Origin of the sequence: Lentzea sp. CA-135723 (genome assembly GCF_050936595.1) — a bacterium.
Lineage (GTDB): Bacteria > Actinomycetota > Actinomycetes > Mycobacteriales > Pseudonocardiaceae > Lentzea.
In genome coordinates this window covers 4,594,512-4,650,218 of record NZ_JBNJMK010000001.1, presented here as the reverse complement: position 1 = coordinate 4,650,218, position 55,707 = coordinate 4,594,512, and the positions used below count along the sequence as shown (strand labels likewise).

At 69.0% G+C, this 55,707-nt stretch carries 56 protein-coding genes, 3 tRNA genes and 1 other RNA gene (2 of these 60 running past the window's edge); 40 read left to right on the top strand and 20 right to left on the bottom strand.

Features of this window, described 5'->3' with window-relative positions; all coding sequences use genetic code 11:
* Together ACQEU1_RS20985 and ACQEU1_RS20980 are read left to right on the top strand one after the other, a co-directional pair.
* Positions 1-435, top strand: partial view of a hypothetical protein gene (locus ACQEU1_RS20985; protein WP_433204191.1) — the 3' portion only. 141 nt of this gene lie to the left of the window's left edge; only the last 435 of its 576 coding nucleotides appear in the window; the start codon falls outside the window, past its left edge; the stop codon is at positions 433-435.
* Between the two features lie 73 nt (positions 436-508).
* Positions 509-1,006 (top strand): NADAR family protein, encoded by a 498-nt coding sequence (locus tag ACQEU1_RS20980; RefSeq protein ID WP_433204188.1) that lies wholly within the window; start codon positions 509-511, stop codon positions 1,004-1,006.
* Positions 1,007-1,061: 55 nt separating this feature from the next.
* Here the strand turns inward: ACQEU1_RS20980 and ACQEU1_RS20975 are convergent, their stop codons facing one another.
* The gene (locus tag ACQEU1_RS20975; protein ID WP_433204185.1) at positions 1,062-1,286 is read right to left on the bottom strand and encodes a hypothetical protein; all 225 of its coding nucleotides are present in this window, start codon (positions 1,284-1,286) and stop codon (positions 1,062-1,064) included.
* Between the two features lie 282 nt (positions 1,287-1,568).
* On the opposite strand from ACQEU1_RS20975, the gene ACQEU1_RS20970 reads away from it, so the two are divergent.
* On the top strand, positions 1,569-1,832 hold the full coding sequence (locus ACQEU1_RS20970; RefSeq protein ID WP_382445813.1) for a hypothetical protein: 264 nt from the start codon (positions 1,569-1,571) through the stop codon (positions 1,830-1,832).
* A 55-nt stretch (positions 1,833-1,887) separates the two neighbouring features.
* On the opposite strand, the gene glnA is transcribed toward ACQEU1_RS20970, so the two are convergent.
* A complete protein-coding gene (gene glnA / locus ACQEU1_RS20965) occupies positions 1,888-3,312 on the bottom strand; it encodes a type I glutamate--ammonia ligase (RefSeq protein WP_433204182.1) in 1,425 nt (474 codons plus the stop codon).
* A 169-nt stretch (positions 3,313-3,481) separates the two neighbouring features.
* Between glnA and ACQEU1_RS20960 the strand changes: the two genes are divergently transcribed.
* Complete coding sequence (locus ACQEU1_RS20960; RefSeq protein WP_433204179.1) at positions 3,482-3,955, top strand: RDD family protein; 474 nt, start codon at positions 3,482-3,484, stop codon at positions 3,953-3,955.
* Here ACQEU1_RS20960 and ACQEU1_RS20955 read toward each other — a convergent pair.
* Positions 3,942-4,850, bottom strand: a complete 909-nt coding sequence (locus ACQEU1_RS20955) for an AraC family transcriptional regulator (protein ID WP_433204176.1) — start codon at positions 4,848-4,850, stop codon at positions 3,942-3,944. The genes ACQEU1_RS20960 and ACQEU1_RS20955 overlap by 14 nt on opposite strands.
* An 88-nt stretch (positions 4,851-4,938) precedes the next feature.
* On the opposite strand from ACQEU1_RS20955, the gene ACQEU1_RS20950 reads away from it, so the two are divergent.
* Entirely contained in the window at positions 4,939-5,223 is a 285-nt protein-coding gene (locus ACQEU1_RS20950; RefSeq protein ID WP_433204173.1) for a DUF1330 domain-containing protein, read from the top strand.
* Between the two features lie 69 nt (positions 5,224-5,292).
* On the opposite strand, the gene ACQEU1_RS20945 is transcribed toward ACQEU1_RS20950, so the two are convergent.
* Positions 5,293-6,021 (bottom strand): DUF4191 domain-containing protein, encoded by a 729-nt coding sequence (locus ACQEU1_RS20945; RefSeq protein ID WP_433204170.1) that lies wholly within the window; start codon positions 6,019-6,021, stop codon positions 5,293-5,295.
* A 60-nt stretch (positions 6,022-6,081) separates the two neighbouring features.
* Between ACQEU1_RS20945 and ACQEU1_RS20940 the strand changes: the two genes are divergently transcribed.
* From ACQEU1_RS20940 to ACQEU1_RS20925, 4 genes are all read left to right on the top strand, one after another.
* Positions 6,082-8,151, top strand: a complete 2,070-nt coding sequence (locus tag ACQEU1_RS20940) for an ATP-dependent DNA helicase UvrD2 (RefSeq protein ID WP_433204167.1) — start codon at positions 6,082-6,084, stop codon at positions 8,149-8,151.
* A 142-nt stretch (positions 8,152-8,293) separates the two neighbouring features.
* Positions 8,294-8,569 carry a hypothetical protein gene (locus ACQEU1_RS20935; RefSeq protein WP_433204164.1) on the top strand — a complete coding sequence of 92 codons (276 nt, stop codon included), beginning with the start codon at positions 8,294-8,296 and terminating at the stop codon, positions 8,567-8,569.
* A gap of 98 nt (positions 8,570-8,667) precedes the next feature.
* Positions 8,668-8,988, top strand: coding sequence for a WhiB family transcriptional regulator (locus ACQEU1_RS20930; RefSeq protein WP_285637687.1), 321 nt, complete (start codon positions 8,668-8,670; stop codon positions 8,986-8,988).
* A gap of 338 nt (positions 8,989-9,326) precedes the next feature.
* Positions 9,327-10,148, top strand: a complete 822-nt coding sequence (locus ACQEU1_RS20925) for a class I SAM-dependent methyltransferase (protein ID WP_433204161.1) — start codon at positions 9,327-9,329, stop codon at positions 10,146-10,148.
* Between the two features lie 951 nt (positions 10,149-11,099).
* Here ACQEU1_RS20925 and ACQEU1_RS20920 read toward each other — a convergent pair.
* The 4 genes from ACQEU1_RS20920 to ACQEU1_RS20905 form a co-directional block, all read right to left on the bottom strand.
* Positions 11,100-11,642, bottom strand: a complete 543-nt coding sequence (locus ACQEU1_RS20920) for a hypothetical protein (RefSeq protein ID WP_433204158.1) — start codon at positions 11,640-11,642, stop codon at positions 11,100-11,102.
* A gap of 111 nt (positions 11,643-11,753) precedes the next feature.
* A complete protein-coding gene (locus ACQEU1_RS20915) occupies positions 11,754-13,064 on the bottom strand; it encodes an ABC1 kinase family protein (protein ID WP_433204155.1) in 1,311 nt (436 codons plus the stop codon).
* A complete protein-coding gene (locus ACQEU1_RS20910; RefSeq protein WP_433204152.1) occupies positions 13,061-13,843 on the bottom strand; it encodes a TOMM precursor leader peptide-binding protein in 783 nt (260 codons plus the stop codon). The genes ACQEU1_RS20915 and ACQEU1_RS20910 overlap by 4 nt, the downstream gene beginning before the upstream one ends.
* 64 nt (positions 13,844-13,907) lie before the next feature.
* Positions 13,908-14,063: a DUF5679 domain-containing protein gene (locus tag ACQEU1_RS20905; protein WP_189160476.1), complete on the bottom strand. Its 156-nt coding sequence runs from the start codon at positions 14,061-14,063 to the stop codon at positions 13,908-13,910.
* Positions 14,064-14,258: 195 nt separating this feature from the next.
* On the opposite strand from ACQEU1_RS20905, the gene ACQEU1_RS20900 reads away from it, so the two are divergent.
* Positions 14,259-14,786: a M48 metallopeptidase family protein gene (locus tag ACQEU1_RS20900; RefSeq protein ID WP_266039418.1), complete on the top strand. Its 528-nt coding sequence runs from the start codon at positions 14,259-14,261 to the stop codon at positions 14,784-14,786.
* 65 nt (positions 14,787-14,851) lie between these two features.
* Here ACQEU1_RS20900 and ACQEU1_RS20895 read toward each other — a convergent pair whose 3' ends face one another.
* Complete coding sequence (locus ACQEU1_RS20895) at positions 14,852-16,162, bottom strand: zinc-dependent metalloprotease (protein WP_433204148.1); 1,311 nt, start codon at positions 16,160-16,162, stop codon at positions 14,852-14,854.
* Between the two features lie 44 nt (positions 16,163-16,206).
* Between ACQEU1_RS20895 and ACQEU1_RS20890 the strand changes: the two genes are divergently transcribed.
* Positions 16,207-17,286, top strand: a complete 1,080-nt coding sequence (locus tag ACQEU1_RS20890) for a YlbL family protein (protein ID WP_433204145.1) — start codon at positions 16,207-16,209, stop codon at positions 17,284-17,286.
* Positions 17,287-17,461: 175 nt separating this feature from the next.
* On the opposite strand, the gene ACQEU1_RS20885 is transcribed toward ACQEU1_RS20890, so the two are convergent.
* Complete coding sequence (locus ACQEU1_RS20885; RefSeq protein WP_433204140.1) at positions 17,462-18,001, bottom strand: PPA1309 family protein; 540 nt, start codon at positions 17,999-18,001, stop codon at positions 17,462-17,464.
* Between the two features lie 94 nt (positions 18,002-18,095).
* Here ACQEU1_RS20885 and ACQEU1_RS20880 point away from each other — a divergent pair, with 94 nt between their 5' ends.
* The 3 genes from ACQEU1_RS20880 (at position 18,096) to ACQEU1_RS20870 (ending at position 21,556) form a co-directional block, all read left to right on the top strand.
* A complete protein-coding gene (locus ACQEU1_RS20880; protein ID WP_433204137.1) occupies positions 18,096-21,104 on the top strand; it encodes a UPF0182 family protein in 3,009 nt (1,002 codons plus the stop codon).
* A gap of 51 nt (positions 21,105-21,155) precedes the next feature.
* Positions 21,156-21,229 (top strand) — tRNA-Met (locus ACQEU1_RS20875).
* A gap of 253 nt (positions 21,230-21,482) precedes the next feature.
* A tRNA-Met gene (locus tag ACQEU1_RS20870) sits at positions 21,483-21,556 on the top strand.
* Positions 21,557-21,744: 188 nt separating this feature from the next.
* On the opposite strand, the gene ACQEU1_RS20865 is transcribed toward ACQEU1_RS20870, so the two are convergent.
* Entirely contained in the window at positions 21,745-21,954 is a 210-nt protein-coding gene (locus ACQEU1_RS20865) for a hypothetical protein (protein ID WP_089922009.1), read from the bottom strand.
* 398 nt (positions 21,955-22,352) lie between these two features.
* On the opposite strand from ACQEU1_RS20865, the gene ACQEU1_RS20860 reads away from it, so the two are divergent.
* The 6 genes from ACQEU1_RS20860 (at position 22,353) to ACQEU1_RS20835 (ending at position 27,189) form a co-directional block, all read left to right on the top strand.
* A complete protein-coding gene (locus ACQEU1_RS20860) occupies positions 22,353-22,853 on the top strand; it encodes a PadR family transcriptional regulator (RefSeq protein WP_433204133.1) in 501 nt (166 codons plus the stop codon).
* A gap of 84 nt (positions 22,854-22,937) precedes the next feature.
* The gene (prfB, locus tag ACQEU1_RS20855; RefSeq protein WP_433204130.1) at positions 22,938-24,041 is read left to right on the top strand and encodes a peptide chain release factor 2; all 1,104 of its coding nucleotides are present in this window, start codon (positions 22,938-22,940) and stop codon (positions 24,039-24,041) included.
* Between the two features lie 172 nt (positions 24,042-24,213).
* Positions 24,214-24,903, top strand: a complete 690-nt coding sequence (ftsE, locus tag ACQEU1_RS20850; RefSeq protein ID WP_086666930.1) for a cell division ATP-binding protein FtsE — start codon at positions 24,214-24,216, stop codon at positions 24,901-24,903.
* 40 nt (positions 24,904-24,943) lie between these two features.
* On the top strand, positions 24,944-25,846 hold the full coding sequence (gene ftsX / locus ACQEU1_RS20845) for a permease-like cell division protein FtsX (RefSeq protein ID WP_382445844.1): 903 nt from the start codon (positions 24,944-24,946) through the stop codon (positions 25,844-25,846).
* Positions 25,847-25,876: 30 nt separating this feature from the next.
* Entirely contained in the window at positions 25,877-26,356 is a 480-nt protein-coding gene (smpB, locus tag ACQEU1_RS20840) for an SsrA-binding protein SmpB (RefSeq protein WP_382445845.1), read from the top strand.
* Positions 26,353-27,189 carry an amidohydrolase family protein gene (locus ACQEU1_RS20835; protein WP_433204125.1) on the top strand — a complete coding sequence of 279 codons (837 nt, stop codon included), beginning with the start codon at positions 26,353-26,355 and terminating at the stop codon, positions 27,187-27,189. The genes smpB and ACQEU1_RS20835 overlap by 4 nt, the downstream gene beginning before the upstream one ends.
* On the opposite strand, the gene ACQEU1_RS20830 is transcribed toward ACQEU1_RS20835, so the two are convergent.
* Together ACQEU1_RS20830 and ACQEU1_RS20825 are read right to left on the bottom strand one after the other, a co-directional pair.
* Complete coding sequence (locus ACQEU1_RS20830; protein ID WP_285637739.1) at positions 27,174-27,815, bottom strand: response regulator transcription factor; 642 nt, start codon at positions 27,813-27,815, stop codon at positions 27,174-27,176. The two genes, ACQEU1_RS20835 and ACQEU1_RS20830, sit on opposite strands and share 16 nt — an antisense overlap.
* Entirely contained in the window at positions 27,803-29,041 is a 1,239-nt protein-coding gene (locus ACQEU1_RS20825; protein WP_433204120.1) for a sensor histidine kinase, read from the bottom strand. Before ACQEU1_RS20825 ends, ACQEU1_RS20830 begins: the two co-directional genes overlap by 13 nt.
* 121 nt (positions 29,042-29,162) lie before the next feature.
* Here ACQEU1_RS20825 and ssrA point away from each other — a divergent pair.
* The 3 genes from ssrA (at position 29,163) to ACQEU1_RS20810 (ending at position 31,306) form a co-directional block, all read left to right on the top strand.
* Positions 29,163-29,539, top strand: a transfer-messenger RNA (tmRNA) gene (gene ssrA, locus ACQEU1_RS20820).
* Between the two features lie 103 nt (positions 29,540-29,642).
* On the top strand, positions 29,643-30,629 hold the full coding sequence (locus ACQEU1_RS20815) for a GlxA family transcriptional regulator (RefSeq protein ID WP_433204117.1): 987 nt from the start codon (positions 29,643-29,645) through the stop codon (positions 30,627-30,629).
* A 38-nt stretch (positions 30,630-30,667) separates the two neighbouring features.
* Complete coding sequence (locus ACQEU1_RS20810; RefSeq protein WP_433204114.1) at positions 30,668-31,306, top strand: HD domain-containing protein; 639 nt, start codon at positions 30,668-30,670, stop codon at positions 31,304-31,306.
* On the opposite strand, the gene ACQEU1_RS20805 is transcribed toward ACQEU1_RS20810, so the two are convergent.
* Positions 31,281-32,204 carry a saccharopine dehydrogenase NADP-binding domain-containing protein gene (locus ACQEU1_RS20805; RefSeq protein WP_433204111.1) on the bottom strand — a complete coding sequence of 308 codons (924 nt, stop codon included), beginning with the start codon at positions 32,202-32,204 and terminating at the stop codon, positions 31,281-31,283. The genes ACQEU1_RS20810 and ACQEU1_RS20805 overlap by 26 nt on opposite strands.
* Before the next feature lie 53 nt (positions 32,205-32,257).
* On the opposite strand from ACQEU1_RS20805, the gene ACQEU1_RS20800 reads away from it, so the two are divergent.
* The 4 genes from ACQEU1_RS20800 to menC are packed head-to-tail and all read left to right on the top strand — an operon-like array spanning position 32,258 to position 36,440.
* Positions 32,258-33,202 (top strand): GlxA family transcriptional regulator, encoded by a 945-nt coding sequence (locus ACQEU1_RS20800; protein ID WP_433204108.1) that lies wholly within the window; start codon positions 32,258-32,260, stop codon positions 33,200-33,202.
* A 28-nt stretch (positions 33,203-33,230) separates the two neighbouring features.
* A complete protein-coding gene (locus tag ACQEU1_RS20795) occupies positions 33,231-34,643 on the top strand; it encodes an amino acid permease (protein WP_433204105.1) in 1,413 nt (470 codons plus the stop codon).
* Positions 34,621-35,340, top strand: coding sequence for a hypothetical protein (locus tag ACQEU1_RS20790; protein WP_433204102.1), 720 nt, complete (start codon positions 34,621-34,623; stop codon positions 35,338-35,340). Before ACQEU1_RS20795 ends, ACQEU1_RS20790 begins: the two co-directional genes overlap by 23 nt.
* A complete protein-coding gene (menC, locus tag ACQEU1_RS20785) occupies positions 35,337-36,440 on the top strand; it encodes an o-succinylbenzoate synthase (protein ID WP_433204099.1) in 1,104 nt (367 codons plus the stop codon). The genes ACQEU1_RS20790 and menC overlap by 4 nt, the downstream gene beginning before the upstream one ends.
* Here menC and ACQEU1_RS20780 read toward each other — a convergent pair.
* The 3 genes from ACQEU1_RS20780 to hrpB are packed head-to-tail and all read right to left on the bottom strand — an operon-like array spanning position 36,425 to position 40,416.
* A complete protein-coding gene (locus tag ACQEU1_RS20780) occupies positions 36,425-37,027 on the bottom strand; it encodes an HD domain-containing protein (RefSeq protein ID WP_433204096.1) in 603 nt (200 codons plus the stop codon). The two genes, menC and ACQEU1_RS20780, sit on opposite strands and share 16 nt — an antisense overlap.
* Positions 37,024-38,106 (bottom strand): macrolide family glycosyltransferase, encoded by a 1,083-nt coding sequence (locus tag ACQEU1_RS20775; RefSeq protein ID WP_433204093.1) that lies wholly within the window; start codon positions 38,104-38,106, stop codon positions 37,024-37,026. The genes ACQEU1_RS20780 and ACQEU1_RS20775 overlap by 4 nt, the downstream gene beginning before the upstream one ends.
* 33 nt (positions 38,107-38,139) lie before the next feature.
* The gene (gene hrpB, locus ACQEU1_RS20770; protein WP_433204090.1) at positions 38,140-40,416 is read right to left on the bottom strand and encodes an ATP-dependent helicase HrpB; all 2,277 of its coding nucleotides are present in this window, start codon (positions 40,414-40,416) and stop codon (positions 38,140-38,142) included.
* Positions 40,417-40,442: 26 nt separating this feature from the next.
* Between hrpB and ACQEU1_RS20765 the strand changes: the two genes are divergently transcribed.
* Genes ACQEU1_RS20765 through ACQEU1_RS20750 form a run of 4 tightly spaced genes read left to right on the top strand, consistent with a single transcriptional unit; the run spans position 40,443 to position 44,466 of the window.
* Positions 40,443-41,492: a glycosyltransferase gene (locus ACQEU1_RS20765; protein WP_433204087.1), complete on the top strand. Its 1,050-nt coding sequence runs from the start codon at positions 40,443-40,445 to the stop codon at positions 41,490-41,492.
* On the top strand, positions 41,485-42,294 hold the full coding sequence (locus ACQEU1_RS20760; protein ID WP_433204084.1) for an N-acetyltransferase family protein: 810 nt from the start codon (positions 41,485-41,487) through the stop codon (positions 42,292-42,294). Before ACQEU1_RS20765 ends, ACQEU1_RS20760 begins: the two co-directional genes overlap by 8 nt.
* A 50-nt stretch (positions 42,295-42,344) precedes the next feature.
* Complete coding sequence (locus tag ACQEU1_RS20755; protein WP_433204081.1) at positions 42,345-43,631, top strand: MFS transporter; 1,287 nt, start codon at positions 42,345-42,347, stop codon at positions 43,629-43,631.
* 46 nt (positions 43,632-43,677) lie between these two features.
* Positions 43,678-44,466 (top strand): DsbA family protein, encoded by a 789-nt coding sequence (locus tag ACQEU1_RS20750; RefSeq protein ID WP_433204078.1) that lies wholly within the window; start codon positions 43,678-43,680, stop codon positions 44,464-44,466.
* On the opposite strand, the gene ACQEU1_RS20745 is transcribed toward ACQEU1_RS20750, so the two are convergent.
* Positions 44,459-45,697, bottom strand: coding sequence for a phenylacetate--CoA ligase family protein (locus ACQEU1_RS20745; RefSeq protein WP_433204075.1), 1,239 nt, complete (start codon positions 45,695-45,697; stop codon positions 44,459-44,461). The two genes, ACQEU1_RS20750 and ACQEU1_RS20745, sit on opposite strands and share 8 nt — an antisense overlap.
* 123 nt (positions 45,698-45,820) lie before the next feature.
* Between ACQEU1_RS20745 and ACQEU1_RS20740 the strand changes: the two genes are divergently transcribed.
* The 3 genes from ACQEU1_RS20740 to ACQEU1_RS20730 all read left to right on the top strand — a co-directional run bounded on the left by ACQEU1_RS20740 (position 45,821) and on the right by ACQEU1_RS20730 (position 49,409).
* Positions 45,821-45,893: transfer RNA gene (locus tag ACQEU1_RS20740), tRNA-Ala, on the top strand.
* 277 nt (positions 45,894-46,170) lie between these two features.
* Positions 46,171-49,212 (top strand): RHS repeat-associated core domain-containing protein, encoded by a 3,042-nt coding sequence (locus ACQEU1_RS20735; RefSeq protein WP_433204072.1) that lies wholly within the window; start codon positions 46,171-46,173, stop codon positions 49,210-49,212.
* 26 nt (positions 49,213-49,238) lie between these two features.
* Positions 49,239-49,409: a hypothetical protein gene (locus ACQEU1_RS20730; RefSeq protein WP_433204069.1), complete on the top strand. Its 171-nt coding sequence runs from the start codon at positions 49,239-49,241 to the stop codon at positions 49,407-49,409.
* Between the two features lie 58 nt (positions 49,410-49,467).
* Here the strand turns inward: ACQEU1_RS20730 and ACQEU1_RS20725 are convergent, their stop codons facing one another.
* Positions 49,468-50,367, bottom strand: a complete 900-nt coding sequence (locus tag ACQEU1_RS20725) for an alpha/beta fold hydrolase (RefSeq protein WP_433204066.1) — start codon at positions 50,365-50,367, stop codon at positions 49,468-49,470.
* A 63-nt stretch (positions 50,368-50,430) separates the two neighbouring features.
* Here ACQEU1_RS20725 and ACQEU1_RS20720 point away from each other — a divergent pair, with 63 nt between their 5' ends.
* The 6 genes from ACQEU1_RS20720 to ACQEU1_RS20695 all read left to right on the top strand — a co-directional run bounded on the left by ACQEU1_RS20720 (position 50,431) and on the right by ACQEU1_RS20695 (position 55,474).
* Positions 50,431-51,393 (top strand): helix-turn-helix transcriptional regulator, encoded by a 963-nt coding sequence (locus tag ACQEU1_RS20720; RefSeq protein WP_433204063.1) that lies wholly within the window; start codon positions 50,431-50,433, stop codon positions 51,391-51,393.
* Positions 51,394-51,543: 150 nt separating this feature from the next.
* Complete coding sequence (locus ACQEU1_RS20715; RefSeq protein ID WP_433204060.1) at positions 51,544-52,104, top strand: hypothetical protein; 561 nt, start codon at positions 51,544-51,546, stop codon at positions 52,102-52,104.
* A gap of 5 nt (positions 52,105-52,109) precedes the next feature.
* A complete protein-coding gene (locus tag ACQEU1_RS20710) occupies positions 52,110-53,192 on the top strand; it encodes a sensor histidine kinase (protein WP_433204057.1) in 1,083 nt (360 codons plus the stop codon).
* Entirely contained in the window at positions 53,189-53,809 is a 621-nt protein-coding gene (locus ACQEU1_RS20705) for a response regulator transcription factor (RefSeq protein ID WP_433204054.1), read from the top strand. The genes ACQEU1_RS20710 and ACQEU1_RS20705 overlap by 4 nt, the downstream gene beginning before the upstream one ends.
* Before the next feature lie 32 nt (positions 53,810-53,841).
* The gene (locus tag ACQEU1_RS20700; RefSeq protein WP_433204051.1) at positions 53,842-54,543 is read left to right on the top strand and encodes an excalibur calcium-binding domain-containing protein; all 702 of its coding nucleotides are present in this window, start codon (positions 53,842-53,844) and stop codon (positions 54,541-54,543) included.
* Positions 54,544-54,610: 67 nt separating this feature from the next.
* On the top strand, positions 54,611-55,474 hold the full coding sequence (locus ACQEU1_RS20695) for a peptidase inhibitor family I36 protein (protein ID WP_433204048.1): 864 nt from the start codon (positions 54,611-54,613) through the stop codon (positions 55,472-55,474).
* A gap of 54 nt (positions 55,475-55,528) precedes the next feature.
* Here the strand turns inward: ACQEU1_RS20695 and ACQEU1_RS20690 are convergent, their stop codons facing one another.
* Positions 55,529-55,707, bottom strand: partial view of a PucR family transcriptional regulator gene (locus tag ACQEU1_RS20690; protein ID WP_433204045.1) — the final stretch only. Its footprint extends 1,030 nt past the window's final position; only the last 179 of its 1,209 coding nucleotides appear in the window; its start codon lies beyond the right edge, outside the window — the gene reads right to left on this strand; the stop codon is at positions 55,529-55,531.

Here is a 55,707-nt window from a genome sequence, read left to right as displayed (position 1 = left end):
ACGACGACTACGTCGAACGGCGTCGAAACCCCTGAGGGCGCACTGGAAACGACGGAGCCGTCGGCCGAGGTGAAGGTCGGGACGGGCTCGTTCAAGCAACAGCGCGGCATGCTGACCATAGAGGTCAACCGGGTCGAGGTCGCGAACAGCCGCGTCAAGCTCTTCGTGACGGCCACGAACGCCTCCCAGGCGCGCATGACCCTCCCCGTCGTCGGCATCGCCGTCGTGGACGACCTGAACCGCACCTACGCGGCGTCGAGCAGCAAGTGGGAAGGCCCCGTCATCCAGGGCACCACCGCCACGGGCATCGTCGTGGTGGACGAGAAGCTCGGTTCCGGTGTGAACTCGCTCACCCTGACGTTCTCGTCGATCTCCGGCCAGTTCGCACCGACCGGCGCAGCGATCACGGTCACCGGAATCCCGCTGCCGAAGTGATTTCCTGACGAAGCCTGGCGTGAACCGGAAAATCCCGAGGACTCACGGTCCTGGCGCGCCTAGTCTTTCTGCCGTGAAGTACCTGTTCTTCTGGGGACACCAGCCCGAACGTGACGGCGGCATCGGCAAGGGATGCCTGTCGCAGTGGTGGCCGTGTTCTTTCTCGGTGGACGGCCAGACCTTCGCCTCCGCCGAGCACTACATGATGTGGCGCAAGGCGTTGCTGTTCGACGACCTCTCCGTCGCCGCAAAGGTGCTGTCCGCCCGCACCCCGGCCGAGGCCAAGGCGCTGGGCCGCCAGGTCTCCGGTTTTTCCGACGCCGCGTGGGTTTCCGCGCGTCTGGAGATCGTCGTGGAGGGCAACCTGGCCAAGTTCGGCCAGGACCCCGCGCTGCGTTCCTACTTGCTGGGCACGGGATCCAGGGTGCTGGTCGAGGCCAGCCCGCAGGACCGCGTGTGGGGCATCGGCCTGGTGGCCACCGACCCGCGCGCGGCGGACCCGGCGTCGTGGCTGGGCCTCAACCTGCTCGGCGAGGCCCTGATGGAGGTCCGGCGCAGGCTCGCGGCGTGAGTGCCGTCAACGAGTCCTCTTCGGATCAACGAGGCGGTCTCGTTGAGCGGCAACCTCACCACACCCAGCAATAGAGCCCGAGCTCGTCCTCGGCCAACGTCGCGACGCCGTGCACGACCTCCAGCCTTTGCTCGGCGGTCAGCTCGTCCTCGCCGATCTCCACGAGGAACTCACCCCACCGTTCCGCGACCCCGAGCAACTCGTCCCGCGTGGCGTTCGCGGCCCGAACCTTGCCAGGCATGACGAACACGCCGACGCCGTCGTTGCGGTACTCGGCCACGTACCGCGGCCATTCGCCCCTGGTCCTCCGCTCGTGGCTCGTGAAGGGCCGCCCAGTGCCTCGAAGTGCCTGGCCCACTCGACAACCGCCATGTCGGGGTCGAAGTCGTGGAACTCCAGAGCCCGGAACTCGGGCGCTGGATGCCGACCGCGGGTGGCGGCAGCGCTCTCGTCATCGGGCGCGAGGAAGAACACGACGTTCCTGGGCATGGTTCCAATTGAACAAGAAGCGGTACCGCATCCGTGTACCTGACTAGACGCCCACCTGACAGGGAGAACCGCGATGTTCAGCTACTCCGGCCCGGCCCGCCTCGTCTACGCGGACGGCAACGCGGTCGAGCTGGACCGCGTCGACCTGATCGAGACGGTGGACGACGCCGGCATGTGGCAGCTGTCCGGCGCTGGCTCGGCCGCGGAGGAGCTCACCGGCGGCGAGGCGCGCATCAAGCTGCCGACCGGCGGCGAGGCGGACGTCCTGGTGTCGAACGTGCGGGTGAGCGAGGGCATGAACGGCGTCTCGTCGAAGGCGACGCTGCTGGGCGTGTGAACGCCGGAAGGCCCGGCAGGAGTCCTGCCGGGCCTTCCAGGTGAAGTTCAACCGATCACACGTCGTAGTAGAGCGCGAACTCGTAGGGGTTCGGGCGCAGACGCAGCGGGTCGATCTCCTGCTCGCGCTTGTACGAGATCCAGGTGTCGATGACGTCCGGCGTGAACACGCCGCCCTCGAGCAGGAACTCGTGGTCCGCCTCGAGGTTGTCGAGCACGGCGTCGAGGGTGGCCGGCACCTGCTTGACGTCGCGGGCCTCCTCGGGCGGCAGCTCGTAGAGGTCCTTGTCGATCGGGGCCGGCGGCTCGATCTTGTTCTTCACGCCGTCGAGGCCCGCCATGACCATCGCCGAGAAGGCGAGGTACGGGTTGCCCGACGAGTCGGGGCAGCGGAACTCGATGCGCTTGGCCTTCGGGTTGTTGCCCGTGATCGGGATGCGGACGCACGCCGAGCGGTTGCGCTGGGAGTAGACCAGCGAGACCGGGGCCTCGTAGCCCGGGACCAGGCGGTGGTACGAGTTGACCGTCGGGTTGGTGAACGCCAGCAGCGACGGCGCGTGGTGCAGGATGCCGCCGATGTAGTGGCGGGCGGTGTCGGACAGGCCCGCGTAGCCGCTCTCGTCGTGGAACAGCGGCGCGCCGTCCTTCCATAGCGACTGGTGCGTGTGCATGCCGGAGCCGTTGTCGCCGAACAGCGGCTTCGGCATGAAGGTGACGGACTTGCCGGCCTGCCACGCGGTGTTCTTGATGATGTACTTGAACAGCATCAGGTCGTCCGCGGCGTGCAGCAGCGTGTTGAACTTGTAGTTGATCTCGGCCTGGCCGCCGGTGCCGACCTCGTGGTGGGCGCGCTCGACGGTGAAGCCCTGGGCCTCCATGTTGAGGACCATCTGGTCGCGCAGGTCGGCGTAGTGGTCGTTCGGGGTGACGGGGAAGTAGCCGCCCTTGTACTTGACCTTGTAGCCGAGGTTGCCGCCCTCTTCCTCACGGCCGGTGTTCCACCAGCCGGAGACCGCGTCGATCTTGTGGAACGCGGCGTTCGCGGTCGTGTCGAACTGCACCGAGTCGAAGATGTAGAACTCGGCCTCGGCGCCGAAGTACGCGGTGTCGGCGATGCCCGAGTCGGTGATGTACTGCTCGGCCTTGCGCGCGATGTTGCGCGGGTCGCGGCTGTACGCCTCACGCGTGAACGGGTCGTGCACGAAGAAGTTCACGATCAGCGTCTTCTCGATCCGGAACGGGTCGAGGCGCGCCGTGTAGAGGTCGGGCAGCAGGAGCATGTCCGACTCGTGGATCGACTGGAAGCCGCGCACGGAGGAGCCGTCGAAGGCGAGACCCTCTTCGATGGCGTCAGCGTCGAACGCCTTGGCGGGCAGCGTGAAGTGCTGCATCACGCCCGGCAGGTCGCTGAACCGCACGTCGACGAACTTGACGCCCTCGTCGGTGATGAACTTCAGCACCTCGTCGGAATTCTTGAACACCCTCGTCGACTCCTTGACTATGGACAACGGCTTGTCATCACGAGCGACCGTATGTCGGCGGTGTTGCCCGTCCGTCACTCGGATGTTTCGCCAGTGTTAACGGGGTCGTCCGAAGGAGCAAGGCGACCTGCGGGTGCTCACCCGTTGAGCACGGCTTTACTCTGGTGGGGTGAGCAGGTGGACCGGTTCGTGGCTGTCAGGACCCGACTCAGTGCTGTCGCCGGGTGAAGGCTCGAACGACGGCACGCAACAGCGCTGGCGCGGCGAGCGGCACGGCTTCCCCAAGGACGGGCCGGGGTCCATCGCGTCGATCGGGCGGCGGACGTTCGCCATCCTCGTCGACTTCCTCCTGGCGGCCGGTGTCGCCGGTGTGTTCACGGCACCCGACCTGCCGAAGAACTGGAGCCTGCTCGCCTGGTTCGTCATCACCGTCGTCGCGGTCGCGTTCTTCGGGTTCACGCCCGGCCACGCGCTGTTCGGCCTGCGGGTGGCGCGGATCGACGGCAAGCAGTTCGTGCACCTGCCGCGCGCGCTGCTGCGCACCATCCTCATCTTCCCGCTGATCCCGGCGCTGGTCTGGGACGCGGACGGCCGCTGCCTGCACGACAAGGCGGCGGGCACCGTCGTCATCAAGGTCCGCTAGCCCCGCGCCGGAACCGGCCGGGTGCCACGCCGAACTCCCGCTTGAACGCCGCCGCGAACGCGAACTCGGACGTGTAGCCGACCTGGCGCGCCACCGCGGCCAGCGTCTCGTCGCCGTCGCGCAGCATCCGCGCGCCGCTGCTCAGCCGCCACCAGGTCAGGTACGCCATCGGCGACTGCCCCACCAGCGCGGTGAACCGGCGCGCGAACGCCGTCTTGGACATGCCCGCCCGGCTCGCCAGCTCCGTGACGCTCCACGGGTGCGCCGGCTCGCGGTGCACGTGCCGCAGGGTGGCGGCGATGACCGGGTCCGTGAACGCGGCGCACCAACCGGAGCCGGGACTGCGTTCGGACTCCTCCTCCAGCCACGCGCGCAGAAGGTAGACGAGCAGCAGGTCGAGCAACGCCGGCACCGCGGCCGCCGCCCCCGGCTGCGTCTCCGCGACGTCCGCGCCGAGCAGGTCCACCGCGGCGCGCAGCGAGGGATGCCTGCCGGGCCGTGCGCGCAGGTGCAGGACGTCGGGCAGGGTGCGCAGGAACGGGTGCGCCTGGCCGCGGTCCAGCCGGTACGCGCCGCACACCAGGTGGGTGTCCGCGTCGGGGTCGTCCGGAGCGTCGTCCGACTCGCGCGCCGGGGGCAGGTCGGCCGTGGTGCGGTCCGGGCGGTCACTCAACCCGTGCAGCGCGCCGTGGGGGAGGAACACCACGTCACCGGTGCCGAGGCGGACCGGCGCGCCGTCCGGCGGGATCAGCCAGCACGAGCCGCGCACCACGACGTGGAAACCGGCGCCGGGGTACGGGCCGAAGCGGTGGCCCCACGGCCCGGTGAAGCGCGAGCGCGTGAACTTGGCGCGGCCCACGCGCATCGTCGCGATGACATCGGTGAAGACGTCCACCGCATCACCCTAGCTGCGGTCTTCTCGCGTATTTCCGAGGCGGTTTCAAGCATGGGAACGACCGGCACCCGGTTCCTACGGTTGATCCATGACCGCTTATGTAGTGATCGACTCCGACATCGCCGACGACGAGGGCTTCCAGCAGTACGTGGACCAGGTCTTCCCGCTCATGGAGAGCGTGGGCGCCCGCAACGTCCTCGACGAGGCGACACCTCTCGTGCTGGAGGGCGACTGGTCGTGGCGCAGGCTCGTGATCCACGAGTTCGAGAACAGGCAGGCCGTGGAGGAGTTCTGGAACTCGCCCGCGTACGAGCCGCTCAAGGAACTGCGGCGGCGGTACTCGACCGTGCGGGTGGTCGTGGGCGGCGCCTGACGTGAAGAGGCCCGCCGCACGAGATGTGCGACGGGCCTCTTCACGTGGTGGGAGCTGGCAGCCGGTGGCTCAGCGGCGACGCATTGCGCGCTGGACGTTGCGCATCTTGGCGCCCGCCGGCATCGGGCCCTTGGGCAGGGCCGGACCGCGGCTGGCCAGCGCGGCGAGGCGGGTCTCCAGGGTGTCGACCTGGGCGGCCGTGATGTTGCGCGGCAGCTTCATCAGGGTCGACTGCAGCTTCTTCAGCGGGACCTGGCCCTCTTCGCTGCCGATGATGAAGTCGTAGATCGGGGTCTCGCCGACGACGCGGGAGATGCGCTTCTTCTCCTGCGCGAGCAGCGGCTTCACCCGCTGCGGGGCACCCTCGGCGACCAGGACCACGCCCGGACGGCCGAGCACGCGGTGCACGGCGTCGAGCTGCGTGGTGTTCGCGACGGCGGGCGTGACGCGCCAGCGGCCGCGCAGGTTCTCCAGGGCCCAGGCGCCCGCGCCGGGCTGGCCGTCCGCCTTGCGGAAGACGTTGCTCTGGACGCGGCGGCCGAAGATGATCACGGCCAGCAGCGCGCCGATCGCGACGCCCAGCGGCACGAACATCCAGACCGCGTTGAAGACCAGGCCGAGGACCACGGCGATGGCGGTGACGCCCAGGACCGCGCCCAGCATGAGCGGCACGAGCGCCTTGTCCTCGCGGCGTTGCATCTTGAACGCCTCGAAGATCTGCTTGCGGCGTTCCTTTGAAGCCGCGCGGCGAACCTTCGCCGCTTCCTTCGCCGCCGCCTTGTCCTGCTTACCAGCCATGTGGACAGGATACGGCGCGGTGGTATCAGACTCGCATCGGCCGTCTGCGAGACTGCCGGGATGGACGCGTTGCTGGAGGGTCTCGATCCGGAACAGCGCGCAGCGGTCGAGGCTCCGCGCGGCCCGGTCTGCGTGCTCGCGGGTGCCGGTACCGGTAAGACGCGCACCATCACGCACCGCATCGCGTACCTGTGCCAACGCGGTCACGTCGCTCCGTCGCAGGTCCTGGCCGTGACGTTCACGAAGCGCGCCGCGGGGGAGATGCGCACGCGTTTGCGTTCTCTGGACGTGCACGGCGCACAGGCCGTGACGTTCCACGCCGCCGCGTCACGTCAGCTGCGCTACTTCTGGCCGCGCGTCATCGGTGGTCCGCGCTGGGACCTGGTCGACCAGAAGATCCGCGTCGTCGCCCGTGCCGCGACCCGGCTGGGCATGCCGACCGAACCGGACGCGCTGAGGGACCTGACCAGCGAGATCGAGTGGGCGAAGGCGTCGCTGCTGGCGCCGGAGGACTACCCGGCCGCCGCCTCGCGTGCCGCGCGGGACATCCCGGCACCTGCCGAGCAGATCATGAAGCTCTACCGGACCTACGAGGAGCTCAAGAACGAGGCGCAGGTACTGGACTTCGACGACCTGCTGCTCTACACGGCGGGCGCGCTGGAGGACAACGCCGAGGTCGCCCAGGAGTTCCGCGACCGCTACCGCTGTTTCGTCGTGGACGAGTACCAGGACGTGACGCCGCTGCAGCAGCGCGTGCTCGACTCGTGGCTGGGCGCGCGTGACGACCTGACGGTGGTCGGCGACGCGAACCAGACCATCTACTCCTTCGCGGGCGCCTCGCCGCAGCCGCTGCTGAACTTCGGCCGGCGGTTCCCCGAGGCCGTCGTCGTGCGGCTGGAACGCGACTACCGGTCGACGCCGCAGGTCGTGGAGCTGGCCAACGACGTGATCAAGTGGGCGCGGGGGCGTCCTGCCGGTTCGCGGTTGCAGCTGATCGGGCAGCGGCCGGAGGGGCCGAAGCCGCGGTTCCACGAGTTCGACGACGAACCGGCGGAGGCCGACGCCGTCGCCGGCCGCATCAAGGCGTTGCTCGACGAGGGCGTGGCGGCGTCCGAGATCGCGATCCTCTACCGGGTGAACGCCCAGTCCGAGGTGTACGAGCAGGCCCTCGCGTCGCTCGGCATCCCGTACCTGGTGCGCGGCGGTGAGCGCTTCTTCGAGCGGGCCGAGGTGCGCCAGGCGATGATCACGCTGCGCTCGGCAGGCGAGGTCGCCGGGAGCCTGCCCGAGGTCGTGCGGTCCGCGCTGCACCGCGTCGGGCTCACCGACGAGCCGCCGACCGGTGGCAGCGCGCGGGAGCGCTGGGAGTCGTTGCTCGCGCTGGTCGAGCTCGCCGAGGAGTTCGCCGCCGCCTCTCCCGAAGCCGACCTGCCGCGGTTCTGCGTCGAGCTGGACATGCGGGCCGAGGCGCAGCACCCGCCGACGGTCGAAGGCGTGACGCTGGCATCGCTGCACGCGTCGAAGGGCCTCGAGTGGGACGCCGTGTTCCTCGTCGGACTGGTCGAGGGCACGATGCCGATCCAGTACGCCGACGGCGACGAGGCCAAGGTCGAAGAAGAACGACGTCTTCTCTACGTAGGCGTCACGCGCGCGCGTGAGCACATCTGGCTGTCGTGGGCGCTGGCGCGTGCGGCCGGTGGGCGCAAGTACCGCCGCCGGTCCCGCTTCCTCTACAACCTCGTTCCCGAGAACCACCCGGCCGCACGCGTATCCGCGGGCGCGTCCCGGCCTCCTCTCATGAAGAAGGAGAAGCCGACCTGCCGGGTGTGCGCGTCGACGCTGGTCGAGGCGCAGGCCGTCAAGCTCGGCCGATGCAGGTCCTGCCCGTCCGATGTGGACGAGGAGCTGTTGGAGACGCTTCGCCAGTGGCGCGCCGGACGCGCGCGGGAGCTGAAGGTGCCCGCGTACGTCGTCTTCACCGACGCGACCCTGATGGCGATCGCCGAGCAGCGCCCCACGGATTCGGCCGGACTGGTCGCGATCTCCGGCATCGGCGCCTCGAAGCTCGACAAGTTCGGCGACGACGTGTTGGGCCTGGTCCGAGCCGGTGTCGGGTACTCCGCCACCTGATCGGGACAAGTTTCGTTAAATAGGTTGCGAGCCTGTGGGACAGGGTCATAACCTGCTCATGCCGGGTCCGGAGGACCCGTCTGGGGAAGAAGAACTACTACTAGCTCTCTACGCAGAGCTCTCTATGTCGGAGGTGACCGTTGTGAAGCTCTCACTGACTTCGCGCGCGCTCGGCCTCCCGTTGACCGAGGGCCTCTGCACGTCTGCCTCCGCCCAAGCGATGTGGCAGAGCTCTGCCCTGAAGCCGGTGGGCTTCGAGGGACGCGAGCGCGGCACCGCTCTGCGGGGCGGCAGTGCACTGGCCGGCGCCGAACTGCGCAACGAGCAGCCCATCGCGCTGCCGGTCATCGATGACGTCCACAACTACACGAATGCGCTGTCCGCGCATCAAGTGAGAAGGCTCCTGCCGACCCCATAGAGGGGTCGAAGGACCACCAGGCTCACGAAAGCCGCGGACTCGCACAGAGTCCGCGGCTTTCGTGTTTTTGCAGTACCCCACACAAGGAGAAACACCTGATGTTGACGGCGACTGTCCCGCTCACGGGCGAGACACTTCCGGACCTGGCGGAGGGGCTCGACATCCCCTGCCGCACCCACAACCCCGACCTCTGGTTCGCCGACGCTCCAGCCGACCTGGAGAAGGCGAAGTCCTTCTGCGGGACCTGCCCGGTCCTCGCCGAGTGCCTCGCCGGCGCGATCGCGCGTCACGAGCCGTGGGGCGTCTGGGGTGGAGAGATCTTCGAGCGCGGTGTCGTCATCGCGCGGAAGCGGCCGCGTGGCCGTCCGCGCAAGGACGCGGCAGTTGTTCCGGCCAGCAGGACGGAGTCGGCGGCGTGAACACCTCGCAGCTCAACCACAGCGCAATGCCCGCCTACCTGAACGAGGGCCTGACTCCCATGTCTCTGAACGAAGAACTCGTGCGAATACGAATACAAGAAGCCCAGAGGTTCGCTGAAGAGCAACGCGTGGCGAACCGCCTCGCGGCAGCGCAACGTTGGCGCAGGTTGTCGCGATGGGCGGGACGCAGAGCGGCTCGCTTCGACCTCTGACAGTCACGAGCTGAGGCCGTCATCCACGAGAAGGTGGATGGCGGCCTTCGCCGTTCCTCCGTACCGTCTCCCTTTGTGCCGCACCACACTCACGACGGAATCGACTGGTCATCCCGCCTCCACGCGATGAGGCGCTACGGCTCCCTGCAGGCGGAAGCGCTGTCCTCGGTCGCCCGCAGACTCGTCGAGCCACTGCCCGACTCCCCGGTCGTGATGGACGTGGGCTGCGGCGCCGGAACGATGAGCGTCCCCCTCGTCGCGGCCCTGCGAGAACACGGCGGCGGCGTCCTGGTGCTGGTGGACGCAACCCCCGAACTGCTGGACGCGGCCTGCACCGCGGCCCGCCTCGAGGCAGACGGCGTGGTCCAGATCAAGCCGGTCCTGGCAGACCTGGCCTCAGAAGACCCGCTGTCATTCGCCGGCCCGGTCGAGCTCATCTGGGGCTCCCGAGTCGTCCACCACCTCCCCGACCAGCAACGAGGCGTCCGCCGCCTGGTCTCGGCACTGGCACCCGGCGGCTGGCTGGCGCTGGCCGAGGGCGGTCTGGAGACCCGCTTCCTGCCGTGGGACCTCGGGGTCGGTGCCCCCGGCCTCCAAGACCGGCTCGCTGCTGCTCGCGCCTCGTGGTTCGTGTCGATGCGCGAGAACATGGCCGGCTCCGTCCGCCTCCCTGTCGGGTGGAACGTCGCGTTGGCCGACGCCGGTCTTGGGGAGATCAGCGCTTTCAGCTTCGTGGTCGACCATCCGGCTCCGGCCAAGCAGCTGGTGCGGGACTGGGCCGTTGACCGGCTGACCTGGTTGGCTGAAGTTGCCGGGCCTCAGGTGCACCCTTCTGATCGTGAGGCTTTGCGGCGGCTGCTCAACCCCTCCGATTCGGAGTTCGTCGGGGCTCGGGAGGACGTGTTCCTTCTGGAGACCGACACCGTTCATGTTGGGCGGCGGCGGTGAGCTTGGGGGATTTGTCGGGCGTTTCTTGTCATCGGTGCGGGGTTGGGCGGGGCTCCGTTTCCGAGTTGGAGTTCTTGGCTTGGTCTTCGGAGAGGGTTGGGGGTGGGGTTCGGTGGTTGTGTCAGGTTTGCGCCAAGGCCCACGTTCGGGACATCGAAGGCAAGCTGCCTGACGAGTACTGGCGTTGACCTGCTGGTTTTCCTGGTTGGCGGGTTGCGGGGTCGGCTTTGCGGGCTGGTTCCTGTTCCAGCGGGGTTGGTCGCGTTCCCGAGATTTGCCTACCTTGCGAGGGTGCTCGCGTAGGTCCTGCCGAAGAGCGGGGTGGCGATTGGGGCTTGACCTTGAGCCTCTGGCGGGATGCATTCGCGGCCTCAAAGCCGGGGATGAATGCGCCCCGGCCGGACCGGACAGGTTGGCATCCCGCCCCCTCAAGGTAAAGCCCCAATCGCAGTCGGTGGGTTCGACCGCTGACCGGAGTGGGATCAGCCCGTTCGGGCTCGCCTTCGGCTTTGCCACGCCGGGACTCGTAGGTGGTTGGGGTGCGTCGTTGGCTGTCCGGTTGGCACCGCGCGCCTGGCTTGCGTGCGTGGTCGCCTTGCGCTGACGACCGCAGGTTGGGGTCGTGCGCCGGGCCTGCGTGCGTCTTCGCTTTGCGATGTGGGCTGCCTGGGCCCCTGCCTTGCCCACCTCGGTCGACCTCTATCGACATCAGTCAGCGACCTCGGCCGTCCGAGGCTCTGGCCGCAGCCCGACTCGGCCAGCTGTTCCGGGCCCTCGGCCTTCGCCATCCATACTGAGCTCTGCCGTCTAGCCCGCTGTCGGCTCCAACTGCCGGGCCCCGCACCCGCGCCGGGCGCCCGCGTCTGGCTTTGGCCCGGCCGGTGGCCTCTGCCTCCGTTCGCTCTCCTCGGCTGGCCTCAGCCCTTCACCACGGTCGCGGGTGGCGGGCTGTCACGGCGGGTAGAGGTGGCTTAAGGCCTGTCTGGCCAGGGCCGTTCCTCGGCGGCAGCCTGCTTCCAGCTCCTCTTGCAGGTCGTGTGGTGTGCACAGGCGGGCGTCCAGCACGGCGTCGAGGATCTCGACCACGGCTCGTGGGTTTGTTTCTCGGCGGGCGAGGTCCAAGGCGGCTCTTGCTGGTGCGGCCAGGCGTAGGCCGTGGCGTTCTACTACTTCGGGTGGGCGGGCTGTTCGTTCCAGCAGGATCCACGGGTGGGCTCGGCGCGCGTTCGTTCCTGCCAGCACGTGGATGTGGCGGGGGAGCGGGAGGGAGGCGCCTTGGCGGATCAGGGCGTCGGCTCCCGTGATCACCGCGGAGAGGCCGATGAAGGAGAGGACTGCTCGCAGGCGGTCCAGGCGGGTCGGTGGGGACAAAGTCGTCAGGACTACGCCCGGCAGCAGCTTCTGCCACGGGCCCGACGGGGTGCAGGCGTGCTGGATCGCTCGCGGGGAGAGACCGGATTTGCGCAGTTCAGCGGTGGTGGCTATGGAGGTCATGGAGCCATCGTGGACCACGGCGGGGGTGCGAAATCGGGGCTGGGACCAACCTGTGGACAACTTGGGGGTTGTTCACTCGGACGAGTTACCCGGGCGAGTTGTCCGGGTGGGTCAGTCGTCGAATCCCGGTTGCCAGCGGGCCACGATGTCGCGCGCGGTCACGTGGGCGTCGAGTTGGCAGAGGATGCCGGTGGCGCCCATCGTCACGCGGTGGATGAGGAGGTACTGCGGCGGCAGGTTCAGGGAGCGGCCCGTCTGCGAGTCCGGGCTGCGGAGGTCGCCCACCCGTTCCGCCTGCGACTGGAGCCAGCGGCGGGTGAAGTGGAACGACTCGGTGCGCAGCGGTTCCACGAACGGGGCCAGGTAGCCGAGGACGTCCTCGCCGTGCAGTTCCATGCCCTCGCGGATGAAGTTCTCCGTGCGCAGGAGCTCGACCAGGTCGGCTGAGCGGCTGTCGAGGGCCAGACGGGTCATCAGGCCCAGGGTCTTCGGGAGGCCGTCGGGGAGGCGGGCCACGGCGCCGAAGTCGATCACGCGCAGGCGGCCGTCTTCGCCCAGCATGAAGTTGCCGGGGTGCGGGTCGGCGTGCAGCAGGCCCGAGCGCGACGGGGCCGAGAAGTGGAACTCGGCCAGGAGCTGGCCCGCCAGGTCGCGGTCCTCGACCGTGCCGGAGCGGATGATCTCGGCGAGGCCGACGCCCGAGGTCCACTCCGTCACCATGACCTTGGGGGCCGAGGCGATGACGCGGGGGACCAGCACATGTGGGTCGTTCTCGAAGGCCTTCGCGAACGTGCGCTGGTTCGCGGCCTCGTCGCGGTAGTCGAGCTCCTCCAGGTACCGGTCGCGCAGCTCCTCCAGCAGGGGGCGCACGTCGGTGCCGGGCATGATCGCCTGCAACAACCTCGAGAACCTGAGCAGCTGCTTCAGGTCCGCGCGCAGGGCCTCGTCGGCGCCGGGATACTGGACCTTCACCGCCACGTCGCGGCCGTCGTGCCACACCGCGCGGTGCACCTGGCCGATCGACGCCGACGCGGCCGGCGAGTCGTCGAACGACTGGAAGCGCTTCGTCCAGGACGCGCCGAGCTGCTCGGCGAGGACTCGGTGCGTGGTGCGGACGGGCATCGGCGGGGCCGCGGTCTGCAGCTTCGTCAACGCCTCGCGGTACGGGGCCGCCAGCTCGTCCGGGACCGCAGCCTCGAACACGCTCAGCGCCTGGCCGAACTTCATCGCCCCGCCCTTGAGCTGGCCGAGCACCGCGAACACCTGCTCCGCCGTCTTGGCCGTCACCTCGGCGTTGACCTCGTCGGCCGCGCGTCCGGTCAGTCGCTTCCCCCAGCCGCCGACAACCCGGCCTGCCACCCCGAGCGGGAGGCTCGCCAGCTTGGCGGTGCGCTGCACGGCCTTGCGCGGAATCTCGGTCACTCGGCCATGTTATGTGCGGAGCACTGACAGTCAGGGTGCGGATACCAGCTACGCCTCTCAGCGACGCCGGTCGCGAGGTCGAGTTCGACGGTGGCGTTCACCACGGGCGGAGGCGCCTGCTCGCGGCCCGTGACGTGGTCCAGCGACTCCAGGATCTGCGCCACGGCCAGCGCCGCCGCTCCCGACGCGAACAGCACGTCGTAGGAGGCGGGCCTGCCCACCAGCTGGGCCGCGATGACGGGCCACTGCGGATCTTGGTCGGTGCGGTGCAGGTCCGCGCAGTTCAAGCACGACGAACGACCGGGCAGCACCAACGGCCCCACGATGGCCACGCCCTCACGCACGCGCACGGCCAGATGCGGCGTCCGGAACGCCATCAGCGTGCTCACGAGGTTCGGGTCCGGGACCAGCGTCGCCGCCAAAACGGTCAAATCGGCGTTGTGCGCGAGCTGCACGCCTGATTCAGCTAGAAGCGAAGTAATTGAGAGCGCAAGGTGCCCGGACCCGTGCACCGCGGCCGTCCCGGCCCTCGCGGAGGACCCGGACTCCAGCAGGCCCGCCTGGTCGAGCGATTCGAGAACTTCACTCATGCGGGTGATGTCCTCGCCTCGGGATTTCAGCTTTTCACCCAGTTCAGCGACGGTGAGCCGGCCGTCGAGGCTGATCAGCTCGTCGACCAGCGCGTCGGACAGCGAGTCGATCACCACGGCGTGCTTCGGGTCTGTTCCGACCTGCACGACGCCGGCGGACCTGCGGACCACGGCCAGTCCGGCGCGCACTCTGGGTCTTGTCTCCACAGCGGTACAGACTGGCAGGGGGCGAGGCCCCCTGCCAGCCAAAACGTCAGACCTTGGCCTTGCCGAGGATCCGCGTCATCTTCGTGCCACAGACAGGGCAGGTGCCCTTCGCCATGCGCCGACCATTGGTCTCCTCGACGTTGCCGTCGAAGTCCCGCTTCTCGCGGCACTTGACGCAATAGCCGTTGTAGGACTCGGCCACAGCCCCTCCCTTGCAGTTGTGAGTGCGGACACACTCGGGGACCTTGGCGCGACGGTACCTCCGCAAGCGTGCGAAACCGCGCATGTCGATTCCGCGCGTGTCCAGCCGCCGTTCGGTGGAACTTCACCCGCCGGGTGCGGGGCTGCCGCCGGTTGGGGGCGGAAAATTGTCGGTGGCGACGTTTACGGTGACTCCATGGCCGAACCGCGGGTGGAAGTGCGGCGGAGCCCCCGGCGCCGCCGCATGGTCAGCGCGTACCGGGAGGGTGACACCGTCGTCGTCCTCCTACCGGCACGGATGACCAAGGGGGAAGAGAAGCACTGGGTGGCGGAGATGTTGAGCCGCCTCCAGCGCAGCGAGACGCGCAGGAAGTCTCCTGCGCGCACATCGGACGAGGCGCTCATGGCGCGGTGCGCCGAGCTCTCGGCGCGCTACCTGGACTCGCTGGCGGAGCCCGCGAGCGTGCGCTGGGTGCCGCCCATGCGCACGAGGTGGGCGTCGTGCACGCCGACGGAGGGCACGATCCGCGTGTCCGAACGGCTGCGCGACGTGCCGCCGTGGGTGCTCGACTACGTGCTGGTGCACGAGTTGGCGCACCTGCTCGTCCCAGGGCACGGCAAGGACTTCTGGGAGTGGGTTCACCGCTACCCGAAGACCGAGCGGGCCATGGGCTATCTGGAGGGTCTCTCGGCCGCCGCAGGCTTGGGGATCACCGAAGACTGAGCTGACGAACGCGAAACGCCCGGCGCGGGTGTGCGCGCCGGGCGTTTCGCATGTTCAGGAGCGGATCAGGCCTCTTCGGGCTTGTCGTCGCCCTCGGACTTGCCCTCGCTCTCGCGCATGGTGCGCTCCAGCTCGGCGATCGGGTCTTCCAGCGCCTTGCGGGTGTTCGTCAGGCGCTCGGCGAACTCCAGCGGGTCGTCCAGGTCGGCGGCGGTCGGCACGAGCTCGGCGTGCTCCCACACGCTGTCGCGCACCTCGACACCGTGCTGGTCGCCGATGAGCTTCCACAGCGCGGAGGCGGCCCGTAGCTTGCGCGGGCGCAGCTCCAGGCCCACGAGCGTCGCGAACGTCTGCTCGGCGGGGCCACCGGAGGCGCGGCGGCGGCGCAGCGTCTCGCGCAGGGCCGGCGCGCCGGGCAGGCGGTCGGCCACGGCGGCGTCGACCACGACGTCGACCCAGCCTTCGACGAGAGCGAGGAGGGTTTCCAGCCGTTCCAGGGCTGCCTTCTGCTCCGGGGTCGTCTGCGGTTCGAGCAGGCCGGAGCCCATGGCCTCTTCGATGGAGGCCGGGTTCGACGGGTCGATCTGGCCCGCGAGCTGCTCCAGGGCCGACGTGTCGACCTTGATGCCCTTGGCGAACTCCTCGACGGTGTCGAGCAGGCGCTGCCGCAGCCACGGCACGTGCGTGAAGAGGCGCTGGTGCGCGGCCTCGCGGGCGGCGAGGAACACCATCACCTCGGACGCCGGGCGCTCGAGACCCTCGGTGAACTTCTCGATGTTCGCCGGCAGCAGGGCCGCGGTGCCCTCGGGGCCCAGCGGCAGGCCGACGTCGGTCGAGGTGAGGACCTCGGAGCCGAGCTGCGCCAGCGCGTTGCCGAGCTGCGAGCCGAACGCCATGCCGCCCATCTGCCCGAGCATCGCGAGCAACGGGCCGGCGGCCTGCTTGGCCTCGGCGGGCATCGCCTCGACCCACGCGCCGGACATGCGCTGCGCGACCGGGTCGCACAGGCGCTGCCAGGTCGGGATCGTGCGCTCGATCCAGTCGCGCGCGGTCCACGCCTGGGTCGTGCGGGTGCCGGCGGGCAGCGACGTGACCGGGTCGAGCCACATCTCCGCCAGGTGCACGGCGTCGGTGACCGCGCTCGACTGGTCGGCGCCGAACCCGATCGTGGTCGTCGTCGAGGACAGCTGCTGGAACGCGATCTGCTTGGCGAGGTCGTAGTTGACCGGCCCGCTCGACGACCCCGCGTTGCTCAGCATGGAGCCCAGCTGGCTGAGCATGTTGCCCAGCTGACTGAAGTCGAACGGGTTGTCTCCCGGCTTCCCGCTCTTGTCGTCGGGGTCGTGCGGGCTGAACCCGAACGGCACGTCACTCATGCCTCTACCGTACGCGGATAGACATGGTCGTACGCTGTTCAGCCGTGAGTGAAACCGTCACGACCGCACCCCCGCCCGCGCTCCCGCCGAGGGAGCGCGGACTGACCCGCCGGACGTGGACGCTGATCGTCAGCTTCCTAGTGGTGGCGGCGCTCGGACTGCTCGGCGGTTTCGCCAGAGTCCCGTACGTCGCGCTGGGCCCCGGCCCGACCTACGACGTGCTCGGCAAGGTCAAGGACACCGACGTCGTCGCGGTGGACGGCCAGGACACGTTCCCCACCAAGGGAACCCTGCGCATGACGACGGTCTCGCTCACCGACGAGGTCTCGCTCTTCGGCGCGCTCGGCCTGTGGCTGTCCGGCCGCTACGCGCTGGCCCCGCGCGAGGAGTTCTTCAAGCCCGGCGAGTCCGAGCAGGAGGTGCAGGAGAACAACGAGCGGGCGTTCAGCGAGTCGCAGACCGCCGCCGAGGTCGCCGCCCTGCACTACCTGAAGTATCCGGGCATGGTGATCGCGAACCAGGTCACCAAGGGCAGCCCCGCCGAGAACGTGATCCCGCTCGGCGCCCGGATCATCTCGGTCAACGGCAAGCAGGTGCAGAGCGCCGCGGACGTCAGCTCCGCGCTGGAGAACACCAAGCCGGGTGACCGCATCGAGGTGGCGTACGAGAAGGACGGCACCTCCCAATCGACGCAGCTCACCCTCGGCACCCGCGACGACGGCCGCCCGGCGGGCTTCATCGGCATCTCGCCGGTGGACCGCGCCGACGTGCCGTTCAAGATCAAGATCAGCCTGTCCGACGTCGGCGGCCCCTCGGCCGGCCTGATCTTCGCGCTGGCGATCGTCGACAAGCTGACCCCTGGCGAGCTCAACGGCGGCAAGGCCATCGCGGGCACCGGCGAGATCGCGGGCGACGGCAAGGTCGGCCCGATCGGCGGCATCGCGTTCAAGATGGTCGCCGCGAAGGAGGCGGGCGCGGAGGCGTTCCTCGTGCCGGCGGCCAACTGCAACGAGGCGAAGCAGCAGACGCCGGAGGGCCTCAAGCTGATCAAGGTCGACACCCTGACGGACGCCGTCTCGTCGCTGGAGGCCCTCAACGCGGGCAAGGAAACGCCGAAGTGCTGAGGGGCTGAGCGGGGACTCGTTCCCCGCTCACGCGAGCCCGGTGCCGTCCAACTGCCGGTCGGCGAACGTCCTCACCGGCGGGATTCGGTGTCCGCTCGCCGCGAACAGCGCGCAACGACTTGACAACCCCGGCGCGAGGTCGTGCCGGGGTTGTGCCAGCCTGGGGGCGTGACGACTAGGGCCGCAGCGTGGCGAGCAGGGCGTCGGTGAGGTTGGGCGCCAGCTCGGGGTGCTCGACGACCTCCTCTGGCACCTCGACCGTGCCGCGCAGCCTCAGCACGCAGGAGACGGAGCCGTCGCGCAGCACCGCGGCCACCAGGCGCGCCTCGCGGCGGGACGGGTGTTCGGCCGCGAACCTGCGGGCCGCCTCGTCGTCCAGTTCGCCGTGGCTCAGCTCGGTCTCCGCCTCCGGGGGCAGGACGACGATCTCCTGGGCCAGGGCGCAGCCGGTGACGGCCGGGGGCCACTCGATGCCCGCCAGCGCGTCGCCCAGGTCGCCCTCCAGGGAGTCCTGCGCGATCGGCGTCAGCGGGCTCGCCTCCGGGTCGAGCTGGTCGGCCAGCTCCGGTTGCTGGGCGAGCAGGTCCGAGGTGGCCACTAGGGCGAACAGTTGCGGTGGCTGCTCCCAGCCGCCCGACCCGACGAACTGCTCAACCTCACGGGCGACCGTGGGGAGGATGACCGCTGGCGTTTCACTCGCTGACACGCGTGTCATCGTAAGACTGCGGACTTCACGGGAACCCAGGGCGTCGTCCGTAGAGTTGGACTAAACGTACGTATCGATTTACCGCGATCCAGGAGCGTGCCTCGTGGCCACACGGCCTCCGGTCGGACTGCCGAAACTGTCCCGGCGCAGCCGAATACTGCTCATCGTGGGTGTTGTGCTCCTGTTCGGTCTCATCACGGGATCGCGGCTGCTCGACACCTACGTGAACTGGCTGTGGTTCGGCGAGGTGAAATTCCGCGACGTCTACAGCACAGTGCTGTTCACCCGCCTGGGGCTGTTCGTGGCCGTCGGCGCGGTGGTCGGTGGCATCGTCGCGCTCAACCTCTTCCTCGCCTACCGCGCGCGGCCCGTCTTCGTGCCGGTGTCCGGGCCGGACGACCCGGTGGCGCGCTACCGGACCGTCGTGATGCGGCGGATGCGGTTGTTCGCGATCGGCATCCCCGTGTTCGTGGGGCTCATCGCGGGCGCGTCGGCGCAGAACGACTGGCAGCAGATCCAGCTGTTCCTCAACTCGCAGCCGTTCGGCGTGACGGACCCGCAGTTCGGGCACGACATCGGCTTCTACGCGTTCCAGCTGCCGTTCTACGAGTGGCTGCTGTCGTGGCTGTTCATCACCACGGCGGTGTCGTTCATCGGCGCCGTGATCGCGCACTACCTCTTCGGCGGCATCCGGCTGGCCGGTCGCGGCGGTCAGCTCTCGGGTCCCGCGCGGCTGCACCTGGCGCTCGTCGCCGGCACGTTCGTGCTGCTGAAGGCCGTCGCCTACTTCTTCGACCGGTACACGCTGCTGCTGCACGAGAACGAGAAGTTCGTCGGTGCGAGCTACACGGACCTCAACGCGGTGCTGCCCGCCAAGCTGATCCTGCTGTGCATCGCGGTGTTCTGCGCCGTGGCGTTCTTCGCGGGCGCGTTCATGCGCAACGTGCAGCTGCCGGCCATCGCGACCGTGCTGCTGGTGCTGTCGAGCGTGCTCGTCGGCGCCGCGTGGCCCGCGGTGCTGGAGCAGTTCTCGGTCAAGCCGAACGCCATCCAGAAGGAAGCCGAGTCGATCACCCGCAACATCGCGGCGACGCGGCAGTCGTTCGGGCTGACCGACGACAAGGTCGAGACCAAGCCGTACGAAGGCAAGCAGAACGTCACCAACGACGCGATCAAGACCAACGACGCGGCCACCCTGGGCAACATCCGCCTGCTCGACCCGGCCGTGCTCTCGCGCACGTTCACGCAGTTCCAGCAGCTGCGGCCGTTCTACGGCTTCCCGAACAAGCTCGACGTCGACCGGTACACAGTGGACGGCAAGCTCCGCGACTACATCGTCGCGGTGCGCGAGCTCAAGCTCGACAGCCTGCCGCAGGGCCAGCGCGACTGGATCAACCAGCACCTCATCTACACGCACGGCAACGGCTTCGTCTACGCCGAGGCGAACAAGGTGAACGCGGTCGCCGACGAGTCCAACGGCGGCTACCCGGACTTCAAGACCGGTGAGGTCAAGTCGAACGGCGAGGTCGGCAACGCGGCGAACGGCATCAAGGTCGACCAGCCGCGCACGTACTACGGCGAGCTGTTCGGCCAGAACGACTACTCGATCGTCGGCGGCCGCCCGGCCGGCTCGGCGGCGGAGTACGACACCGACGCCAAGTCGTACACCTACACCGGTGCGGGTGGCGTCCCGATCGGCAGCCTGATCAACAAGATGGCGTTCGCGGCGTACTACGGCGAGCGGAACATCCTCTTCAACCAGTCGATCGCGGACGACTCGAAGATCCTGTTCAAGCGCACCCCTCGGGACCGAGTGCAGGCCGTCGCCCCGTGGCTCACCGTCGACAGCGACCCGTACCCGGCCGTCGTCAACGGCCGCATCACCTGGATCGTCGACGGCTACACCACGCTCGAGAACTACCCGTACGCGCAGCGCACGCAGCTCGGTGACGCGACCAACGACTCGCTCACCGCGGACGGCGTCGTCATCTCGCAGGTCAACAAGCCCGTCAACTACATCCGCAACTCGGTCAAGGCCACTGTGGACGCATACGACGGCTCGGTGAACCTGTACCAGATCGACGACAAGGACCCGGTCCTCAAGGCGTGGATGGGCGTCTTCCCGGGCACGGTCAAGCCGGGCAGCGAGATCTCGGACGAGCTGCGCCAGCACTTCCGCTACCCCGAGGACCTGTTCAAGGTGCAGCGGCAGATCCTGTCGAAGTACCACGTCTCGTCGCCGTCGGACTTCTACTCCGGTGTCGCCTACTGGGCGCCGCCGCAGGACCCGACGATCGACAACGTGACGACGGCCGACGCCCAGCGCGACGCGGCGAGCAAGCGCAGGGACGCCCAGCCGCCGTTCTACGTCCTCGCGGGAGACCCGAGCGACCCGAGCAAGGTCCGCTTCCAGCTGACCAGCCCGCTGGTGCGCGAGAACCGCGAGTTCATGGCGGCCCACGTCTCGGTCGGCTCAGACCCGGACAACTACGGCAAGATCAGCGTCCTGCAGCTCAGCCAGGACGCGAAGGGCCCGCAACAGATCCAGACGCAGTTCCTCACGTCCGACAACGTCAGTCGCGAGCTCAACCTGCTGACGCAGCAGAAGACGACGGTCGTCTACGGCAACCTGCTGACGTTGCCGCTGGGTGGAGCGCTGCTCTACGTCGAACCCGTCTACATCGAGCGGGCGTCGAACAACACGTCGTACCCGCAGCTGTCGAAGGTGCTCGTCTGGTACGGCGACAGGGTCGGCTACGCGTCCACGCTGAACGAGGCGCTGGACCAGGTGCTCAGCGGGGCCGGCGCGGTCGTGCCGCCGCCGAGCGACAACACCGGCAACGGCAACACCAGCAACCCGTCCACGCCGCCGTCGACGCCGCCTTCCAACGGGAACCTGAGCCCGGACCTGCAGAAGGCGATCAACGACATCGACACGGCGCTGGCCGACATCAAGCGGGCGCAGTCGAGCGGCAACTTCACCGAGCTCGGCCAGGCGTACGCGAAGCTGGACGAGGCGTCGAAGCGGTTCAAGCAGTTCAACACCGGTGCGCCGTCGTCGCCCTCCACCGGGCAGTCGTCGGTTGTGCCGAGCCCCACACCGTCAGGCTGACCTGACGATTTGCAATTAGCGGCTCCCCCCGCGTATGGTTCTAATTACCGACGCGGGGTGGAGCAGCTCGGTAGCTCGCTGGGCTCATAACCCAGAGGTCGCAGGTTCAAATCCTGTCCCCGCTACAAAGCCGGGAAAGCCCTGTCAGCGGAAATCGCTGACAGGGCTTTTTCGCATTTGCATTGGGGGCGGAGCCCCCAAACCCCACCCTGGGGGCAAGCCCCCAGACCCCCGTAGGTCGCCCAGTGGCCCAGGTGGCGGCCGGTTGCTTGTCCGTGGCCTCTCAGCTGCGGAAACGCGGTTAGTGGGGGGTGGTGAAAAACAGGTTTCCAGGGCGTGTATAGTTCTACTTACAACAGCAAGACAAGCTAGAAGCGGCGCGGGGTGGAGCAGCTCGGTAGCTCGCTGGGCTCATAACCCAGAGGTCGCAGGTTCAAATCCTGTCCCCGCTACTAGACAGAAGGCCCGGTTCATCTGAACCGGGCCTTCTTCGTATTGCATTGAGGGTCGAGCAAGCCCGGCCGGCTTCCCGCGGGTGGCCGAGGGGCAGGTCCGCGATGACCCCCGTGGCCGGCCCGCTGGGGCAAGCCACGGACTCTCGCGGCGAGGCCCGGACCCTCCTGGTGGGCCGGGCGGGCTTTCAGGTCATGTTCTCCGCCCAGTACTGGGCGCACAGCATGCTGGAGCAGATGCGGCCCTCGCCGTTGACGGTGCGGTGCTTGCGGATCTGCTTGCCGCACACCATGCACTCGTCCTTGCCCGCCTGCTCCGGGATGCCACCGGTCACCCACGCCCGCGTGTGCGCGGCGACCTTCTTGTGGTCCAGCCACTTCAAGTTCAGGTTCTTCACGGTCCCCGACCTCCGTCGTCCCGCCGCGCCTGACTGGCGCCGGCCTGGCAGTGATCATTTTCCCGCAACCTCAGGCGTAGGAAAGAGGTCCGCGCGGGCTTCACCAGGTCGTGCTACGAGGGCGCGCGTCCGTCCATTCGGGTGGCTCCGGCCGGTGAGACCCGTACCGCCGATCGAGTGAGAGCGTGGGACTTTCGTTTCTGCGAAAGGACTTTTCCATCCGGGATGGACACAGACGGTCAAGAGGCCAAACGCGTGAGGATCGGAAACTGCCGCTTACTCAGCGAGACTTTTCGTTGCTCCGCATGGCCCATCAGACTAGCCCGGTGATCAGCCACTGTGGACAGAACGGCTGACCATTGTGGACAGCTTCCCCCAGACGTGGGAACGTTGTTGGTGTGTCAGACCTGAATGCGACCGCAGCCGCCCTGCTCGGGCTGCTGCACGACGGACCCAAGACCGGTGGCCAGTTGGTGGCGGAGGCAGGAGACCGCTTCGGCGCGTTCTTCAGCGTGACCCGCTCCCAGGTGTACCGCGAGCTGCCCGCGCTGGCTGACCAGGGCCTGCTGCGCCTCGGCAAGCAGGGACCGCGGTCCAGCCAGCAGTACTTGCTGACTGCCGCGGGCAAGAAGGCCTTCAAGAACTGGCTGCTGTCCGAGCCCGGCCCGGACCACCTGCGCAGCCCGCTGATCCTGCGCCTGGTGCACGCCGGCTCGCTGACCGCGAAGCAGCGCGAGTCCCTGATCACGACCGCGCGTTCGACGTACGGTCAGGAGCAGGAGAGCGCGAAGAGCGCGGCCAAGACGGCGGAGGACCCCTACGCCAAGGCGGTGGCCGAGTTCGGTCTCGCCCACGCGAAGGCCGTTCTCAAGCTGCTCGACGCCATCCCCACGGCGTAAGACGTCCTCCCCTTTTCACGCGAGAGGGGACGCCAGCGAAGCACCGGTCGCGACTGACGGCCGGTGCTGGCGTAATCTTTTTGCGTGAACCCGGACGTCGAAGCAGACATCAAGGACCTCTCCGCGACGCTTTCGAGCATCGAGGCGGTGATGGACCTCGATGGGTTGCGCGCCGCTGTCGCGGACCTGGAGGCGCAGGCCACCCGCCCCGACCTCTGGGACGACCAGGAGAAGGCGCAGAAGGTCACCAGCCAGCTCTCGCACAAGCAGGGCGAGCTGCGCCGCGTCACCGGCCTGCGCGCGCGCCTCGACGACCTTCCGCTGCTCTACGAGCTCGCGGAAGAGGCCGAGGACGCCGAAGCCGCGGCCGACGCGGACAACGACCGCCTGAAGCTCCGCGAGGAGATCGCGAGCCTCGAGGTGCGCACGCTGCTGTCCGGCGAGTACGACGAGCGCAACGCGCTCATCACCATCCGCGCCGAGGCCGGTGGCGTCGACGCCGCGGACTTCGCCGAGATGCTGCTGCGCATGTACTCGCGCTGGGCGGAGCGCCACCAGTACGGCGTCGAGGTCTTCGACACCTCCTACGCGGAAGAGGCCGGCATCAAGTCCGCCACGTTCCGCGTCACCGCTCCGTACGCCTACGGCACGCTGAGCGTCGAGCAGGGCACGCACCGGCTCGTGCGCATCTCGCCGTTCGACAACCAGGGCCGCCGCCAGACGTCGTTCGCGGGCGTCGAGGTCGTGCCCGTCGTCGAGCAGACCGACCACGTCGAGATCGACGAGAAGGACCTGCGCGTCGACGTCTACCGCTCGTCCGGCCCCGGCGGCCAGGGCGTCAACACGACGGACTCGGCGGTGCGCCTCACGCACATCCCGACCGGCATCGTGGTGTCCTGTCAGAACGAGCGCTCGCAGCTGCAGAACAAGGCCACGGCCATGAACGTCCTGCAGGCGAAGCTGCTCGAGCGGCGCAGGCAGGAGGAGCAGGCCAAGATGGACGCCCTCAAGGACTCCGGTTCCAGCTGGGGCAACCAGATGCGCTCCTACGTCCTGCACCCGTACCAGATGGTCAAGGACCTGCGGACCGAGCACGAGGTCGGCAACCCGTCCGCCGTGCTCGACGGGGAGATCGACGACTTCCTCGAGGCCGGCATCCGGTGGCGCAAGCAGTCCCAGCAGGCGTGACCGACAGCTGACGAAAGAGCACGTTCAGCCCCGAACGAGGGCGGGACGTGCTCTTTTCGTGAACGGGTCGTGCCTGGTCGGACACGCCGCGTCGACGCTGGAACCGCCCTTCCGGCGCCAGAAGTTAACCGGAACGGGGGCTTTACCCCGGCCATGAGTAGACTCGCGCCTCGTGATTCGTCTCGAACACGTTTCCAAGGTCTACAAGACCTCCACGCGTCCCGCGCTCGACGACGTGTCCGTCGAGATGGAGAAGGGCGAGTTCGTCTTCCTGATCGGGCCCTCCGGCTCCGGCAAGTCGACGTTCCTGCGCCTGCTGCTGCGCGAAGAGGTGCCGACCAGGGGACGCGTCTACGTCTCCAACTTCGACGTGGCCAAGATGTCGCGTCGCAGGGTCCCCCGCCTGCGGCAGTCGATCGGCTGCGTGTTCCAGGACTTCCGCCTTCTGCCCACGAAGACGGTCGCGGAGAACGTCGCGTTCGCCCTGGAGGTCATCGGCAAGCCCCGCAACACCATCGTCAAGGTGGTGCCCGAGGTGCTGCAGCTGGTGGGCCTCGACGGCAAGGAGGACAGGTTCCCGACCGAGCTGTCCGGTGGTGAGCAGCAGCGCGTCGCGATCGCCCGTGCGTTCGTGAACCGCCCGCTGGTGCTGATCGCCGACGAGCCGACCGGAAACCTGGACCCCGACACGAGCCAGGACATCATGTTGCTGCTGGAGCGGATCAACCGCACCGGCACGACCGTCATCATGGCCACCCACGACCACGGGATCGTCGACTCGATGCGCCGCCGCGTCGTGGAGCTGGCGTACGGCAAGGTCGTCCGTGACGACGCGCGCGGCGTTTACGGCGTCGGCCGTTAAACGTCCCTAGATCCCCGACCCCCAAGGAACCCCGCCCCCGATGCGTACCAGCTTCGTGTTCAGCGAGGTCATCACCGGACTTCGCCGGAACGTCACGATGACGATCGCGATGATCCTCACGACCGCCATCTCGCTCGGGCTGCTCGGCGGTGGCCTGCTCGTCGTCCGCATGGTCGACAAGATGCAGGCCAACTACGCGGGCAAGCTCGAGGTCTCCGTGCTGCTGACGAACGACGTCAGCGCCAACGACAAGGACTGCACCCAGCAGCCGTGCGCGGGTCTGCGTTCCGCCCTGGACCAGACATCGGGTGTCGAGTCCGTCGTGTACGAGAACCGCGACGCGGGCTTCGAGCGCTTCAAGCGCATCTTCGAGGCCCAGCCGGAACTGCTCAAGCTCGCCAGGCCGGAAGCCATCCCCGCGACGTTCCGGGTGAAGCTCGAGGACCCCGAGCGCACCGAGGTCATCAAGTCGGCCTTCGAGGGCAAGCCCGGTGTGAAGGGCGTCGACGACCAGGGCAAGTTCCTGGAGAGGTTCTTCGAGGGCCTCAACGGCATGCGCGACGTCGCCCTGATCCTCGCGCTCATCCAGGCGTTCGCCGCGCTGCTGCTGATCTCGAACACCATCCAGGTGTCGGCGTTCACCCGCCGCGTCGAGGTCGGCATCATGCGACTGGTGGGCGCGACCCGGTGGTACACGCAGCTGCCGTTCCTCATCGAGGCGGTCGTCGCGGGCATCATCGGCTCCGTCACCGCGGTCGGCGGCCTGGTGCTGTTCAAGGCGTTCTTCCTCGACCGGATCACCAGGAACCTGACCGAGTCGGGCATCATCCCGCCGATCGGTTATCTGGACATCCTGATCGTGTCGCCGTGGCTGTTCCTCGTCGCGATAGTCATCTCGGCGTCGACCGGCTACGTGACACTACGTCTCTACGTGCGCCTTTAAGCATTTTGCCGAGCATTTAGACTGGTCGTCATGGTCAAGGAACGCGGGCAGAAGGTCATCGCGTCGAACCGCAAGGCTCGGCACGACTGGTCCATTCTGGACACCTACGAGGCGGGCATTCAGCTCGTCGGCACCGAGGTGAAGAGCCTGCGCATGGGACGGGCGTCCCTCGTGGACGCCTTCGCCCAGGTCGACGACGGCGAGATCTGGCTGCACGCGCTGCACATCCCGGAGTACGTCGCGGGCACCTGGACGAACCACGAGGTCCGGCGCAAGCGCAAGCTGCTGCTGCACAAGGCGGAGATCGAACGGCTGATCGGCAAGACCAAGGAGTCCGGTCTGTCGCTCGTACCGCTGCAGATGTACTTCAAGGACGGCTACGTCAAGGTCGAGATCGCCCTCGCGAAGGGCAAGAAGGCCTACGACAAGCGCCAGGACCTCGCGAAGCGCGACGCCAACCGCGAGATCGCCAGGGCCCACGGACGGGCTCTGAAGGGTCGCTACTCATGACGTCGGCGGCACTGGTGGACGTGCACGTCCACTTCATGCCGCAGAACGTCCTCGACAAGGTCTGGGCCTACTTCGACCGGGTCCGCGAAAGCGGCGTCGACTGGGTCATCCGGTACCGCACCGACGAGAACGCCCGGCTCACCGCACTGCGGGAGCTGGGCGTTTCGGCGTTCGCGCCGCTGGTGTACCCGCACAAGCCGGGCATGGCGGAGTGGCTGAACGACTGGGTGGCGGACTTCGCGGCACGGGTGCCCGAGGCCGTTCCGACGGGCACGTTCTACGCGGAACCCGGTGCCGAGGCGTACGTGCGCAAGGCGTTGGAGGCCGGTGCGCGGTGCTTCAAGTCGCATGTCCAGGTCGGTGCCTACGACCCCCGTGACCCGCTGCTGGACGGCGTGTGGGGGCAGTTGGCGGAGGCCGGCGTGCCGGTCGTCGTGCACTGCGGCGACGGGCCGTACCCCGGTGAGCACACGGGGCTCGGCGTGTTCGAAGAGGTGCTGCGCGCGCATCCGCGGCTCACGGCCGTGCTCGCGCACGCGGGGATGCCTGACTATTCAGGCGCGTTGGACCTCGTGGAGCGCTATCGGAACGTGCACGTCGACACGACGATGGTGGGCGTTCCGTTCTCAGAGGCCATGGCGCCGTTGCCGGCTGACTGGCGTGCGCGCGTCGCGGGGCTCGCGGACCGTGTGGTGCTGGGGAGCGATTTCCCGAACATCCCGTACCCGTACGAAGCGCAGATCGACGCCATCAGGTCGTGGGAGCTGGACGCCGCCGCCCTGCAGATGGTGCTGCACGACAACGGCGCCCGTCTGCTTCAGCTGTCGAGGTAGGCGAGCACGGCCCGCACGCGGCGGTGCTCGGAGTTCGACGGCTCCAGGCCGAGCTTCGCGAAGATGTTGCCGACGTGCTTCTCGACCGCGCCGTCGGACACCACGAGCGTGCCCGCGATGGCCGTGTTGGACAGTCCCTGGGCCATCAGCCCGAGCACCTCGCGTTCGCGGGGCGTGAGCTTGTCGACCGGGCTCTTCTTGCTGCGCACCATGAGCTGCGTGATCACCTCGTGGTCGATGCTCGTGCCGCCGTCCGCGACCCTGCGCACCGCGTCGACGAACTCCTTCACGTCCGCCACCCGCTCCTTGAGCAGGTAGCCGACGCCACTCGCGCCACCCGCGAGGAGCTCCACGGCATAGCGCTCCTCGACGTACTGCGACAGCACCAGCACCGGCAGCCCCGGATAGCGGCGGCGGCACTCGATGGCGGCGCGCAGGCCCTCGTCGGTGAACGTCGGAGGCATCCGCACGTCCACCACGCACAGGTCGGGCCGGTGCTCGGTGACCGCGTCCAGCAGCCCGTCGCCGTTCTCCACCGCCGCGACGGTCTCGATGCCCTCGTCGGCGAGCAACCGCTGCACGCCCTCCCTCAGCAGCACCGAGTCCTCGGCGATCACCACGCGCACGGCAACTCCGCTCGAATCACGGTCGGCCCACCCACGGGGCTGACGACGACAACCACACCGTCGATGGTCGCGGCGCGGTCCGCAAGGCCGGCGAGACCGCCGCCGGGCTTCAGCTCCGCGCCACCCTGACCGTTGTCGGTGACCTCCACCAGCACCCCCGTGTCCACCCGGTTGACCCGCACGGTCGCCCTGGTGCCGTTGGAGTGCTTGGTGATGTTCGTGAGCGCCTCGCCGACGGTGAAGTACGCGGCGCTCTCCACCGCGGTCGGCGGCCGCGGCTCGACGCTGACCTGGAGATCCACCTCGATCGGGACGCGGGCGGCGAGCGCGCTGAGCGCGGCGTCGAGCCCCCGGTCGCCCAGCACGGACGGGTAGATGCCGCGGGCGAGGTCGCGCAGCTCCTTGATGGCGAGCTTCGCGTCCGCGTGCGCCTCGGCGATGAGCGCCGCCGCACCCTCCGGATCGGAGTCCATTTTGGACTTCGCCCTGCCCAGCCCCATCGCCACGGCCACCAGCCGTTGCTGCGCGCCGTCGTGCAGGTCCCGTTCGATGCGCCGGCGTTCCGCCTCGGCCGCCTCGACCCCGCGCGCCCGGCTCGACTGGAGCCGTTCCGCCTCGATGGCCAGCTGGTCGGCCCGCGTCGGCCCCAGCATCGCCCTCGCGAAACTGCCGTGCAGCGTGCCCAGCCACCTCGTGCCGAGCGCGGCGAACGGGATCAGCGCCAGACCGACCACCGCCATCGGCAACGCCGACACGAAGCTGTCGATCGTCCAGAACTCGCCCACGACCACCGCGAACGGGGCCTCACCGATCCAGAACGGCACCCCGATGAACGCCGCCGCCACCGACCACATCGCCACCACCGAGATGAACTCCACGATGCCGACCGGCAGCAGCAGGAGGAGGTACCCGAAGTCACGCCACGTCGCCGGATCCGTGAACTGCGACTTCCACCGCTGCCACAACGACCCGACCGGCTTCTCGCGATACGGCCGCGCGATGTCCGTGCGCAACGCCACCCGAACCCAGGACCGCTCGATCGAGGCACCCGTCCGCACCACGTTCATCGCCAGCCACAACAACGGCAGCCCGACCCACAGCACCGCCGTCGCGAACCCCACGACCGTCAGCACGACCGAGAGGGTGAACCAGAAGATGCCGGTCACCAGGTTGGTCAGCAGGTAGAACCCGGCTGCGAGCGCGTTCGGTTTCCTCATGACGTCCATGGTGTCGTTACCGCTGGTCAGAGACCATCGGGCTAGCTATCCGGTCAGAGGTGGGGACAGCCCTACCTGCCTCGGGAAGAACTCGGTGGCCCCCTTCGTTATGCTATGCGTACCACTACAAGGGGGTGAACGGTTTCGACTGTGGACGTTGATTCAGGGGAAGCGTGCCGGTGCAGGCGAGAGACCACCGCAAGCGTCATCGCAAACCAATAAGCGCCACGTCTAACGACAAGCGCACCGCTTACGCTCTCGCTGCCTGACAGCAGAGCTAGTGGTTGTCGACCTAGGAGTGCCTTCGGCCTAGTGTTCGGCATCAGCTAGAGGGCTTACTCGCAGTCTCGGTCGCGGAGACTGTTGGGGAAACTCACAGCGACTGGGCCCGTCACACCAGCTCGTCCGCATGACTGGTGGGGTCAAGCAGAGGCATAGCGGACTGCGCACGGAGAAGCCCTGATGAACCGCCACAGGACCCGGGTTCGATTCCCGGCACCTCCACTCGAAGGGTGAGCGCTGTTCGGCTGTACGCGGACAGCGCTCACCTTTTTCTCGTTCCGGGTGTCTTTCTCGGCGTCTCGTGTTGCGCGGCTGACATGCTGGTCGGGTGAGTGGTGGCCGGTCGGTGGTGTTCGTCGTGTTCGACGGGGCGAAGATGCTCGACGTCACCGGGCCCGCCGAGGTGTTCGCCGAGGCCAATGCGGCCGGGGCCGACTACGGGATTCGGTACGTGTCGCCGTCCGGTGAGGCGGTCATGACCTCGGTCGGCGTTCGGTTGCCGGTGGACGGGACTCCCGGCGATGTCGTGGCGCCGGACACCGTTGTCGTTGCCGGTGGTGAGGTGTTGGTTCAGCAGCCGGTGCCCGTGGAACTGGTCGAGGCCATCAGGGAGTTGTGGCCTCGGGCTCGGCGGTTGGTGTCCATCTGCACGGGGTCGTTCGCGTTGGCTGCTGCCGGGGTGTTGGACGGGCGGCGGGCCACTACGCATTGGAGGCAGGCTCCTCGGCTGGCTCGGGGGTATCCCGGGGTCGAGGTGGTGCCGGACTCGATCTTCGTCGAGGACCGCGGGGTGTTCACGTCCGCCGGGGTGTCGGCTGGGATGGATCTGGCGTTGGCGTTGGTCGAGCAGGACTACGGGGCTGATCTCGCGCGGACTGTGGCGCGGAGTCTGGTGATGTTCATGCAGCGGCCCGGTGGGCAGTCGCAGTTCTCGGCGCCGTTGGAGGTTCGGCGGCCCAGTGCGCCTATGTTGCGCGAGGTCGTGGATGTTGTGGCGGCTCAGCCTGCGCTGGATCACAGTGCTGCGGCGTTGGCGGCGCGGGTCGGGGTTAGTGCTCGGCATTTGGCTCGGTTGTTCGCCAGTGAGCTGGGGACGACGCCTGCTCGGTTCGTCGAGCAGGTTCGGTTGGATCACGCGAAGGCGTTGCTGGACGCCGGACATGGGGTCGCTCGGGTGGCGAAGCTGGCCGGGTTCGGGAGTTCCGAGACGATGCGGCGGGTGTTCGTGGCACGGTTCGGGGCGTCGCCCAGTGAGTACCGGGCGAGGTTCGGGAGCACTCGGGGTCCGGATCTGTGGGGTGCGGGTCGCGATTGACGGTGGGAAGGCAACGCCTGCGGCCAGAGCATTGAGACATGGCAGAGGTCATCGCAGGTGTGGTTGTTCCCGACACGGAGTTGGCGCGGGCGGCCACCTCGCTCGTGCGCAAGGTCACTGACGACACGTTGTTCCACCACTCGCGCAGGGTCTTCCTGTGGGGCGCGTTGAAGGCGGCTCAACGGGGGTTGGACGTCGACCTCGAGTTGGCTTACGTGGGTGGGCTGTTCCACGACCTGGGGCTCACGGAGGTCTACGCGTCCCGGGACGTCCGGTTCGAGATCGACGGGGCCGAGGCGGCGCGGACGTTCCTGCTGGAGCACGGACGGTCCGAAGAGGACGCTCGCAACGTGTGGCTGGCCATCGCGTTGCACACGACGCCCGAGGTGCCCATGCACCTGTCGCCGGAGGTCGTGGCGGTGGCGTTGGGGGTGAAGACCGACGTGCTCGGGATCGGGCTCGATGAGCTGAGCGCGGAGCAACGGGCCGAGGTGGTGGCCGCGCATCCGCGGCCCGACTTCAAGAACCGGATTCTGAAGGCGTTCTACGACGGGATGGCCCATCGGCCGGACACGACGTACGGGACGATGAACGACGACGTGCTCGCGCACTTCGATCCGTCGTTCCGGCGCAAGGACTTCGTCGACATCATCACGAAGAGCGCGTGGCCTGAATGACGTCCGGCAAGGCGTCCAGGAAGTCGTGAGCGTCGAACATCGCGCCGGCCGACGCGACGCCGGTGACGTGGAAGCGGCCGGACAGCAGGCGTTCCACGGCTTCCACGGCCAGAGGGGCGCTCACGGCGTAGATGTCACGTCCAGCAACGGCCAAGCGACGTTCTTCGGAGCCTGACCGGACGCGGACGTCGACCACGAAGGACTCCGGTTCGGTGCGCGGGGCGGCGGACCGGAGGCCTTCGGTGGCGTCGACCGACATGTAGTCGACCACCGACGAGATCCGCAGGTGGCTGGGGATCGTGACGACGTCTGCCATCGAGAACTCGCCGATCACCTGGCGGGCGCGGTCGGGGAACTCCCAGGTCAGGGTCGGCGGGGTGGCGTCGTGGTAGCTCAGGGCGCCGTCGCGGTACCGGACGCGCCTGCCTGCGCGCCGGTCGTGGGAGACCTGTCCCGCGGCGAGCGTGCCCGCGGTGGGCTGCCAGTCGCTCAGGCCGTACGCGACGTGGGCCGAGTCGGCGGACGTCCACGCGCCCATCGCGGCGGTGACGAGCAGGTCGGCCAGGCCGCCGAAGAAGGCCATCGCGGGCACCGCCGGGATCGTGGCGCCGCGGGCGAACGTGTCCGCGTTCGCCTCGATCTCGGCCGCCACGTCGACGTACGGCACGCCCGCGCGTTCGGCGGCGGCGAGCAGCGGCAGTGCGGTGATCGCGAACGGGCCCGCCGTGTTGATCACCGCGGCGGCACCTGCCAGCGCGCGATCGAGGGCCTCCGGGTCGGCGGCGGTGGCCTGGGCGCGTCCGAACGGCATCGCGGTGTGGCCGCGCTTTTCCAGCTCCGCCACCACGAAGCGGCCCGTCACTCCCGAAGCCCCGTACACGGCGATCTTGTGTCCCATGTGGACCAGTCAAGTCCCGGGCAAGGGTCGAAGCCAGTGTCTGGAACGACACGATGCGTACACTTTCGGACATGCTCGCGTTCGCCGTCACCGCCGGGATGCTGCACTTCGAGCTGACCGCCACGTACGAGATCTTCACCGCGCCGCAGCTCGACTACGAGGTCAAGGTCTGCGGCAACGCGCCGGTGCGGGTCGGCCGGTTCACGCTCGAACCGGACCTGCCGCTCGACCGGCTCGACACCGCCGGCACCGTGGTCGTGCCCGCCATCGATGACGTGGAACGGCCGCTCGACCCCGACCTCGTCGAGGCCGTGAAAGCCGCGCACGACAAGGGCGCGCGGATCGTGTCGTTGTGCACGGGGGCGTTCGTGCTGGCCGAGGCCGGGCTGCTGGACGGCCTGCGGGCCACCACGCACTGGGGCCACACCGACGAGCTGGCCCGGCGGTACCCGCGGGTCGAGGTCGACCCCGACGTGCTCTACGTCGACAACGGCCAGGTGCTGACCAGCGCGGGCAAGGCGGCGGCGATCGACCTGAGCCTGCACGTGATCCGCACCGACTTCGGCACCGCCACGGCGAACACGGCGGCGCGCAGGCTCGTCGTGCCGCCCCATCGCGACGGCGGGCAGGCGCAGTTCGTGCTGGCGCCGGTGCCGTCCGGGGAAGGGCATCCGCTGACCGAGCTGTTCGAGTGGGTGTCGAAGCGGTTCGACCAGACGATCACCGTCGAGGACCTGGCGCGGCAGGCCAGCATGAGCTCGCGGCACCTCGCCCGGCTCTTCCGCGCGGTGACGGGCACCACGCCGTTGCAGTGGCTGCACGCGCAACGGATCCGGCGCGCGCAGGAGCTGCTGGAGATGACGGACGACAGCGTCGACCAGATCGCCGAGGCGTCCGGCATGGGCACGGCCACGACTTTGCGGCGGCACTTCCACCGGACCGTGGGTGTGCCGCCGGACACGTACCGCCGCACGTTCCGCCCTGTTGGTGGCCGATAGCCAGTCGAGCAGGCGTTAGGTTGTCCTGATGAGCAACGAACAGCGCATCGGGGCGCGGGTGTTGCGGCGCAAGCCGATCGACCAGCTGACTCATCCTGGCAGCGAACTCAAGCGCACCATGGGTGTCGGCCACCTCACGATGATCAGCATCGGGGCCACGCTCGGCACCGGCATCTTCGTCGTGCTGGGGGAGGCGGTGCCGCTCGCCGGGCCCGCCATCGTGCTGTCGTTCGTGCTGGCCGGCATCACCGCGTTGTTCTCCGCGCTGTCGTACGCCGAGCTCGCGGGCCTGATCCCCGCGTCCGGCTCGTCCTACTCGTACACGTACGCGACGCTCGGCGAGATCGTCGCGTGGGTCTGCGGCTGGTGCCTCGTGCTGGAGTACGGCGTGTCGGTCGCGGCCGTCGCGGTCGGGTGGGGCCAGTACGTCAACGAGCTGCTGCACCTCGTGACGGGGCTGCGGATCCCGGACGTGCTGAGCCAGCCGCCGGGCGCGGGCGGGATCATCAACATCCCCGCCGTCGTGGTCGTCGTGATCGCGATGGTCGTGTTGCTCGGTGGCGCCAAAGGAAGTGCGCGCACCAACACGATCCTGGTGTGGGTGAAGGTCGGCGCGCTGCTGATGTTCTGCGCGGTCGCGTTCACGGCGTTGAAGGCCGGCAACCTGCAGCCGCTGTTCCCGCTCGGGCTCGCGGGCATGAGCGCCGGTGCGGCCACGTTGTTCTTCTCCTACATCGGTTTCGACGCCGCGTCGACCGCCGGTGAGGAGGCCAAGAACCCGCAGCGCGACCTGCCGCGGGCGATCATCATCTCGCTCGTCGTGATCACCGCGCTGTACTGCGCGGTGGCGCTGGCGGCGGTCGGGGCGATGCCGTGGCAGACGTTCGAGGGCACGGAGGCGGCGCTCAGCCGGGTGCTGACGGACAACGTCGACGGCGCGATCTGGCCGATCCTGCTGTCGATCGGCGCGGTGGTGGCGACCACGAGTGTCGTGCTGACCGTGCTTTATGGACAGACGCGCATCCTGTACGCGATGTCGCGGGACGGGCTGGTGCCGTCGATCTTCGCGAAGCTCAGCCCGCGCACCGGGGTGCCGTTCGCCAACACGGTGATCGTCGGCCTGTTCATCGCTGTGCTGGCCGCCCTGGTGCCGCTGGGGTCGCTGGCCGACGCGACGAGCATCGGCACGCTGTTCGCGTTCGCGCTGGTCAACATCGCGGTGATCATCCTGCGCCGCACCGAGCCGAAGCGGAAGCGCACGTTCCGCGTGCCGCTCTCGCCCGCGACGCCGTTGGTGGGCCTGGGGTTCTGCGTCTACATGATGTTCAGCCTCGGACTGGACACGTGGATCGCGTTCCTCGCCTGGATGGCCCTCGGGTTCGTCATCTACTTCGCCTACAGCGTAAGGAAGGCACGTCTTGCGGTTCCAGGTGATCACTGACGTCGGCGGCATCGCCCGCGTCAGCGCGTACTACGCCGAGGTCTGGGACGCGACCGAGGACGTCCTGTCGTCGGAGACGCTGCACTGCATCCGGCACGCGGGCGGCGCGACGATCGGGGCGTTCGACGGCGACGAGCTGATCGGCGCCACGACCGGCCTGTTCTGCCCGGACGGGTCGGTGTACTCGATGATCGCGGCCGCGCGGCCCGGCGCCGGGCACCCGTTGAAGCTCGCGCAGAAGGACTGGGCGGCCGGTCTGGGCGCGAAGTCGATGCGCTGGACGTACGACCCGCTGGTGGCGCGCAACGCCCGGTTCAACCTGGTCAAGCTCGGCGCCGTCGTCACCGAGTACACGCCGGACTTCTACGGGCCGATGCGCGACGGCGTGAACGACGGCGACGAGAGCGACCGGCTGACCGTGCAGTGGGACCTCACCGGGGCGCGCGAGCCGCACGAGTCCGTGCCGGGAGGTGAGGTCACGAAGATCGCTCCCGACGGGGAACCGCTGGCGCGCACCGACGGCGAACGGATCTGGTGCCGGGTGCCGCGCGACGTCGTGCAGGTGCGCAAGGAGTCACGGGAGCTGGCCAAGCAGTGGCGGGTGGCCGTGCGCGAGGTGTTCGTGGACGCCTTCGCGGAGGGTTACGCGGCCACGTCGATGTCCCGCGAGGGCTGGTACGAGTTGGAGCGGCTGTGAGGATCGACCGGGTCGAACTGCTGCACGTGGCGATTCCGCTGGTGACGCCGTTCCGCACGTCGTTCGGCACGATGACGACCAAGGACACGTTCCTGCTGCGGGTCGTCACGGACGCGGCGGAGGGCTGGTCGGAGTTCGCGGCCGACCCCGAGCCGCTGTACTGCTCGGAGTTCGTCGGCGCCGCGGAGCTCGTGCTGGACCAGCACCTCGTGCCGAGGGTGACGCCCGAGATCACGTCCGCCGAGGTCGCGGCCAGGACGCACGCGATCAAGGGCCACCAGCTGGCGAAGGCCGCGCTGGAGACCGCGGTCCTGGACGCCGAGCTGCGGTCGTTCGGGATGCCGCTCGGCACCTACCTCGGTGCCACGGCCGAGAAGGTGCCCGCGGGCGTGTCGGTCGGGATCAGGGACTCGATCCCCGAGCTGCTCGACGACGTCGAGGGCTACCTGGCCGAGGGCTACGCGCGGATCAAGCTCAAGATCGAACCGGGCTGGGACGTCGAACCGGTGCGGGCCGTGCGCGAACGGTTCGGGGACGTCCTGCTGCAGGTCGACGCCAACACCGCGTACGCGCTCGCCGACGCCGAACACCTGCGCAGGCTTGACGAGTTCGACCTGCTGCTGATCGAGCAGCCGCTCGAAGAGGACGACATCCGCGGCCATTCGCTGCTGGCGCAACGGATCCGCACGCCGATCTGCCTGGACGAGTCGATCACCTCGGCCAAGGACGCGGCGACGGCCATCGCGCTCGACGCGTGCCGGGTGATCAACGTCAAGCCCGCACGGGTCGGCGGCTACCTGGAGGCGCGCCGGATCCACGACGTCGCCGTCGCGCACGGGATCCCGGTGTGGTGCGGCGGAATGCTGGAGACGGGCGTCGGCCGCGGCCCGAACCTCGCGCTCGCCGCGTTGCCGGGGTTCGTGCTGCCCGGCGACGTCTCGGCGTCCCGCCGCTACTTCGCCGAGGACATCACCGAACCGTTCGAGCTCCAGGACGGCTTCATGCACGTGCCCACGGGGCCGGGCATCGGGATCGAGCCGGTTCCGGAGATCCTGAAGAGGTTCACCACCGCGACGAAGGTGCTCTACGCGAGGGACTGAAGCTCACGGGCCAGGTTGGCCCGCGCGGCGGTGTCCCACAGCTGCCGCGCGGGCTCGGTCACGAACAGCACCTCGCGGTCGAGCAGGGTCTTCAGCACCTTCGCCCGGCCGGCACGCCACGTCTCGTCGTCGTACTGGGCGTACTCCTGCCGCACGGCCGCGCTGTACCGCTCGTAGTGCTCCGGCTCCGAGCCGAGGATCGCCAGGTCGGCGTCGAGCAGCACGTGCGCCAGCGGGTCGTCGGACGAGTGCGTGATCGTGGCCAGCACCAACGACTCCACGCGCGCGATGTGCGGTTCTTCCAGGCCCGCCAGGCGTTCGCGGGCCCACGCGGCCGACGCCCGTTCGTCCTCACCCGGCTTGCCGTCGTAGATCACGTCGTGTGCGCAGGCGGCCAGCGCCAGGATCGCGCGCTCTTCCACGGTGAACGCGAACGCGTCCGCCAGCGCCGACGAGTCCCGCGCGACCGACACCACGTGGAACGTGTTGTGGTAGGTCCGGTGCGGCTCGGCGTAGCGCTCCATCAGGTCGCCCGCGTCCGGTGCGCCGCCGAGCGTTCGGACAGCGTCGTCCCAGATCCGTCTCACCGCGCCAGCTCCTCTTCGACGACGTCCGCGGCGACCGCGCTGCCGCCCGCCCGGTGGATCATCCGCTGCATGTCCTTCACGCGAGCGGAGATCGCGGAGTCCGACGACAGCTGACTCACCAACGAGCGCACCCCCTCGACGGTCACGGTGTCGAGCAGCACACCGAGTCCGAGCTCCTCGACGCGCTGGCCGTTGAGCCGTTGGTCGGTCATGTGCGGTACGACGATCATCGGGACGCCGTGGTGCAACGCCTCCATCACGCCTCCCATGCCGCCACGCGTCACGAACACGCTGGCGTGCTTCAGCACCGCGAGCTGCGGCACCTCGTCGTGCGTCTCGACGTTCATCGCGGGACTGAGCACCTTGCCCTTCGTGACCAGGTGCCACGGCATTCCCCGTGCCGCGTCCGCGCACACCTGCGTGCCGGTCGTCGCGAGCACGACGGGCCGGTCGGCGGGAGGTTCCCAGGTGCCCTGGAACTCGCGCTCGGTCAGGCACGGCCCGGCGAACGCGACGTGACCGCCGAACGTGTCGCCGTGCGGCTGGAACTCCCTGGGGAACAAGGCGATCCGGCGGCGCGCACCCGCGACGAACTCCGGCAGCGAGCTGCCGACGAAGGCGTGCACCCGCGTGAAGAACCTGACGGCGGCGGGGTCGAACGTCCGCGGCGGGATGACCTCGGTGCCGAGCGACCAGTGCTCGTTGCTGGTCAGCAGCACCTCCAGCAGCACGTTCGGCACCTCCAGCCGGTGCGCGATGACACCGCCGGACCAGGCCGCGATGTCCCACACGACGAAGTCCGGCCGGTCGTCGCGGAACGCGGCTTCGAGCTGCGGCAGCGCCGCCTCGGCCTCGGCCAGCGCGAGCCGGGCGGCGTCGAGCAACGAGCCCGGCAGGTCGTCGGGAAGCGTTGACCCGCAGGGGATCGCGGTCGCGCCGCACTCCGTCACGGCGGCGGCGAACCGAGGGGTGGCCGGGCAGCTCACCCGATGCCCCCGGCGCACGAGTTCCGCGATCATGCCGAGCGCGGGCAGGAAGTGTCCTCGCTCGGGCATCAGGAAGATCGCGATGTGCGCCATAAGAGAGATTAACGTTGTTCGATTCCTAATGGTTCAAAGTGTTTTCTTGCTCTTGTCCCATGGGCGTTCCGGCCAGTGGTGCTTGGGATAACGGCCCTTCAGCTCGCTGCGAACCCGCAGGTAGCCGTTGCGCCAGAACGTTCTGAGGTCGCTGGTCACGGCCGTCGGGCGGCCTGCCGGCGAGAGCAGGTGCACCACCACCGGAATTCCGGCGATCTCGGGGGTGTCTGCCCATTTCATGGCGTCCTGGATGCGGACCGAGAGAACGGGCTGGTCCTGCGTGTAGTCGACCTTGCCCTGCCCGATGCGTTCCGGCGCGAGCTTGTCGAAGTCGGCCGCCTCCGGCCACGGCAGCAGGCTCCGCAGCAACGCGGTGGTGTCGATCTTGGCGAGGTCCGAGCGCTTCTTCGCCTTGCCGAGGTCGATCGCGCGGATCAGGTCCTCGTCCTCGACGCTCGGCCAGTCGCGGGTGCGGTGCAGGAACGCCATCCGCTCGCGCAGCTTGACGGCGCTGTCGGGCCACTTGAGCAGGCCCAGACCCTCGGTCTCCAGGCCGATCCGGAGTGCCTGCTGCGACTTGGCGAGGTCGTTGAGCGGGCGTTCGTCGAGGGTGATCGCGCCGAGCTTGCGGACCTCGTTCGCGACGACGTCGTTGGTCCAGCGGATGTCGTCCTCGGTGTGCACGAGGGCTTCCGCCGCCGTGATGGCGAGATCTTCGTCGGCGGGGGCGGCGAGGCGGACGCGGCCGTGCTTGCTGCCCGGTTCGCGGTCGGCGATCGCGACGGCGAGCCACTTGTTGTGCGAGTCGGTGTGCTCGACGGCCGTGCCGTTGGCCATCAGGTAGACGTTGCTGTTCTTGGACCTGCGCTTCGCGAGCCGTTCCGGGTAGGCGAGGGCGACCACGAGCGCCGGGTCGCCGTTGCCACCGGGGTTGCTGCCGAGCTTTTCGAGCTTCTTGACCTCCTGGCGCCACTTGCCGGGGGCCTTCAACGCGTCCGCGAGGTAGCTCGTGTTGTGGTGCGTGCTGTCGTCGAGCAGCGCCACGACCTCGGCGGCGGTCCGGTTGCCGGCGAGCGCGCTGCCGTCGATCAGCGCGCGGCCGAGCCGGGGGTGCAGGCCGACGTTCGCGATGCGGTCGCGGCGGTCGGGGTCGAGCGCGCCGATGGCGTTCAGCGTCTCCTGCGCGGCCTTGAGCGCACCCTCCGGCGGGGCGTCCCACCAGTTCAGCGCGCTGCCGTCCGGGGTGCCCCACACCGCGAGCTCCAGGGCGAGCCGGGTGAGGTCGGCGGTCTTGATCTCCGGCTCGGGGTAGCGGGGGAGCGTGCTGTGCTCGTGCTCCGGCCAGCAGCGGTAGACGCGGCCGGGTGCCTCGCGGCCCGCACGTCCGGCCCGCTGGTCGGCGACGGCCTGGGAGACGCGGATCGTGGCCAGGCCGGCGAGCCCTCGCCGATGGTCGACGCGCGGGACCCTGGCTAGGCCCGCGTCGACGACCGCCCGGACTCCTGGGACGGTGAGGCTCGACTCGGCGATGCTGGTGGCGAGCACGACCCGCTGGTGGTCGCCCCGCTTCAGCGCCGCGTCCTGCGTCTGCGCGTTCAGCTGGCCGTGCAGGATGACGGTCTCGGCGTTCAGCAGCCTTGCGGTGCGGTTGATCTCCTTGACGCCCGGCAGGAACGCGAGCACGTCACCGTCCACTTCGGACAGCGCCTTGTTGATGGCCCTGGCGACGGTGTTCTCGATGTGCTCGTTGCGCGCCGGGGCGACGTAGGTGATCTCGGTCGGGAACATGCGCGACTCCGAGGTCAGGACCGGAGCGTCGAGCAGGTCCGAGAGTCGTTGCGCGGCAACGGTCGCGGACGTCGCGAGCAGCTTGAGGTCAGGCCTCAGGCCTGCCTTGGCGTCGAGCAGGAGGGCGAGCAGCAGGTCGGCGTCGAGGTGGCGTTCGTGGCACTCGTCGAGCAGGACCGTGCCGACGCCCCTGAGCTCCTGGTCGTGCTGGAGCCGGCGCACGAGCAGGCCGCTCGTCACGACCTCGATGCGGGTGTGCCTGCTGGTCTTGCGGTCGCCGCGGACCGAGTAGCCCACGGTGTGGCCGACGGGTTCGCCCAGCAGGCTCGCCATCCGTGCGGCGGCGGCTCTGGCGGCGATCCGGCGCGGTTCGGCGACGACGACCTTGCCGTCGAGGGCGAGCGGGACCAGCGTCGTCTTGCCGGTGCCCGGCGGCGCGACCAGCACGGCCGCCCCTCGCTCCTGGAGTTGCTCCAGCAGCTGGGGGAGTACGGATTTCACCGGGAGATCAGGCAGGTCCACGTGAGTGAGTGTGTCAGGGTTGTCGCATGGGGATGATCGGCGTGGTGTCGGCGATCGCGTCCGCGGCGCGGTCCGGGCGGACGTTCGCGCAGTGGAAGCACGTGCCGGAGGTGTCGGCGGCCTCGGTTCAGGCTTCGGTGCTGGCCGTCGTGCCCGCACGGGACGAGGCTTCGACGTTGCCGCGGCTGCTGCCAGGGCTGGTCGGTCAGCCAGGAGTGCGCGTCGTGGTCGTCGACGACGCCTCTTCGGACGGGACGGCTGCCGTCGCGCGGTCCTTCGGGGCTGAGGTGATCGAGTCCTCCGGGCCCGCCGACGGGTGGGCGGGCAAGACGCACGCGATGCACCTGGGCGTTGCGGCTGCTCAGGACGAAGAGTGGTTGTTGTTCGTGGACGCCGATGTCACGTGCACGCCTGACCTGGTGGGACGGCTGGTGGCGTCGGCCGTCGAGCTGGGTGCCGATCTCGTGTCGTCGTCCGGGCGTGGTGTCGGACCGGCCTGGTGGTTCCTGCTGCCCGCGTTCAACACGCTGGTGTTCGAGGGGTCGCCGCCGGACGGACGCGGGCCCACGGCGTTGGCGGTGGGGCACTGCGTCCTGGTGCGGCGAGCTGCTTTCGAGGCCGCCGGTGGGTGGGAGGCGCTGGCAGGGACGCACGCGGACGACGTCGGGCTGGCGACGTCGATCAGGGACTCCGGCGGGGTGCCGCGGTTCGTCGACGCGTCGATGCTGCTGACGACCTCGGGCATGGACACGTTCGGCGACTGCTGGCGGTCGTTGCGCAAGAGCATCCAGCCGGCGTTCCGCGAGATGTTCGGACCCTGGGCGCGTCCGCTGCTGGTCGCCGCGGGGCTGCTGCACGTCGCGTACGGGCTGCTCCCGGTGCTGCGGCCGCGGTCGCCGTGGTCGTGGCTCGCCTGGTTCGCGCAAGCCGTGCCGCACCGCGAGTTCGTGCGGCGGATCGGGCTGCCGCAGGCCTCGGCCGTGCTCGCGCCGTTCGCGTGGGCGACGATGGGCGTGTTCCTGTTGGACTGCGCGTTGCGTCCAGGTGCCCAGTGGAAGGACCGCCGCGTTGGTTGACCCGTTGCGCGACCCCGACGACCCCGAACTGCTCGACCCGTACCAGTCGCGGTCGCTCGCGATCCTGGTGGAGGGCGCGCGGCTCGCGTCCGGCGCCGTTCGGTACGGCAAGATCGGCAAGGTCGGCAGCGCGGCCGTGGTGATCAACCGCGAGAACCCGCTGCCGTCCGGCAACTTCGGCTGCGCCCTGGACGGCACGTCGGTCGAGGTCGCGTCGACGCTGCTGCAGCTGGAGCAGACGTTCGCGGACGTGGGGCGCGCGGAGGCCGTCGTGTTCGCGTCGCCGACCACCGTGGACGAGATCGAGGGCATCGCCGACGACTCCGGCTGGTACGCGGTCGAGGAGCTGCTGACGGTCGTGCACCGGGGTGCCGCTTCGGCGTCCGCCGAGGTCAGGCGGGCTGTCGACGCGGATCTGGTGGGGATCGTCGACCTGCTGTCGGACGAGCTCGTCGGCAACCGTGAACGACTGGGGCGCTGGCTCGGGCATCGATTGGACGACCCGCGGTGTTTGCTCCTGGTGGTGGACGACGGCGACCGGATCGGCGGATTCGTGTCGGGGTTCGCCGAGCGTGGTGTGGGGCTGGTCGAGCAGTGCGTCGTGCGTCCGGCGCGTCGTCGTCGGGGCGTGGGGCGGTCGTTGGTGGTGTCCGCGGTATCGGCTCTGCGGTCTGCCGGCGCGATGTTGGTCGCGTCGCAGGTGGACGAGGGGCCGGGGGAGCGGTTCGCCGAGGCGTGCGGGTTCGTTGCGGCGTATCCCGTGACTGCGTATGTACGCAGAGTCGATGAGCTGCTCGACTGAATTAGTTAGTTGCCGCGTGACATATCCTTAGCAGGGCTAAGGGAGGCTTTGTGCGCGATCGGTTACCGGTCGAGGTGTGGGTTCTGGTCGCGGCGAGCTTCATCATCGCCGTGGGGTTCGGGATCGTGGCACCCGTTCTGCCGGTGTACGCGTCATCGTTCGGTGTCGGTCACACGGCTGTTGCGGCTCTGATCAGCGCGTTCGCGTTCGTTCGGCTGGCGTTCGCGCCGGTGAGCGGCAAGCTGGTCAACCGGTTCGGCGAGCCGCGGGTGTACATCGTCGGCATCCTCATCGTCGCCGTCGGCACGGCGATGTGCGGGTTCTCGTCCAGCTACGCCGAGATGCTGTCGTGGCGGGCGCTGGCCGGGGTCGGGTCGACCATGTTCACGGTCGCGGCGCTCGGGCTGCTGATCCGGATCACACCGGCGCCGATGCGCGGGCGGGCGTCGGGGATGTGGGCGGCCGGGTTCCTGATCGGCAACATCGCCGGGCCGATCGTCGGCGCCGGGCTCGTGCCGTTCGGGCTGTGGGTGCCGTTCGTGTCGTACGGCCTGTTGCTGTGCGTCGCGGCGTTCGTGGTCTGGTTCTTCCTGCGCCGTTCGACGCTGGTGGAGATCGACCGCACCAACACCGAGACGCCGATGACCGTGCGCGAGGCCGTCCGGCACGGTGCGTACCGCGCGGCGCTGGCGTCCGGGTTCGCGAACGGCTGGGCCGTGTTCGGCGTGCGGATCTCGCTGGTGCCGGTGTTCGTGATCGAGGCCCTGGAGCACAGCGCGGCCGTCGCGGGCATCTCGATGTCGGTGTTCGCGGCCGGCAACGCGGCGATGCTGTTCCTGTCCGGCAAGATCGCCGACACCCGCGGCCGCAAGCCCGTCGCCATCGCCGGTCTCGTCATCAGCGGCCTCGCGACGGTCTGGATGGGCTTCACCGGCGACCTGTGGACGTTCATGGCGGCGTCGCTGATCGCGGGGGCGGGTGCCGGGTTGCTGAACCCGCCGCAGAACGCCGTGGTGGCGGACGTCATCGGGGCGCGCGGCAAGGGCGGGCCGGTGCTCGCCGGGTTCCAGATGGTCACCGACCTGGGCGCGATCATCGGCCCGATGTGCGCGGGCCTGCTGGCCGACTCGTTCGGCTTCGAGGCCTCGTTCGCCATCACCGGCGCCGCGCTGCTGCTGTCGGTGCTGTTCTGGTCCGCCGCGCCCGAGACCCTGCCCACACATGAGGAGGAGCACACGGCCGCCGCGGTGGCGCCGGAGTGCGGTGCGCTGGACGAGAGTGCCGAGGTCCCGACCGGCGAACGGGTCGGCGGCAAGCCACGTCACCCGGAAGCGTGATTGCGCGCTCAGCTTTCTTTTAGTTTGTGTCGCTACCCTCGTCGCCGTGGGTGGAGCAGAGCGCAGTGCGCGGAAGAAGAAGCAGGCCGCGCTCGCGGTGGCCCAGGCACGCGGCACGGGTGGCGGTTCGGACCGGACGAAGGTCATCGCCGGCATCGCCGTGGTCGCGGTGCTGGCCGTCGCCGTGATCGGGTACGTCGTCTTCCAGCAGATGAAGCCGTCGACGACCGGTGCGGAGGCCATTCCGCTGGCGCCGGCCGACCACACGATCTCGGCGCCCGCCGTCCGCGAGGGCAACACCGTCCTCGTCGGCAAGGACACGGCCACCGTGACGGTCGACGTGTACGAGGACTTCCTGTGCCCGATCTGCGGCACGTTCGAGAAGACCTACGGCACCGACATCAAGAAGGCCGTCGAGGACGGCAAGGTCAAGATCCGCTACAGCATCCTGCCGATGCTGAACCGCCTGTCGAGCCCCGAGGGCTACTCGACGGAGTCGGCCAACGCCGCCCTGTGCGTCGCCGACGACGGCAAGTTCAACGCGTTCCACGCCGCCCTGTTCGCCAAGCAGCCAGAAGAGGGCGAAGCCGGCTACACCCAGGACCAGCTCATCAAGCTGGGCAAGGACGTGGGCGTGACCTCTGCTTCGTTCGAGTCGTGCGTGCGTTCGCAGACCTACAAGTCGCAGCTGGACGAGCTGATGTCCAAGACCAGCAACGACCCGGCCTTGAAGGACGCCGAGACGGGCCGCTTCCGCGGCACGCCCAGCGTCGCCTCCGGTGGCAAGCTCGTCGACCTGGACAACAAGAACTGGCTCTCCGACCTGACTAGGTGAGTCCGTCGATCGGCGCCTGGCCCTGGGTCCACCGGGCCAGGCGCTGTGCTTTGCCCACCTCGGTCCGCGGCAGCTTGCCCGGCTCCAGCACGTGCACCAGGCACGTGATCCCCAGTCGCTCCTTGAGCTTGTCCGTCAGTCGCGTTCGGACGTCCTCAGTGGACTCCACCGCCACGTGCAGCCGCGCCGTCGTCGTCCGGCGGTCCTCGACGATCAGGTAGTGCGGGCTCGCCAGCTCCAGCACCACCGCCTCGATCTCCGTCGGGAACACGTTCACGCCGCGGATGACCAGCATGTCGTCCTTGCGCCCCTTGAGCTTGCTCATCCGCCGGAAGGGGCTGTTCCTCGGTTCGTGCAGCGTCGCCACGTCCCCGGTCCGGTACCGGAGGAGGGGCATCCCGGTCTTGGTGAGCGTGGTGAAGATCAGCTCGCCGTCCTCGACCTCCGGGTAGAAGTGGTCCTCCGCGACGTTCAGCAGCCCGTCCGAGTCCAGCGACTCGCACGCCACCCCGGGCCCGATGATCTCCGACAGCCCGTAGATGTCCAACGCCCGGATGCCCAGCCGTTGCTGGATCTCCTGCCGCATCTCGTCGGTCCACGGCTCGGCCCCGAAGATGCCGACCTCGATGGAGTTGTCCTGCTCCAGGTCCTCCGCGAGCCTCAGCGCGTACGACGGCGTGCAGCACAACACGTCGGGCCGCAGGTCCTCGATGAGCCGAACCTGCCGCTCCGTCATGCCCCCGGACATGGGAACGACCGTCGCCCCCAGCTTCAACCCGCCGTGGTGCACCCCGAGACCACCGGTGAAAAGCCCGTAGCCGTAAGCGTTGTGGATGACCGACGTCCTGGTGGCCCCGGCACCGGCGAGCGCCCTGGCCATCACCTGGGACCAGATCTCCACGTCGCCGGCCGTGTAGGGGATGAGCGTCGGCCGGCCACCCGTGCCCGACGACCCGTGCACGCAGACGATCTCCTCCGGCGCCGCGACGCGCAGCCCGAACGGGTAGTGGTCCCACAGGTCCTGCTTGCTGATCGTCGGCAGCAGGTGGATCTCGTCGAGCCGCACATCTGTGCCGCGCGTCACTCCGCTCTCCCGCAGCCTGCGCGCCTGGAGGTTGTCGGTGGTGAGCAGGAGGTCGATCATGGCGCGCAGCCGCTGTTCCTGCAGCTCGCGCAGGGCCTCGGGGGCCATGCTCCCGATCTTGGGGTCGAACGGTGCTCCGGCGGTCATCACCCGGTCCTACCAGGCCGAATGCGCTTTGGGTACCCCCGATTTTTATCTTGTGGCGCAGGTGATGTACGGTATTGCCACACGAGAACGACGGGGAAACCCGCCGGGAACGTGGACCTTCAAGGGGCTGTGGCGCAGCTGGTAGCGCATCACACTGGCAGTGTGAGGGTCAGGGGTTCGAGTCCCCTCAGCTCCACAATTCAATACAGCATGAGAATCGCCCGCTGAACTGCGCAAGCAGATCGGCGGGCGATTCTGCTTTTTCGGCCCAAGTGGACGGTGGCTCTCCCATCGACAGTTCGCTAGGCCGATCGGGTCTTGTTCTCCCCTGCGGGTTTGGCTGCGCGCCGCACCGTGTACCTGGGGATGCGCGGGGACCGGGGGGTCCCCGTTCTGGGGATGTTTTTACTGAGGGGAACAAGACTTTGTCACGCACTTCACCAGTGCGCCGCTTCGTGCTGCGCGCTTTATCCGTGAGTGTGGCCGTCGCGTTGAGCGCCACGGTTCCCGCTGTACTGCCGGCTTCTTCGGCATCGCCCGCGCCCGCTGTGGGGCAGGTGTGGTCGCCGGGCGCGGCGAACCGGACCGCGGTGGGTGGGGCGCCGCCCGCGGGCCGTGCCAGGCCGGCTGCGGATCAGCCCGGCGCGGCCGGGGTTCGGCGCTGGTCACCGTGCCGGTCCTCGGACTGGGCGGTGTTGCCGGACTACCCGATCGAACGGTTCCAGGTCAGCGACCGGCTCCAGTTCGGTGTGAACCTGGCCAACGGCAACCTCTGGATCGACCACCGGGACCTCACGATCCGCGGCACCGGCATCGATCTGACCTTGCGCCACTCCTACGGCTACGACGACAAGTGGCATCTCAACGCGGGCCGGGACATGGCGCTCGACCTGTCGTTCACCGAGCTGCACATGCCCGTGGACGGCGGCGGCTGCGTCGAGTTCCCCCGCAACGCCGACGGCACCTTCGGCACCGCGAGCAACGGGGTCGCGGCGACGATGACGAAGAACGCGGACGGCTCCTACACCGCGAAGTTCGTCAAGACCGGTGAGACGTGGGCGTTCAACTCCGACGGCTGGCCGCTCAACCGCAAGGACCGCAACGGCAACGCGATCACCTACCACTACCAGCCCGACGGCACGCTGGCCTCGCTGACCGACTCGCAGGGCAGGGTCACCACGTTCCAGTCCAGCGGCGGCAACATCACGCGCGTCACGGACCCGAGCGGCACCGTCGTCGGCGACTACTCCTTCGACTCCGACGGCCGGCTAACGCAGCTGAGCGACCGCGACGGGAAGGTCGTGAAGTTCCGCCGCACCGCCGGCAGCAGCTGGATCACGTCACTGGTCGACCAGGCCGGACGGACGTGGGGCTTCGGTTACACCAACAGCGATGTCACCAAGGTGACCACGCCGACGCGTACGGGCGGGGTGGACACCCTGTTCGAGTACACCGAACCGTTCACCAAGACCACCCAGACCGATCCGAACGGCAACAAGACCGTCTACACGTTCGACAGCAGCCACCGGCAGATCTCGGCCAAGGACGCGCTCGGCAACACCCGGTCCAAGACCTGGACCGCCAACAGCGACGTCCAGACCACCTCGGACGGGCGAAGCAACTCGACCACCGCGACCTACGACACGCTGAACAACCTGATCTCCACGACGCTGCCCACGGGCGCGGCCACCGTCGCGGGCTACACGAGCACCGCGCACCCCAACCTGCCGACGTCGGTCAAGGACCCGGCGGGCAACGAGGTGACGAGGGAGTACGACTCGGCGGGCAACCTCACGAAGCTTCGTTCCACGCCCCTGGCCGCGGACCTGGAGATCCGCACCTACACCGGTTCCAAGGCGCTGCTGGACACCGTGCGCGACGCCAACGGCCAGGTGACGAGGTTCGGGTACGACCAGGCCGGAAACCCGACCAGCGTGACGCCGCCCGCGCCGATGGGGGTCACCCGCTACACCTACGACTCGTTGTCGCGCATCACCAGCGTGACCGACGGCAACAACAAGCGGATCGACTACGGCTACGACAAGCTCGACCGCGTCGTGTCGGTGAGCACCGGCGGCACCGTTCTGCAGACGAACTCCTACGACGCGCTGGGCAACCTCAGCGCGCGTTCCCACGGCGGCGTGACGAGCCGGTTCGACCACGACGCGCGTCCCACCGGCAGCCAGGTCATCTCGGCGGTGCGAACGCAGGGCGCATCGACCGAGACGGTGTCCTACGGCTACGACAAGGCGGGCAACCTCACGTCGTTGAAGGACCCGGCGGGCACGGCGACCTACGGCTACGACGCCGCGAACCGCCTGACGTCCTTGTCGGACCCGTTCGGGCAGACGACGACGTTCGGCTACGACGCCGCGGACAACCGCACCTCGACGACGTTCCCCGGTGCGGGCACGCAGACCAACACCTACGACAACGCCAACAGGCTGACCAGCCTGATCGTGAAGAACACCGCGGGTACCGAGTTGCTCAAAGCCGAGTACAGCTTCACCACCGCCGCCGGCGCCGACAGCGACAAGATGCAGTCGAAGACGATCGCCGGCACGACCACCGCGTACACCTACGACGCGCTGCGGCACCTGAGCAAGGCCGGCTCCACGACGTTCGCGGTGGACAAGTCAGACAACATCACCAACCTCGGCGGCACCGCGCACACGGTCAACGGCGCGGACCAGCTCACCTCGGTCGGCGCGACGAACCTCAGCTACGACACCGCGGGCAACATCACCGGCGTGTCCAACCCGTCGACGTCCTACGAGTACTCGCCGACCAACCAGATGCTGCGCGGTGTCACCGACGGCGCACAGACCTTCTCCGCCTCCTACGACACCATCGACCAGACCCAGCCGCGCACCATCACCGAGAAGGTCGGCGGCGTCTCGACCACGCACACGTTCACCCACACCGCGCTGGGCACGAGCACGGTCAACGTGGACAACACGCGGATCAGCGTCGCCCGCGACCCGGACGGCAGGCTGGTGACCGAGAAGTCGGGCACGACCCGCCACAACCTGATCACCGACCACCAGGGCAGCGTCCTGGCCCTGCTCGACACCACGGGCACGCTGGCCGCCAGCCACACGTACACCCCGTACGGCGGTGCGACCAGCACGGGCGCGGCGGCGGCCACGAACCCGTTCCGCTACGTCGGCGGCTACACCCTCAAGGGCGGCCTGACGCTGTTCGGCCACCGCTACTACAACTCCACGTGGGGGCGTTTCACCGCGCCGGACCCGACCGGCCAGGAACGCAACCTGTACGCGTACGGCAAGTCCGACCCCATCAACAACATCGACCCGACCGGCGCCTACAGCGTGAACGATCTGAAGTCCGACCTGGGCACGATCGCGGACACCGTCGCTGTCGGTGCCGCTGTCGGCGGCGTGGTGGGCTGCGTGGTGGCCACGGCGGGCTGTCCGGGAGGAGCTGCGGCGGGAGCTCTCTACGGCACCACGGTCGCTCTCGGCATCGGTATCTGGATTGTGATCATCGACTAGTTCGGTCAACGAAAGGAGCAATCCTCGTGCTGAAAGGCAATCCGCAGGCTGTCGCGGTGCTCGGTCTGCTCGCGCTCGGCAGTGTGGTGGGCATCGCGCTGGCGCTGCTCGACGTTGAAGCGCCGTGGACCTATGTGGTGACCGGAGTCGTCGTGGCGGTCGCGGTGGCGTTCATGATGCGACGCTTCCACCGCTGAACCCGTGTCCGGGGTCTGATCAGGTGATCAGACCCCGTCAGCGGTCGAGCAGGAGATGTCAGCGCGGCTGGGCCAGCCAGTCGAGGATCGCTCTGGTCGTCTCCTCCGGCCGCTCCTGCTGGATCCAGTGGCCGCAGTCCAGGCTGAGCACGTCCGCGTTGGGCACGAAGTCGGTCAGGTTCGGCGACGGAGGGATCGTGTCCCGGGCGCCGTAGATCATGAGCGTGGGCTGGTGGACGATCGGGTCCGCGTCCGCCAGCAGGCGCAGGTTGCGGTCGAAGTTGCGGTACCAGTTGATGCCGCCGGTGAAGCCCGACGACGTGAAGGCGGCGGTGAGGACGGCCAGGTCGTCGTCGCTCAGCACGGGCTTGCCGGGCACGGTCTGCGCGGTTGCGAGGTCGATCAGCGGCGTGCCGGCCGCTGGCTCGCTGTACAGGTTGCGCAGGAAGCGAGCGGTGTTCGCGTCGAACAGGGCGTCGGCCACGCCCGGCTGGCGGTTGAAGTGGACGAAGTAGTAGTCGCTGCCGAGCACGCTTTCCATGAAGTCGATCGACGGCATCGCCTCGCGGTCGGGGTACGGGAGGCTGAGGTTGATCACCTTGTCCACGCGGGCCGGGTGCAGCACGGCGAGGCTCCAGACGACGTACGCGCCCCAGTCGTGGCCGATGAAGGTGGCGTCGTCGTAGCCGTAGTGGTCCAGGAGTGCGACGAGGTCTCCGGTCAGGTGCTCGATGTCGTAGGCCGTGACCTCGGCCGGGCGGGACGAGTTGCCGTAGCCGCGCTGGTTCGGGGCGATGACGTGGTGGCCGGCGGCGACCAGGGCGGGGATCTGGTGGCGCCAGGTGGAGGCGTGTTCCGGCCAGCCGTGGCAGAGCACGACGGGCTTGCCGGTGCCTGCTTCGAAGACTTCGAGCTCCACGCCGTTGACGGGGATCATGGTCGGTTCCGGGAAGGTCATGGAGCGATCTTGCGGAGTGAAACCGGTCAGCTCGTGACCGGTTTTCGTGCGAGTGTCGGTGTTGTGGGAACCGATCGGCTGGTGGCTGTCCTGCTGTTGTTGCAACGGCGTGGGCAGGTGACGGCGGCGGAGGTCGCCCAGGAGCTGGAGGTCTCCGAGCGGACCGCGCGCCGGTACCTGGACGCCCTGGGCATGGCCGGGGTGCCCGTGTACTCCGTGCAGGGGCGGGGTGGTGGGTGGCGGTTGGTGGGTGGGGCGCGGACCGACCTGTCCGGGCTGACCGCCGGTGAGGCACGCGCGTTGTTCCTGGTGGCGGGGCAGGCTTCTGCTGCCACGCCGGCCGTGAAGGCGGCGCTGCGCAAGCTCGTGCAGGCCTTGCCGGAGCCGTTTCGGGGGCAGGCTGAGACGGCGTCGGCGTCGTTGGTCGTGGATCCGCAGCGGTGGGGTGCGAGCCGGGTCGAGCAACGGCCGCCGGCGTTCCTCGACGCGGTGCAGGACGCGGTGATCCGGGGCGTGCGGGTGCGGCTCGGGTACGTCGACCGCGCCGGCGCCGAGAGCGTCAGGACCGTGCATCCGCTCGGCGTCGTCGCCAAGGGGACGTGGTGGTACCTCGTCTGCGACACCGCGGACGGCCTGCGGACGTTCCGGATCGATCGCGTGTCGTTCGCGGAACCGACCGGCGAGCCGGTGGAACGGCCGGAGGGCTTCGACCTCGCCGAGAGCTGGCGCGCGATCGCCGACGAGGTGGACCGCAGGCGCACGCCCGTGGAGGTCCGGGCGCTGTGCGTGCCGCACGCGACCGGGCTGCTCAGGATGGTGGTCGGCGACCGGCTCGAGGTGGGGGCCGCGGTGGACGGACGCGTCGAGGTCGTGATCCGCGGGTACAGCGAGTACGCGCTGGCCGGTGAGCTCGCCGGGCTGGTCGACTGGGTCGAGGTGACCGGGCCGGCGGGCGTGCTCGACCACCTGGCCTCGATCGGCGCCGCGCTCGTGGCCAGGCACGGGGTGGCGGAACCGCACGAATGATCATCCTTTGTGGATAGTGATCACGCGGCGGGCAGGTAACGCCGGCCGGAGGTACGTGCCGATCGGCACTCTTGAGAGGGTGACTTCCGGCGTTCTTCTTGGCCGGTCGGGACTTCCGAGCGCTCGTGATGTCTTCGTAGGTTCGTTGACGTGACGGACAACAGGATCTTCTTGCCGAGGTTCGGGGCTGTGTGCGGGATCGTGCTCGCCCTGTCGATCGGGGTGCCGGGGGCCGTCGAGGCCTTCACCGGCGAGACGGCGTTCACCAGTGCGGTGATCGGGCTGGGCACGGCCTTCGGGGCGCCGGCCGTGCTCGCGTTGCACGGCCATCAGGCGCACGCGTCGGGACGGTTCGGGGCGTTCGCGTTCGCCGCGAACATGCTGGGGCTGGGGGTGTTCACCGGGGTGGCGTTCGCGCTGAACCTGGTGATCTTCTTCGGGAGCGGGCCGGTGGCGCCGGTGACGGCGTTGGCGCTGAAGGCCGGGTCGTTGTCGTTCGTGGTCGGCAGCGTGCTGTTCTCGGTGACCATGGTGCGCGCGAAGGTGTTCCCCGTCGTGCCTTCCTGGGGGTACGGGATCGGGTTCGTGCTGCTGGCGGTGTTCGCGGTGCTGCCGGACACGCCCGTGTCCGCGCTGGTGCACGTGGCGTGCGCGGTGGTGCTGGTGTGGCTGTCGCGCTCGGTCTGGTCCGCCCGTCCGGCACTAGCCTGAGCGGCATGAACACTTCGCGGCCGGCGTTCTGGGTGTCGCCGGTGATGTGCGCCGCCGTGCTGGTCGCGGGGGTCTACGCGTACTTCTCCGGGCTCGGGGACACCCGGCTGCCGTGGCTGGTCGGCGGGATCTCGTTGCTGGTGGCCGTGGACGCCGCCGAGTTCCGGTCCTACCCGGTGCGCACGCCTCGGCGGGTGGCCGCTGGATTGTTGTTGCTGCGCACCGCGTTGTACGTCGGACTGGCCTTTGTGGACGGTTCCGGGCTCGCGCGCCTGTTGTTGCTGCTCGTGCCTTTCACGGCCTACTTCGCGTTCGGGCTGCCGGTGGCGGTGCTGTTGGCGTTGGCGTGCTTCGCGGTCGCGCTGGTCAGCACGCCGGACTGGTACGCGCACCTCGAGCAGACGTCCGACCTGGTGATGTTCGTGGTCGGGCTGGTGCTCACGCTGACGATGGCGGCGGTGGCCGTGCGGGAACGGGACGGGCGCGTCCGGTTGCAGGAGTCGCAACGGACGATCGCCGAGCTGTCGGCGGCGGCGGAACGGGCTCGGGTGGCGCGGGACCTGCACGACGACCTCGGCCACCACCTGACCGCGATCGTGGTGCAGCTGGAGAAGGCCTCCGCGTTCCACGACCGCGAACCGGAGGTCGCGAAGGCCGCGGTGCTGGACGCCTCACGGTCGGCGCGGCGGGCGCTGGGCGAGGTGCGCGAGTCGGTGCGGTCGCTGCGGTCGTTCTCGTTGCCGTCCGCTCTGGAGGAGCTGGCCGCGGGGGACGTGACGCTGACGGTCAGCGGTTCGCCGGATTCCTTTGGCACGGGCGCGTTGCACGCGCTGTACCGCGCGGCGCAGGAGGGCATCACCAACGCCCGCCGGCACGCCGCCGCGTCCCACATCCGGGTCGCGGTGGACCTGGGTTCCGAGTGCGCGTCGCTGACCGTGGCCGATGATGGACGGGGTATGGGCGCGGCGGCGGAGGGGTTCGGGTTGCTCGGGATGAGGGAACGGGTGGCGCTCGCGGGCGGCCGCGTCGACCTGGCCAGCTCACCGGCCGGAACGGTGCTGACCGTGACGATCCCGGGGCCGGCGTGACGCGCGTGCTGGTCGTCGACGACCAGCGCCTGATCCGCGAGGGCATCGCGTCGTTGCTCGGTCTCCAACCCGGCATCGAGGTCGTCGGCACCGCCGCCGACGGGCACGAGGCGGTGGAGCAGGCGGTCCTGCTGACCCCGGACGTGGTGCTGATGGACGTGCGGATGCCCGGCATGGACGGCGTCGAGGCGGTGGCGGTGCTGCGCCGCCGCGCGCCGTCGTGCCGCGTGGTGATGCTGACGACGTTCGACGACGAGGACTACGTGGTGCGCTCGTTGCGTGCGGGCGCCACCGGCTACCTGCTGAAGGACCTGCCGTCCCAGGAGCTTGCGGCCGCCGTGAAGCTCGCCGCGGCCGGGGTGGCCCAGTTCGACCCGGCCGCCGCGCTGCGGCTGGCGGCGGCCTTGGACCGGAGCGGGGAGCGCGAACCGTTGACCGTGCGGGAGGTCGAGGTGCTGCGGCTCGTCGCGTCCGGGGCGACGAACCGGGAGATCGCGGACCGGCTGCACCTCTCGGAGGGCACGGTGAAGAACCACATCTCGCGCATTCTCGGGCGGCTCGGACTCCGCGATCGGACCCAGGCCGCGCTTTATGCCCAGTCGAATGGACTTGTGTAACAACGACTTGCCGCCGTCACGATGTGGCGGCCATGACCGTTTTCACGCAACTGTCGAAGGGAGCCGCGCTCGCGGCCGGTGCCGTGCTCGTGGTGTCCGCGTGCGGCACGGCGGAACCTGCCCCGCTCGCCGCCGGCCTCTCCTCGTCGTCCGCCACGACGACCACGACCACCACCACGACGACGACCACCGCGCCGCCGGTGACGGTGGAGTCCGTTGTGGACGGCCGGACGGTGATGTTGTCCAACGGCACCAAGGTGCTGGTGTCCGGGCTCGCGCAACCCGGCGAGTGCTGGGCGGCCTCCGCCGTCGACTTCGCGACGAAGACGCTGGTGGGCAAGCCCGTGCAGGTGGCGGCGTCGAGCCTGGTGCTGCCCGACGGCACCGACTACGCCGTGCTCGCGGTGAGCCAGGGCGTCGGGCGGGCGATCGACGGGGCGGAGACGGCGGTCCAGACCGCGCAGGCGACGGCCAAGGCGGCGTCCACCGGGTTCTGGGGTCCGTCGTGCGGCGGGCTCGACGTGAAGGCGGCGCCGGTCGTGGCACCGCCGGTGGTGCAGCAGCCCGCGCCGCAGCCCAAGCCGGAACCCGCACCGGCGCCACCTGCGCCCGCACCCGCGTACTACGCGAACTGCGCGGCGGCCAAGGCGGCGGGAGCGGCACCGCTTTACCGAGGTCAGCCGGGCTACAGCTCGAAGCTCGACCGCGACGGTGACGGTGTGGCCTGCGAGTAGGCGCCCTGACAGATCGGTTGCTGCCGGTGTCAGCGGGATGTCAGCGCGGCTCGGAATCCTCGGTCCCGTGCTGAAGAAAATGACCTTTGTGGCGTTGATGGGCGCGCTGGTGAGCGCGTCGTTCGGGGCGGGCGTCGCGAACGCGGCGACGGACCGGAACGGGTCCTGCGAGACGGGCGAGTTCTGCCTGTTCTACAACAGCGACCAGGCCGGGTCGGTGTCGGACTTCTCCGACTCGATCGCGGACTACGGTGACTCGCAGCCGAGCTGCTACGAGTTCAAGAGCGCGGGCAACGGGCAGGGCGTCTGCGTCAAGAACAACGCCGCGTCGGTCTGGAACAAGACCAGCAAGGCCGTCACCGTGTTCTACAACAGCAACTACGGTGGTGCGAAGCAGACGTTCGCCGCCGGTGCGAAGGGCAACCTGAAGGCCGAGCTCAAGAACGAGAACGCCTCGCACCGCATCGGTGACGCCGGCAACGACCCCGACCCGTCGCCGGGCACCTACCCCGCGCCGGAGACCAACCCGCACCCGTCCGCCACGGCCCGCGCGCCGCAGGCGACGAAGCGCACGCAGTTCATCGACGACCAGATCGCCTCGAAGACCGGCGAGAAGCAGTGCTGGGTGGGCGACTACCGCAGCTACGAGTCGTCGACCAGCAACCACAACACGGGCAACGCGCTCGACTGCACGATCTCCAACGCGATCGGCACCTACCCGACGGCGGCGCAGAAGGCGCAGGGCTGGAAGCTCGCCTACTGGCTGCAGAAGCACGCCTCGAAGCTCGACGTCCGGTACGTCATCTGGCAGGGCAAGATCTGGAGCGTCGCCCGCGCGTCCGAGGGCTGGCGCAACTACAACGTCGACGGCGTGACGGCCGGTCACTACGACCACGTGCACGTCTCGGTGCAGAACCCGTACGGCGACTGACCCGCTGAATCCGTGAAGGCGAGCGCACTCCGGTGCGCTCGCCTTGCAGCCGTTTCAGGCGCGGAGGTCGTGCACGATCAACGACGCCGAGAGCAGCCTGATGTCGGTGGGGTCGGCCGGGTTGTAGCCGGTGAGCTCGGCGACGCGGCGCAGCCGGTAGTTCAGGGTGTTGCGGTGCAGGTGCAGCTCGTCGGCCGTGCGGTGGCGGTTGTGGTCGCTGTTGATGAACACCC

Excerpts from the sequence above, each read along its gene's own strand:
- ACQEU1_RS20970 (WP_382445813.1), top strand. The coding sequence starts at position 1,569 with ATGTTCAGCTACTCCGGCCCGGCCCGCCTCGTCTACGCGGACGGCAAC.
- ACQEU1_RS20950 (WP_433204173.1), top strand. The coding sequence starts at position 4,939 with ATGACCGCTTATGTAGTGATCGACTCCGACATCGCCGACGACGAGGGC.
- ACQEU1_RS20945 (WP_433204170.1), bottom strand. The coding sequence starts at position 6,021 with ATGGCTGGTAAGCAGGACAAGGCGGCGGCGAAGGAAGCGGCGAAGGTT.
- ACQEU1_RS20940 (WP_433204167.1), top strand. The coding sequence starts at position 6,082 with ATGGACGCGTTGCTGGAGGGTCTCGATCCGGAACAGCGCGCAGCGGTC.
- ACQEU1_RS20930 (WP_285637687.1), top strand. The coding sequence starts at position 8,668 with ATGTTGACGGCGACTGTCCCGCTCACGGGCGAGACACTTCCGGACCTG.
- ACQEU1_RS20925 (WP_433204161.1), top strand. The coding sequence starts at position 9,327 with ATGAGGCGCTACGGCTCCCTGCAGGCGGAAGCGCTGTCCTCGGTCGCC.
- ACQEU1_RS20920 (WP_433204158.1), bottom strand. The coding sequence starts at position 11,642 with ATGACCTCCATAGCCACCACCGCTGAACTGCGCAAATCCGGTCTCTCC.
- ACQEU1_RS20900 (WP_266039418.1), top strand. The coding sequence starts at position 14,259 with ATGGCCGAACCGCGGGTGGAAGTGCGGCGGAGCCCCCGGCGCCGCCGC.
- ACQEU1_RS20895 (WP_433204148.1), bottom strand. The coding sequence starts at position 16,162 with ATGAGTGACGTGCCGTTCGGGTTCAGCCCGCACGACCCCGACGACAAG.
- ACQEU1_RS20885 (WP_433204140.1), bottom strand. The coding sequence starts at position 18,001 with ATGACACGCGTGTCAGCGAGTGAAACGCCAGCGGTCATCCTCCCCACG.
- ftsX (WP_382445844.1), top strand. The coding sequence starts at position 24,944 with ATGCGTACCAGCTTCGTGTTCAGCGAGGTCATCACCGGACTTCGCCGG.
- smpB (WP_382445845.1), top strand. The coding sequence starts at position 25,877 with ATGGTCAAGGAACGCGGGCAGAAGGTCATCGCGTCGAACCGCAAGGCT.
- ACQEU1_RS20835 (WP_433204125.1), top strand. The coding sequence starts at position 26,353 with ATGACGTCGGCGGCACTGGTGGACGTGCACGTCCACTTCATGCCGCAG.
- ACQEU1_RS20825 (WP_433204120.1), bottom strand. The coding sequence starts at position 29,041 with ATGGACGTCATGAGGAAACCGAACGCGCTCGCAGCCGGGTTCTACCTG.
- ACQEU1_RS20810 (WP_433204114.1), top strand. The coding sequence starts at position 30,668 with ATGGCAGAGGTCATCGCAGGTGTGGTTGTTCCCGACACGGAGTTGGCG.
- ACQEU1_RS20805 (WP_433204111.1), bottom strand. The coding sequence starts at position 32,204 with ATGGGACACAAGATCGCCGTGTACGGGGCTTCGGGAGTGACGGGCCGC.
- ACQEU1_RS20800 (WP_433204108.1), top strand. The coding sequence starts at position 32,258 with ATGCGTACACTTTCGGACATGCTCGCGTTCGCCGTCACCGCCGGGATG.
- ACQEU1_RS20795 (WP_433204105.1), top strand. The coding sequence starts at position 33,231 with ATGAGCAACGAACAGCGCATCGGGGCGCGGGTGTTGCGGCGCAAGCCG.
- ACQEU1_RS20775 (WP_433204093.1), bottom strand. The coding sequence starts at position 38,106 with ATGGCGCACATCGCGATCTTCCTGATGCCCGAGCGAGGACACTTCCTG.
- ACQEU1_RS20765 (WP_433204087.1), top strand. The coding sequence starts at position 40,443 with ATGGGGATGATCGGCGTGGTGTCGGCGATCGCGTCCGCGGCGCGGTCC.
- ACQEU1_RS20745 (WP_433204075.1), bottom strand. The coding sequence starts at position 45,697 with ATGACCGCCGGAGCACCGTTCGACCCCAAGATCGGGAGCATGGCCCCC.
- ACQEU1_RS20725 (WP_433204066.1), bottom strand. The coding sequence starts at position 50,367 with ATGACCTTCCCGGAACCGACCATGATCCCCGTCAACGGCGTGGAGCTC.
- ACQEU1_RS20710 (WP_433204057.1), top strand. The coding sequence starts at position 52,110 with ATGAACACTTCGCGGCCGGCGTTCTGGGTGTCGCCGGTGATGTGCGCC.
- ACQEU1_RS20700 (WP_433204051.1), top strand. The coding sequence starts at position 53,842 with ATGACCGTTTTCACGCAACTGTCGAAGGGAGCCGCGCTCGCGGCCGGT.